The 57,671-nt window shown below is 71.5% G+C and carries 50 protein-coding genes (2 of these 50 only partly in view); 23 read left to right on the top strand and 27 right to left on the bottom strand.

Annotation, left to right across the window (positions count from 1 at the left end; all coding sequences use genetic code 11):
• The 7 genes from O7628_RS19060 to O7628_RS19030 all read right to left on the bottom strand — a co-directional run.
• A protein-coding gene (locus tag O7628_RS19060; RefSeq protein WP_278132421.1) for a hypothetical protein crosses the window boundary here: on the bottom strand, positions 1-271 show its beginning. It extends 1,547 nt beyond the left edge of the window; the window shows 271 of its 1,818 coding nt (coding positions 1-271); the start codon lies at positions 269-271; its stop codon lies beyond the left edge, outside the window.
• A gap of 404 nt (positions 272-675) precedes the next feature.
• A complete protein-coding gene (locus tag O7628_RS19055; protein WP_278132420.1) occupies positions 676-1,911 on the bottom strand; it encodes a hypothetical protein in 1,236 nt (411 codons plus the stop codon).
• A 171-nt stretch (positions 1,912-2,082) separates the two neighbouring features.
• Positions 2,083-3,441 carry an RICIN domain-containing protein gene (locus O7628_RS19050; RefSeq protein WP_278132417.1) on the bottom strand — a complete coding sequence of 453 codons (1,359 nt, stop codon included), beginning with the start codon at positions 3,439-3,441 and terminating at the stop codon, positions 2,083-2,085.
• 345 nt (positions 3,442-3,786) lie between these two features.
• Complete coding sequence (locus O7628_RS19045) at positions 3,787-5,040, bottom strand: AMP-binding protein (RefSeq protein WP_278132416.1); 1,254 nt, start codon at positions 5,038-5,040, stop codon at positions 3,787-3,789.
• Positions 5,041-5,193: 153 nt separating this feature from the next.
• A complete protein-coding gene (locus O7628_RS19040) occupies positions 5,194-5,877 on the bottom strand; it encodes a response regulator transcription factor (RefSeq protein ID WP_074478413.1) in 684 nt (227 codons plus the stop codon).
• Positions 5,874-6,956 (bottom strand): sensor histidine kinase, encoded by a 1,083-nt coding sequence (locus tag O7628_RS19035; protein WP_278132413.1) that lies wholly within the window; start codon positions 6,954-6,956, stop codon positions 5,874-5,876. The genes O7628_RS19040 and O7628_RS19035 overlap by 4 nt, the downstream gene beginning before the upstream one ends.
• Before the next feature lie 108 nt (positions 6,957-7,064).
• Positions 7,065-8,015, bottom strand: coding sequence for a UbiA family prenyltransferase (locus O7628_RS19030; RefSeq protein WP_278132411.1), 951 nt, complete (start codon positions 8,013-8,015; stop codon positions 7,065-7,067).
• A gap of 202 nt (positions 8,016-8,217) precedes the next feature.
• On the opposite strand from O7628_RS19030, the gene O7628_RS19025 reads away from it, so the two are divergent.
• From O7628_RS19025 to O7628_RS18985, 9 genes are all read left to right on the top strand, one after another.
• Entirely contained in the window at positions 8,218-8,928 is a 711-nt protein-coding gene (locus O7628_RS19025) for a BTAD domain-containing putative transcriptional regulator (protein WP_278132410.1), read from the top strand.
• A 40-nt stretch (positions 8,929-8,968) separates the two neighbouring features.
• Complete coding sequence (locus O7628_RS19020) at positions 8,969-9,202, top strand: hypothetical protein (protein WP_278132409.1); 234 nt, start codon at positions 8,969-8,971, stop codon at positions 9,200-9,202.
• A 261-nt stretch (positions 9,203-9,463) separates the two neighbouring features.
• Positions 9,464-10,471 carry a glycosyltransferase family 2 protein gene (locus O7628_RS19015; RefSeq protein WP_074478408.1) on the top strand — a complete coding sequence of 336 codons (1,008 nt, stop codon included), beginning with the start codon at positions 9,464-9,466 and terminating at the stop codon, positions 10,469-10,471.
• Positions 10,471-11,454, top strand: coding sequence for a lysylphosphatidylglycerol synthase domain-containing protein (locus tag O7628_RS19010; RefSeq protein ID WP_278132408.1), 984 nt, complete (start codon positions 10,471-10,473; stop codon positions 11,452-11,454). Before O7628_RS19015 ends, O7628_RS19010 begins: the two co-directional genes overlap by 1 nt.
• Positions 11,455-11,658: 204 nt before the next feature.
• Entirely contained in the window at positions 11,659-12,987 is a 1,329-nt protein-coding gene (locus O7628_RS19005) for an aspartate aminotransferase family protein (RefSeq protein WP_219825083.1), read from the top strand.
• On the top strand, positions 12,984-14,033 hold the full coding sequence (locus O7628_RS19000) for an NAD-dependent epimerase/dehydratase family protein (protein ID WP_074478530.1): 1,050 nt from the start codon (positions 12,984-12,986) through the stop codon (positions 14,031-14,033). Before O7628_RS19005 ends, O7628_RS19000 begins: the two co-directional genes overlap by 4 nt.
• 18 nt (positions 14,034-14,051) lie before the next feature.
• Complete coding sequence (locus O7628_RS18995) at positions 14,052-15,041, top strand: UbiA prenyltransferase family protein (protein ID WP_246384437.1); 990 nt, start codon at positions 14,052-14,054, stop codon at positions 15,039-15,041.
• A gap of 44 nt (positions 15,042-15,085) precedes the next feature.
• Complete coding sequence (locus tag O7628_RS18990) at positions 15,086-16,144, top strand: glycosyltransferase family 2 protein (protein ID WP_178063551.1); 1,059 nt, start codon at positions 15,086-15,088, stop codon at positions 16,142-16,144.
• Positions 16,141-17,322 carry an endonuclease/exonuclease/phosphatase family protein gene (locus O7628_RS18985; RefSeq protein ID WP_278132402.1) on the top strand — a complete coding sequence of 394 codons (1,182 nt, stop codon included), beginning with the start codon at positions 16,141-16,143 and terminating at the stop codon, positions 17,320-17,322. Before O7628_RS18990 ends, O7628_RS18985 begins: the two co-directional genes overlap by 4 nt.
• A gap of 127 nt (positions 17,323-17,449) precedes the next feature.
• On the opposite strand, the gene O7628_RS18980 is transcribed toward O7628_RS18985, so the two are convergent.
• Positions 17,450-18,403, bottom strand: a complete 954-nt coding sequence (locus O7628_RS18980; protein ID WP_278132401.1) for an aldo/keto reductase — start codon at positions 18,401-18,403, stop codon at positions 17,450-17,452.
• Between the two features lie 229 nt (positions 18,404-18,632).
• Between O7628_RS18980 and O7628_RS18975 the strand changes: the two genes are divergently transcribed.
• From O7628_RS18975 to O7628_RS18965, 3 genes are all read left to right on the top strand, one after another.
• On the top strand, positions 18,633-19,832 hold the full coding sequence (locus O7628_RS18975; RefSeq protein ID WP_278132399.1) for a nucleotide disphospho-sugar-binding domain-containing protein: 1,200 nt from the start codon (positions 18,633-18,635) through the stop codon (positions 19,830-19,832).
• Positions 19,833-19,868: 36 nt separating this feature from the next.
• A complete protein-coding gene (locus tag O7628_RS18970) occupies positions 19,869-20,330 on the top strand; it encodes an S-adenosylmethionine decarboxylase (RefSeq protein WP_074478397.1) in 462 nt (153 codons plus the stop codon).
• Positions 20,331-20,732: 402 nt separating this feature from the next.
• Positions 20,733-21,755: a glycoside hydrolase family 11 protein gene (locus tag O7628_RS18965; RefSeq protein ID WP_278132397.1), complete on the top strand. Its 1,023-nt coding sequence runs from the start codon at positions 20,733-20,735 to the stop codon at positions 21,753-21,755.
• 76 nt (positions 21,756-21,831) lie between these two features.
• Here the strand turns inward: O7628_RS18965 and O7628_RS18960 are convergent, their stop codons facing one another.
• Entirely contained in the window at positions 21,832-22,416 is a 585-nt protein-coding gene (locus tag O7628_RS18960) for a MerR family transcriptional regulator (RefSeq protein ID WP_278132395.1), read from the bottom strand.
• A gap of 1,032 nt (positions 22,417-23,448) precedes the next feature.
• Here O7628_RS18960 and O7628_RS18955 point away from each other — a divergent pair.
• The gene (locus O7628_RS18955; RefSeq protein ID WP_278132393.1) at positions 23,449-23,895 is read left to right on the top strand and encodes a hypothetical protein; all 447 of its coding nucleotides are present in this window, start codon (positions 23,449-23,451) and stop codon (positions 23,893-23,895) included.
• A 115-nt stretch (positions 23,896-24,010) separates the two neighbouring features.
• On the opposite strand, the gene O7628_RS18950 is transcribed toward O7628_RS18955, so the two are convergent.
• Genes O7628_RS18950 through O7628_RS18935 form a run of 4 tightly spaced genes read right to left on the bottom strand, consistent with a single transcriptional unit; the run spans position 24,011 to position 27,532 of the window.
• Positions 24,011-25,222: an ABC transporter permease gene (locus O7628_RS18950; RefSeq protein WP_278132391.1), complete on the bottom strand. Its 1,212-nt coding sequence runs from the start codon at positions 25,220-25,222 to the stop codon at positions 24,011-24,013.
• Positions 25,219-25,911 carry an ABC transporter ATP-binding protein gene (locus O7628_RS18945; RefSeq protein ID WP_278132389.1) on the bottom strand — a complete coding sequence of 231 codons (693 nt, stop codon included), beginning with the start codon at positions 25,909-25,911 and terminating at the stop codon, positions 25,219-25,221. The genes O7628_RS18950 and O7628_RS18945 overlap by 4 nt, the downstream gene beginning before the upstream one ends.
• On the bottom strand, positions 25,908-26,993 hold the full coding sequence (locus tag O7628_RS18940; protein ID WP_278132387.1) for a peptidoglycan-binding protein: 1,086 nt from the start codon (positions 26,991-26,993) through the stop codon (positions 25,908-25,910). Before O7628_RS18940 ends, O7628_RS18945 begins: the two co-directional genes overlap by 4 nt.
• A complete protein-coding gene (locus O7628_RS18935) occupies positions 26,990-27,532 on the bottom strand; it encodes a hypothetical protein (RefSeq protein WP_278132385.1) in 543 nt (180 codons plus the stop codon). Before O7628_RS18935 ends, O7628_RS18940 begins: the two co-directional genes overlap by 4 nt.
• Before the next feature lie 176 nt (positions 27,533-27,708).
• Here O7628_RS18935 and O7628_RS18930 point away from each other — a divergent pair, with 176 nt between their 5' ends.
• Positions 27,709-28,368 carry a response regulator transcription factor gene (locus O7628_RS18930; protein ID WP_074478381.1) on the top strand — a complete coding sequence of 220 codons (660 nt, stop codon included), beginning with the start codon at positions 27,709-27,711 and terminating at the stop codon, positions 28,366-28,368.
• 38 nt (positions 28,369-28,406) lie between these two features.
• Entirely contained in the window at positions 28,407-29,552 is a 1,146-nt protein-coding gene (locus tag O7628_RS18925; RefSeq protein ID WP_278132383.1) for a HAMP domain-containing sensor histidine kinase, read from the top strand.
• 13 nt (positions 29,553-29,565) lie between these two features.
• On the opposite strand, the gene O7628_RS18920 is transcribed toward O7628_RS18925, so the two are convergent.
• Together O7628_RS18920 and O7628_RS18915 are read right to left on the bottom strand one after the other, a co-directional pair.
• On the bottom strand, positions 29,566-30,663 hold the full coding sequence (locus O7628_RS18920; protein WP_278132381.1) for a hypothetical protein: 1,098 nt from the start codon (positions 30,661-30,663) through the stop codon (positions 29,566-29,568).
• A gap of 186 nt (positions 30,664-30,849) precedes the next feature.
• Positions 30,850-32,451 (bottom strand): glycoside hydrolase family 44 protein, encoded by a 1,602-nt coding sequence (locus tag O7628_RS18915; RefSeq protein ID WP_278132379.1) that lies wholly within the window; start codon positions 32,449-32,451, stop codon positions 30,850-30,852.
• Positions 32,452-32,642: 191 nt separating this feature from the next.
• Here O7628_RS18915 and O7628_RS18910 point away from each other — a divergent pair, with 191 nt between their 5' ends.
• The gene (locus O7628_RS18910; protein WP_278132377.1) at positions 32,643-34,328 is read left to right on the top strand and encodes a cellulose binding domain-containing protein; all 1,686 of its coding nucleotides are present in this window, start codon (positions 32,643-32,645) and stop codon (positions 34,326-34,328) included.
• 962 nt (positions 34,329-35,290) lie between these two features.
• Positions 35,291-36,157, top strand: a complete 867-nt coding sequence (locus O7628_RS18905) for a LysR family transcriptional regulator (protein WP_278132375.1) — start codon at positions 35,291-35,293, stop codon at positions 36,155-36,157.
• 106 nt (positions 36,158-36,263) lie between these two features.
• Here the strand turns inward: O7628_RS18905 and O7628_RS18900 are convergent, their stop codons facing one another.
• From O7628_RS18900 to O7628_RS18885, 4 genes are read right to left on the bottom strand one after another with little or no spacing between them, the layout of a single operon-like run.
• On the bottom strand, positions 36,264-37,502 hold the full coding sequence (locus O7628_RS18900; protein WP_278132373.1) for an FAD-dependent oxidoreductase: 1,239 nt from the start codon (positions 37,500-37,502) through the stop codon (positions 36,264-36,266).
• Complete coding sequence (locus O7628_RS18895) at positions 37,499-37,753, bottom strand: hypothetical protein (protein ID WP_278132371.1); 255 nt, start codon at positions 37,751-37,753, stop codon at positions 37,499-37,501. The genes O7628_RS18900 and O7628_RS18895 overlap by 4 nt, the downstream gene beginning before the upstream one ends.
• Positions 37,750-38,352, bottom strand: a complete 603-nt coding sequence (locus tag O7628_RS18890; RefSeq protein WP_278132369.1) for a VOC family protein — start codon at positions 38,350-38,352, stop codon at positions 37,750-37,752. The genes O7628_RS18895 and O7628_RS18890 overlap by 4 nt, the downstream gene beginning before the upstream one ends.
• A gap of 43 nt (positions 38,353-38,395) precedes the next feature.
• Positions 38,396-39,802: an MFS transporter gene (locus tag O7628_RS18885; RefSeq protein WP_178063535.1), complete on the bottom strand. Its 1,407-nt coding sequence runs from the start codon at positions 39,800-39,802 to the stop codon at positions 38,396-38,398.
• Between the two features lie 161 nt (positions 39,803-39,963).
• On the opposite strand from O7628_RS18885, the gene O7628_RS18880 reads away from it, so the two are divergent.
• Positions 39,964-40,836 (top strand): LysR family transcriptional regulator, encoded by an 873-nt coding sequence (locus O7628_RS18880; protein WP_278132366.1) that lies wholly within the window; start codon positions 39,964-39,966, stop codon positions 40,834-40,836.
• A 13-nt stretch (positions 40,837-40,849) separates the two neighbouring features.
• Here O7628_RS18880 and O7628_RS18875 read toward each other — a convergent pair whose 3' ends face one another.
• The gene (locus O7628_RS18875; RefSeq protein WP_278132364.1) at positions 40,850-42,451 is read right to left on the bottom strand and encodes a class I adenylate-forming enzyme family protein; all 1,602 of its coding nucleotides are present in this window, start codon (positions 42,449-42,451) and stop codon (positions 40,850-40,852) included.
• A gap of 482 nt (positions 42,452-42,933) precedes the next feature.
• On the opposite strand from O7628_RS18875, the gene O7628_RS18870 reads away from it, so the two are divergent.
• The 5 genes from O7628_RS18870 to metK all read left to right on the top strand — a co-directional run bounded on the left by O7628_RS18870 (position 42,934) and on the right by metK (position 47,312).
• A complete protein-coding gene (locus O7628_RS18870) occupies positions 42,934-43,725 on the top strand; it encodes a hypothetical protein (protein WP_278132362.1) in 792 nt (263 codons plus the stop codon).
• 62 nt (positions 43,726-43,787) lie between these two features.
• Positions 43,788-44,468, top strand: coding sequence for an O-methyltransferase (locus tag O7628_RS18865; RefSeq protein WP_278132360.1), 681 nt, complete (start codon positions 43,788-43,790; stop codon positions 44,466-44,468).
• Complete coding sequence (locus tag O7628_RS18860) at positions 44,468-45,721, top strand: 3-deoxy-7-phosphoheptulonate synthase (RefSeq protein WP_278132358.1); 1,254 nt, start codon at positions 44,468-44,470, stop codon at positions 45,719-45,721. The genes O7628_RS18865 and O7628_RS18860 overlap by 1 nt, the downstream gene beginning before the upstream one ends.
• A complete protein-coding gene (locus O7628_RS18855; RefSeq protein ID WP_074478358.1) occupies positions 45,718-46,050 on the top strand; it encodes an antibiotic biosynthesis monooxygenase family protein in 333 nt (110 codons plus the stop codon). The genes O7628_RS18860 and O7628_RS18855 overlap by 4 nt, the downstream gene beginning before the upstream one ends.
• A gap of 77 nt (positions 46,051-46,127) precedes the next feature.
• Entirely contained in the window at positions 46,128-47,312 is a 1,185-nt protein-coding gene (gene metK / locus O7628_RS18850) for a methionine adenosyltransferase (RefSeq protein ID WP_278132357.1), read from the top strand.
• Between the two features lie 108 nt (positions 47,313-47,420).
• Here the strand turns inward: metK and O7628_RS18845 are convergent, their stop codons facing one another.
• The 7 genes from O7628_RS18845 to hflX form a co-directional block, all read right to left on the bottom strand.
• Positions 47,421-50,120: an RICIN domain-containing protein gene (locus tag O7628_RS18845; RefSeq protein ID WP_278132355.1), complete on the bottom strand. Its 2,700-nt coding sequence runs from the start codon at positions 50,118-50,120 to the stop codon at positions 47,421-47,423.
• A 465-nt stretch (positions 50,121-50,585) separates the two neighbouring features.
• Positions 50,586-51,773 (bottom strand): EI24 domain-containing protein, encoded by a 1,188-nt coding sequence (locus O7628_RS18840; RefSeq protein WP_278132354.1) that lies wholly within the window; start codon positions 51,771-51,773, stop codon positions 50,586-50,588.
• Positions 51,774-52,182: 409 nt separating this feature from the next.
• Positions 52,183-52,590: a nitroreductase family deazaflavin-dependent oxidoreductase gene (locus O7628_RS18835; RefSeq protein WP_278132353.1), complete on the bottom strand. Its 408-nt coding sequence runs from the start codon at positions 52,588-52,590 to the stop codon at positions 52,183-52,185.
• Between the two features lie 325 nt (positions 52,591-52,915).
• The gene (erm, locus tag O7628_RS18830) at positions 52,916-53,749 is read right to left on the bottom strand and encodes a 23S ribosomal RNA methyltransferase Erm (RefSeq protein ID WP_278132351.1); all 834 of its coding nucleotides are present in this window, start codon (positions 53,747-53,749) and stop codon (positions 52,916-52,918) included.
• A 239-nt stretch (positions 53,750-53,988) separates the two neighbouring features.
• Entirely contained in the window at positions 53,989-55,437 is a 1,449-nt protein-coding gene (gene desII / locus O7628_RS18825) for a dTDP-4-amino-4,6-dideoxy-D-glucose ammonia-lyase (RefSeq protein WP_278132349.1), read from the bottom strand.
• Between the two features lie 40 nt (positions 55,438-55,477).
• Complete coding sequence (locus tag O7628_RS18820) at positions 55,478-56,704, bottom strand: dTDP-4-dehydro-6-deoxyglucose aminotransferase (RefSeq protein WP_278132346.1); 1,227 nt, start codon at positions 56,702-56,704, stop codon at positions 55,478-55,480.
• Positions 56,705-56,769: 65 nt separating this feature from the next.
• A protein-coding gene (gene hflX, locus O7628_RS18815; RefSeq protein WP_278136351.1) for a GTPase HflX crosses the window boundary here: on the bottom strand, positions 56,770-57,671 show its 3' portion. The gene runs 493 nt beyond the window's last position; 902 of the gene's 1,395 nt are visible here — the last part of the coding sequence; its start codon lies off the right edge, out of view; the stop codon is at positions 56,770-56,772.

Below are 57,671 nucleotides of genomic sequence, written 5' to 3'. Positions count from 1 at the left end.
AGAGGCGATTGTTCGCCTGGGCGAGCGACCATACGTACGCCTGGTTGACCTTGGCCTGCCCCTGCGCGCACGGCGGCCCGGCGGGATAGGGCTGTCCGATGCCGGCGAAACATTCGTCGGGAACGGCCTTTCCGAGCAACTCGTGCTCAAAGGTCGTCGACGCCTGCGGCAGCCGCTCCGCCTCCCCGGGAACCGCCGCGACGGACGGCGCGGCGGCAAGGACCGGCAGGACGCCGAGCGCGACGGCGGAGAACATTCGCCATCTAGACATTCTGGGCCGATGCATCAATGCCCTCTCTCCCAACACAATCTCTCCGTCACGATGCATTGACGATTACCGGACACAACTAAAGCGACACTCACCGTAATCGGAGGGATCGCGAACGCGGTCGCGGTAAACGGTCGACGGCATCACTGCCGGAAGTCCGACAGAAATCCGGCTGAATGACAGAATTGGATATGCCGCTCGGATTCCGAGCGCCCACAGCGTACCGCCGACGACTGCTCCTGTCAGCCGTCCCCCCGGTGGGCGCGAATGGCACCGGCGAATGCCCTGCCGGTTCGGGGGAACAGAAGAAGGCCCTGGCCTGGTGATTCACACCCCAGGCCAGGGCCTTTCCGCCGGTACGCCACCCGGACCAGGGCCCGCGCGGCGGAGAAGAACGGGACTTCCGGTCAGGCCGGCACGACCACCTGCGCCGGGGTCGACCGGTTGACGGTAGTGCCGTCGCCCACCTGCCCGGAGATGTTGTTGCCCCAGCACCACAGGCCGCCGTCGGTGCGGATCGCGCAGCCGTGGTAGGTCACGGCGAAGCCGTCCGTCCAGGTGGTGAGGGTGCCGATCCGGGTCGGGGTGTTGCGGTGGGTGGTGGTGCCGTCGCCGACCTGCCCGGAGTTGTTGTTGCCCCAGCACCACAGGCTGCCGTCGGTGCGGGCCGCGCACGACGTGTCGACGCCGGCGTCGACCCTGGCCCACGTGGCGGCGGTGCCGACCTGGACCGGAGTGGTCTGGAAACCGGTGCCGCCGCCGAGCTGGCCGTACCCGTTCTCGCCCCAGCACCACAGGGTCCCGTCGGTGCGGACCGCGCAGGTGTGCGCGTAGCCGGTCGTCACGCCGGCCCAACTGGTCGCGGTCCCCACCTGCGTCGGCGTCGACCGATAGCTGAGGATGCCGAGGCCGAGCTGGCCGTCCGTGCTGTCGCCCCAGCACCACAGGGTCCGGTCGGTGCGCACGGCGCAGGTGTGCGCGTATCCGGTGGAGACGCTCGCCCAGGTGGTCGCCGTGCCGACCTGCAACGGGGTGGTCGTCCAGTAGGGGGACGAACCGGTGCCCAGTTGCGTGTTGCGGTTCAGGCCCCAGCACCACAGGGTGCCGCTGGTCCGGACGCCGCAGGTGTGGTTGGCGGCGACGCTGACGTTGGCCCAGTCGGTGGCGTCACCGACCCGCACCGGGGTGGTGCGCTTCGTGGAGGTCCCGTCGCCGAGCTGCCCGTTGGAGTTGCCGCCCCAGCACCACAGCGTCCCGTCCGTGCGCACCCCGCACGTGCTGCTGGTGCCGGCGTCGATGCGCGCCCAGGTGGTGGCCGCACCGACCTGGACCGGGGTGGTGCGGTTCGTGGTGGTCCCGTCGCCGAGCTGGCCGCTGAGGTTGTCGCCCCAGCACCACACCGTCCCGTCGGCGGGGATCGCGCAGGTGTGCGCGTTACCCGCGGCCACCCGGGCCACCGGCGCGGCGGCGAGCGCGGCGCTCGGCGATCCGCGCTCGGCGGAGCCCGTGCCCGCGGTGGCCGGGCCCGCCGTGACTCCGACGGCGAGCGCCGCGATCCCGATGGCTGCCGCCGCCGCCGCGGCGGCTGTCCGCGCCGCCCGCCCCCATCGCGCCCACCGGCGGCCGTCCTGATGTCCGTCCATGTCCTGCTCTCCCCACAAAACGTCGTTCCTGTACGGCGGAGGCGGCGTTGCCCCGGCAGGCCGCCAGCGGCCCACCACGTCGACAAGTTGACCTTATGAATCGACTATCGTCAATGTATAGCCTGCCGGGGCCCCGCCGGATCCACCGTTTCGTCCGCGACGTTCAGCGACTCAGCTGCGGCTCCACCGCTGACTGGCCGCCCCGGTGCAGTCCCAGATCTGGGTGCGCGTTCCGTTGGCCGTGCCGCCGCTGACCAGGTCCAGGCACCGGCCCGAACCGACGGCGGTGATCGTGCCGTCGGCGTTGAACCGCCACCGCTGGTTGGACTGGCCGTTGCAGTCCCAGATGATCACCGAGCTGCCGTTCGCGGTGCCGCCGCCGTTGACGTCGAGGCACTTGCCGCCGAAGACCCGCAGCTCCTGCGCCGCGGTCGAGGTCCAGGCCTGGTTGCTCTGGCCGTGGCAGTCCCAGATGATCGCCGCGGCGCCGTTGGTCTGCGAGGCGCCGTTGACGTCCAGGCACCGGCCGGCGGCGGAGTTGCGGACGGGCGTGGTGCCGCCCGGCGGCGGCGTGGTCGGGCTGACGGTGGGCGACGGGCTCGGGCCCGTGCCGTCGAACTGGGTGAAGAACCGCCACACCTCGCCCTTGGTCCAGGTCCGGACCCCGCTGTCGCCGCCGCCGTCCACGGGGCCGGGGGTGTGACCGCCGTCGAACGCGGCCCACACCACCGGATAGCCGGACCGGCAGCCGGAGTAGGTGGTGGTGATGTGGGTCAGGCTGCCCGCCCTCGGCTCGGGCGGGCTCTGCGCCGTGCACCCGTTGTTGCGCACGAACGTGTCGCGCAGGGACCGGCCGGCGGAGACGTTGAGCACCGGGTCCCCGATGCCGTGGATCCCCATGTACGCGATCGGCTGGGTGCCGCCGCTACAGCCGCTGAGCTGCCCGCCCGAGTAGACCGCGACGGCGCGGAAGACGGTCGCCCGGGAGCAGGCCAGCGAGTAGCTCATGCCTCCGCCGTAGCTGAAGCCGAGCGCGAACAGCTGCGTCGTGTCGACGCACAGGTCCGCCTCGATCTGCCTGATCATGTCGTCGACGAAGGTGACGTCCTGGCCGCCGGGATTGGCCCAGCCGTTGCCGTTGCCCTGGGGCGCGACGAAGATCGTGCTGTTGTTCGCCTGCTGGCGCAGCCCGTAGTAGGACCAGGCCGCCCCGTCCGTCCCGCCGGAGTCCACGTCGTTGGCGGTGCCGCCGTTCCAGTGGAAGCCGAAGATCAACCGGTAGGGGTGGTTCCGGTCGTAGTTGTCGGGGATCCGCAGGATGAAGCTGCGGTTCTGGCCGCTGCTCTGGATGGACCGCTGGCCGCTGGTCAACGTGGGCGCCTTGCCGCACCCCGCGGTCGCTGCGGCCGCCCCGACGCCCGCGGCCGAGGCGGTTCCGCTCAGGCCTCCGGCCAGCGCCGTCGCGCTCACGCCGGCGACGAGGATCGCCGCCGCCGCGATGGTTCCGAGAATTGGTCTGCGCTTCGCCATCGATGGGCTCCTGCCACTCGGCTCGGACTGCTTCGGGTGCGGGGGCCACGGCGATCCCCCTGACGCCACGACTGCCGCTCCCGATCACGCCCACCACTGGGGGAACGCGGGAGAGGCGCACGACGTGCCCGCGGTGCCCGGCTCCGCGTCCGCAGGCTCCATCTCCGGTCTCGCTGCCCAGGCAGGACCAGGTGGTCTTCGAATCGTCGACGGCATCCGCACCGCGCGGAGCCGGACGCAACCCGGACCGTCCGCTGGCGTCGAACCGATTCGGCAAGACCCTAGAGCCATCGAGTGAGATATGTCAATGCCATGTCCGGCGGGTTGCGGCCGGTCGACCCGCGCTCAGTCCTCCCCGTCGACGAGCACGAACCCGCCGCCCGGCAGACACCGCGCCCGACACCCGGTCCGGAACATCCGGCTGCCGTCGGGCCCGCCCAGCGGATCGGGCAGGAACCGGGCCAGGGTCAGGTCCGGCCGGTCGAGGTACCCGACGGCCAGCATGGGGCCGCCCAGGAACAGCTCCCCGACCTCCCCCGTCGGCACCGGCCCGAAGCCGGGGTCGAGGACGTGCCACCGGTGCTGCGGCAGCGGCGTCAACACCTCGCCCTCCGGCGCGACCGCCGCCATCATCGAGGTCTCGGCGAAGCCGAACAGTTCCGTCCTCTCGGCCGGGCCGGTGCTGCGGTCGATGTGCAGCGACCACCGTGCCGGCCCCGCCGTGTCGTCACCCCAGCCGCCCGTTCCCGGCGCCTGCGCCGCCGGCAGGAGCAGCTCCGCGCCGGTCAGCAGCGCGCGGGTCGCCGCCACCACGCCGACCAGCGGGCCCGCCGAGGCCGGCACGCTCAGCCGGTCCCCGTGGGCCGACGGAGGCAGGCCGCAGGCCCCGGACAACCAGCTCAGCTGCGCACCGCGCCACACCACCCCCACCGCGCCGTCGGCCAGCGGCACCACCAGGGACGGTCCGGACTCCTCTCCCGGCGGCGCGCCGATCGCCGGCCCGGTGCGGCCATGGGCCTGCCAGAACGCCCCGGTCACGCTGCGCCAGCGCTGCCGGACCACCGGCCAGCCGTCGGGCGCAGCCGCTCCCGCCGGGGTCAGCACCAGCTCCGGCTGCGCCTCCCGCACCGCCGCGTCCGGGCGGCTGCCGACGCACAGGACACAGGTGGCTCCGGCCGCCAGCACCGCCAGCGCCGCGGCGACCAGGTCCTCGGCGCGCTCGCCGACGACGGCCACCCGCCTGCCGGGTCCGGCGCCGGCGGCGGCCAGCCGGTCGGCGGCGTCGTCGATCGACTCCCACAACCGCCGGTAGGACAGCCGCAGGTCGCCGACGCACAGCGCCGGCGCATCGGGCTGCTCCCCCGCCGCCTTGCGGAGCAGGCCGACGAGGCTGACGTCGGTCGCGAGGGAGCGTGCCGCGTCGCCGGCCCGCGACACGCCGGTCAGCTCCGCCACCTGCCGGCCGCAGGCCTGGATGGTGCCGGCGAACGGCACGACCCGCCACCCCGCGGGCGGCCGTCGACCGATGGGCCAGACCGCGAAATCCCGGGCCTGGCTGACCACCAGTTGAAAGTAGCGGGACTCCCTCCACCGAGACATGCGGCTCTCCCAGTTCCGGAGACTGGCCCGGCATACATTCCGCCGGCGCGAGGCCGGGAGAACACCGGGCGAAACCTCGACGACATCCGACCGAACCAACCTAGGGGACCCCGGTCATGGCTCGGTCATGCCTCACGATGCGTGTCGTGGTCGTCAGCGGGCGCTCGGCCGGTCGTCCATCGGCTTGATCAGCCGGGCGGCGGTCGCCTTGCGGATCGCGTCCACCCGGGACACCGCCTGCAGCTTGGCGTAGATGTTGGTGAGGTGCCGCTTGACCGTCGCCTCGGTGATGAAGAGCCGGCTGGCGATCTGCGCGTTGCTCATCGCCTCCGCGGTGAGCCGGAGGACCTCCAGCTCCCGCGAGGTCAACGGCGTGCCGTTCGTCCGCGGCTTCTGCCGGTCCAGCCGTTCCACCGTCTCGCGGGAGACCGCCAGCAGGACGCTCTGCGTGGGCCGGCGGACCACCGAGCGCACCGCGGCGACCAGGTCGTCCCGCAGGATCGTCTTGAGGAGGTATGCCACGGCACCGGCCTCCAACAGATCGTGCACCATGTCCGGGTCGTCGTGCATGGTCAACACGATCACCCGGGTCTCCGGCGCCACCCGCCGGGCCTGCCGGATCACCGCCGCCGCGCCCGGACCCGGCATCTCCACGTCGAGCAGCAGCACGTCCGGGCGCAGGCGCATCACGAGGGCCAGCGCCTCCGGGCCGGAGGACGCCTCACCGACCACCGCGAACTCCGGCTCGGTGGAGAGCATCTCCCGGATGCCGTCGCGCAGCAGGGTGTGGTCGTCGGCCAGGCACACCCGGATCTGGGGCCGATCCGCGTCGGTCACAGGCCCGCCTCGGCGAAGGGGATCCGCACCTCGACGCGGGTGCCCTGACCGGGCGCGCTGATCACTTCGACCTGCCCGTGCAGCAACAGGGCCCGCTCGAACATCGACGGCAGGCCGCCCCGGGCGCGCTCCGGATCAGTGGTGTCGAAGCCGCACCCGTCGTCGACCACCATGGCGGCCACCGCGTTGTCCCCCACGTCCACCGTGATGTCCAGCCGGCTCGGCTCGGCGTGCCGCAACGCGTTGCGGGCGGCCTCCCGCAGGATCAGGTAGAGCTCCTCCAGCACGTCGGGCGGGAGGACCTTGAGATCGCCGTTGGTCACCAGCGAGAACTGCACCGCGGGCGGGACGTTGGCCTCCAGGTAGCCGCGCAGGGTGCGCTCCAGGCCGTATTCGCCCACGGAACGACGGAGCTCGGCGGAGAGGCCGCGCACCGTGCGGACCGCCTCGTCCAGCGACTCGATGGCCGAGTCGATCTTGGCGCGGGCCTGCTCCGGGTCGCGGTCGGCGTAGTGCCGGTGCAGGTCGAGCCGGTGCAGGGTGAGCCCCATCTCGTGCAGCACCCGGTCGTGCAGCTCGCGGGCGATCCGGGTGCGCTCCTCCTGCCGGGACGCCTGGAGCTTCTCCATCAGGAAGCCCACGTACGACAGCGAGGCCAGCGCGACCCGCGCCATGATCGCCTCGTGCAGCGCACGGCTGAGCCGCAGCGCCCCGGCGCTGTCCGCGGCCGGCAGGCCACGCGTGATGATCGGCAACATCACCTCGAAGAGCGTGGTCGCGGCGCGGAGCGACTGGACCGGGTGGATGCCGCGCCGGGCCCGGTCGGCACCGATGTCGACGGCGAACAACCGGGCCTCGCCGACCAGATCCATCGGTGGCGCCTCCGTCATGGACACCCGGGCCGCGACGTCACTGAGCACCGCCTGCACCTGTGCCGCGAGCTGCGCCAGGACGTCGGGACCGCTGGCCAGGTCACTTTCCTGCTGATGCAGTGACTGCTGAAACGCTTCGACGATCTCGCGCGCCATCGAGGACAGTTCGGCCTCGGCCACGGGCTGCATCGCGTACGGATTCGCCACGGACCCCCCCGCTGTCTCGCCAGAGGCTACCACGGTAGCGTGCCTGTAGCGGAGCGTAGACCCTTGGCGGGCAGTGACGAAGATAACCGTCCACTTCCGACACCGCCGTCAGGCGGGGAGGAACCCCAGCACGCTCAGGTGCACGGCGTACTGGCTGGCCATGAAGAGCCGGTAGGGGCGGCGCTGGAGCCAACGCCCGGTGGCGCCGGCCCCGGTGAGCAGGCAACCGACCACCCCCGTCGCGCCGATCGCCAGCACCACCGCCGGCAGGATCAGCACCGGGGCCACCACCAGGGCGCCCGACAGCAGCACGCCGCCGGCCACCACCACCAGGACGGCCATCAACCGGCGGGCGGCCCGGTCGCCCAGCAGCACCGGCAGGGTGCGCCGGCCGGCCGCCCGGTCACCGGCCACGTCGGAGAGGTCCTTGGTGGTGCCGCCCAGCGCCATCCACAGCGACATCGCGACCGACAGCACGACCAGCTCCGGGCCCACCGGCCCGCCCGATGCGGCGGCGCCGGCCAGGTAGGTGACGATCCCACCCGACACCACCACCAGCACGAAGCCGAACATGTTGCCCTTCTGCGGCCGGGGACCGGCCGAGTAGAGCCAGCCGAGGGCCAACATCAGCGCCACCAGCCCGACCAGGCGCGTCGAGACCGTCGCCGCCGACAGGAGGGCGAGCCCGGCCAGGGCCACCACGATCCGCCGGGCCACGCCGATCGGGAGCGCCCCGGTGGCGAGCGGTCGCGGCGAGCCGTTACGCCGGTCCTCGACCTGGTCGGAGAGCCCGTTCAGCAGGTACACGAACCAGGTCGCGCAGAGCCAGGCGAACGAGCCGGCCAGCAGCGAGCCGGGCCGGGTCAGCACCGCCTGCGGTGCGGCCACGGCCGCACCCGCGAGGAAGCGAAGCTGGAAGACGACCTGGACGACGGGGCGTGCCTCCCGCCAACTCGCCACCACGTGCCGGCAGCCTTCCAAGACCGCCACCGACGACGGCCGCACGACACCGACGGACCGGGTGTACCGGTCGAACCGAATTCCCGAGTGGTAGGTCATGTGAATATCGTGGAGGTGAAACGCGTTACCCGGTTCACCCGACCCACTCACTTACGCCTACGACGTAGGTAGCAGACCCCCTACTACCTATTGACACTTCCGTGGCCACATTTACTGCGCCACCTTGGCCTCCGCCGCGCAGGCTATTTACGGTCGGCAGGGCACCCACAGCCCAGTGGACGACAGAGCGTGGTGGAACACTATGTCAGACATCGCAGTCACGTCGAGCGCCGAACTGCTCGGCGGATTTCGGATCACCATCGACGGCCGACCCGTCACCAACTGGCGGGCCGGCAAGTCCCAGGCGCTCGTGCAATACCTGCTGCTGCACCGGGGCCGACCGGTCAGCCGGGACACCCTCCGCTCGGCGCTGTGGCCGCACCTGCCCCCGTCGGCCGGCGTCACCTCGGTGAAGGCCGCGGTGCACGGGGCCCGGCGCGCCCTCTGCGCACCGGGCGAACGGCACTCGCCGGTGCGGATCGCCTCGGTGGACGGCGGCTACCTGCTCCAGGCCGACCACCTCCGGATCGACGTGGCCACCTTCGAACGGCGGATGACCGCCGCCACCGCCGCGGTCGCCGGCGGCGACCGGACGCTGGCCGCCGGGCACCTGCGGCGCGCGCTGGAGGTCTACCGGGGCGACCTGCTGCCCAACCAGGACGCGGAGTGGGCGGTGGCCGAGCGGGAGTGGTGTCGGGTCCGCGCCCTGCACGCCCTGCGGCTCCTCAGCGACCTGGCCCTGGAAACCGGGGACTGGTGGGCCGCGATCCGCTGGAACCGCCGGGCGTTGGAGGTGGACCCGTACGACCCGGCGGCCTTCACCGTCCTGGCCGACTGCCACCGCCGGCTCGGCATCACCGGGGCGGCGCTGCGCTGGGACGAGCTCGCCCAGAGCCGGCTGGCGCAGGTGTGACCACCGGAAGGAACCGACCGCAATCCATGGAGGGAGCAGCATGACCATCACGACCCCGCTGGAGCACCCGACCCCGTCCGCGCCGCCCCGGGCCGCCGGTGACCGGCGCCCGGCCGGCCCGCCGACGCCGGACCCCACGCCGGGCCCGACGCCGCCCGCCCGCCGCTCGCTGGGCAGCCGGTGGCGGCAGGCCCTGCACCGCGTGCGACGGAGCGTGCGGGCGATCGCCGACGACTGCCCCCCGATCCTGCTCTACACCGCGCACCGCAACTGAGCCCCAGCCGCACCCGCGCCACCCTGACCGAGGGCGCCCCGCACGTCGTGCCAGACGTGCGGGGCGCCCCTTTCTCTGCCGTAATGCCACTGCGGAGAAAATCCATGCGCTGATGGTCGTAGATGGACCTTCCACCTTCGAGGAAATCCCACCCGAATGAGGATGCGCCACCTTGGCCAAAGGAATCGATGTCCCTAACGTCGTTGGCACCGGTATTCATCGACGTCGACCACGGCGTCGGGAGTGAGGGGGAGAGGCCGAATGGCCGCTGATGGGCAGAGAGTTTCGGTCGTCATACCGAACTACAACTACGAGAAGACGCTCGGTGCGTGCCTGGACGCCGTGTTCGCGCAGACCCACCGGCCGTACGAGGTCATCGTCGTCGACGACGGCTCGACCGACCGGTCCCGCGACATCGCGGCCCGGTACCCGTGCCGGGTGGTCGACGGAGGTGGCAACCGGGGCGTGTCGGCGGCCCGCAACATCGGCGCGCGGGCCGCCACCGGCGACATCCTCTTCTTCGTCGACTCCGACGTGGCGCTGCGGGCCGACGCGATCGCCAACGCCCTGGCGGTGCTCGCCGCCGATCCCTCCTGCGGCTGCGTGCACGGCACCTACGACACCCAGCCGCTCTACGACGACGGGCCGATCGAGCACTACAAGGTGCTGCACGCGCACTGGTGGCGGCGGCGCAGCGTGGGCCGGGTCAACACCGCGATCTTCGCGCTGGCCGCGGTGCGGCGCTCCGCGTTCCTCGCCGCCGGCCAGTTCCACGAGGAGCTGCGCGACGCCGAGGACGTCGAGTACAGCGAGCGGCTCGCCCGGGTCACCGGCATCAGGCTCACCGACACCGTGGTCGGCCGGCACGACGACTGCGCCCGGTTCGGGGACATGCTGCGCGAGCAGTACCGCCGTTCGCTGCCGCTGGCGGCGTTCGCCGGGGCGCACCGGATGCGCGCCGGCAGCGTGGCGGTCAATCCCGCCCTCGGCGTGCTGGCCGCCCCGCTGGTGCTGGCCACCCTGCCGCTCGGTCTGCTGCACCCGGCGCTACTCGCCGTGCCGCTCGCCTGCTTCGGGCTCTTCCTGCTCGCCGACCCGGGCCTGCTGCCGTTCGTCCGGCGCGAGCGCGGCACGGCCTTCCTGGCCTGGTTCGTCGGCGTGCACCTGGTGGCCCAGCTCGCCATCGTGGTGGGCGCGGCGGCCGGGCTGGTCGCCCGGCTGCGCGGCACCGGCAGCCCCCGCCCGCTACCCCTCGCGGCGGGTCGGTGATGGGCAGGCGGCGGGCGTGGCGCACGGCGCTCACGGCGGTCTTCGTGGTCGCGGTGATCGGCGGCGTCGCCCTGGCCCTGCGCGGGCAGGACTGGTCGACGCTGGGCCGGCTGCTGCGGCCGGACACCGCCGGGTGGCTGCTGGCCGCGCTGCTGGTGACCGGGGCCGGTCTGCTCTGCGGCATGCGGGCCTGGACGCTGACGCTCGCCTCGGTGGGGGCGGAGGTGCCGTCCCGCACCGGCGTCCGGATGTTCTTCGTCGGGTTCCTCGGCAAGTTCGTCCCGGGCCGGCTGTGGGGCCTGCTCGCCCAGCTCCGGCTCGGCGACGCCGCCGGGGTCAGCCGGGGACGGATGGCCGGCACCTACCTGGTGAACCTGGTCGTGGTGCTGCTGACCGGCGGCGCGGTGGGGCTCCTGGTGGCCCCGGCCGTGCTCGGCACCGGCGCCGGGCTGGCCTGGCTGCTCCTGCCGGTCGCCCTGCTGGTGGTGCTGGCCGTCCGGCCCGGGCTGCTCGACACCCTGGTCCGGCTGGCCGCCCGGGTCGCCCGCCGGCCCCAGCCGGCACCGCTGCACCGGCCCGCCGAGGTCCGCCGCTCGATCGGGTGGCAGACCCTGTCCTGGGTGCTCTCGGGGATGCACCTGTGGGTCGTCGCGGTGCTGCTCGGCGCGGACGCTCGCGCCGCCCTGGCGGCGGCGGTCGGCGCGTTCGCCCTGGCCACCACCGCCGGCACGTTCGCCATCTTCGTGCCGGACGGCGCCGGCGTGCGGGAGGTGCTGGTGGTCGCGGCCCTGTCCACCGTCCTGCCCCTGCCGGCGGCGGTCACCGCGGCGGTGGCCAGCCGGGTGCTCAGCACCCTCGCCGAGGTGCTCACGGCGGGCCTGGCGCTGCTCACGGTCACGGTCTCGGACCGGCTCGCCGCCAGGGGCCGCGCCGCCACCCCGCCCGCCGGGGCGGACGCCCGGCTCACCCCGACCCCCGGCTGACCCCGGGCACGACCCGCCGACTCCACCACCGCCACCGCTCCACCACCACCGCCACCGCTCCACCACCACCGCCTCCGGAAAACCCCGCTTCGGAAAGGACCCCTCATGACCGAGCTACTGACCATCGACGACGCGGAGCAGCTCTCCGTCGCCGAGGTGCAGGACCTCTACCGCAAGCACGTCAACAAGAGCCAGGTCAGCCTGATGACCTCGTTCGGCTTCGGCCGGGAGCTGGTCGACCACGCCCAGGGCCCCTGGATCCACACCCGGGACGGCCGGCGGATCCTGGACTTCACCGGCGGCGTCGGGGTGCTCAACCACGGGCACAACCACCCCCGGATCCTGGCCGCCCGGCAGCGCTTCCAGCAGCAGCAGCGGATGGAGGTGCACAAGACCTACTTCTCGCCGTACCTGGCCGCCCTGTCGCACAACCTGGCCGCCGTGCTCCCCGGCGACCTCGACATGTCGTTCCTGCCCAACTCCGGTGCGGAGGCGGTGGAGGGCGCGGTCAAGCTCGCCTACAAGTACCACGGCGGCAAGCGCAACACGATCATGCGCAGCGACATCAGCTTCCACGGCAAGCTGCTCGGTTCGGGCAGCCTCACCGGCAGCTCGCAGAACCACTTCACCTTCCCCGGCATCCCGGGCGTGGTGAGCTTCCCGTACGACGACCTGGCCGCGGTCCAGGCCGCCGTCGACGCGACCCGGGACCGCCGGGGCAAGTGCGACGTGTACGCGATCCTCATCGAACCGTTCAGCGCCTCGACCATGCGCTGGTGCTCGGAGGAGTTCCTGCGCGGGCTGCGCGAGCTGTGCACCCGCGAGGACATCGTGCTGATCTTCGACGAGATCTACACCGGCTGGGGCAAGACCGGCACGATGTTCTACTTCATGCGCTACCCGGGGCTGATCCCGGACGTGGTGACCACGTCGAAGTCCTTCGGCGGCGGCAAGTCCTCGATCTCCGCGTACGTGGCCCGGCGGCCGATCTTCCACAAGGCGTACGAGAGCTTCAACGACGCGCTGTTGCAGAGCACCAGCACCACCTACTACGGCTTCGGCGAGGAGACGGCCACCGCGATCGAGGCGATCAACGTGGCGGTGGAGGAGGACTTCCCCGCCCGGGCCCGCGACATCGAGCGGGTCCTGGGTCCCGGGCTGGCCCGGCTCGCCAAGGAGCACCCGGACGCGATCGCCGAGGTCCGGGGCGCGGGCGCCCTGTGGGGGGTGTTCCTGGACGCGCCACGGGTGCTGGACCTGGTCACCAAGCTGGCGCCCGGCGGCCTGGCCAAGGACCCGCAGTTCGGCACGAAGCTCGTCACCTGCGCGGTCATCAGCGCCCTCTACCGGGACCACGACATCTACACGTACTACACGCTCAACGGCAAGAACCCACTGGTGGTCGGCCCGTCGCTGGTGACCGGCACGGCCGAGGTGGAGCACTTCCTCGACCGCCTGGACCAGACCCTCGCCCAGGGCCTGCCCCGGCTGGTCACCCGTTTCGTCAAGGAGAAGGTGTCGTCGCTGTGGTGAATCAGAACGCAAAGACGGTGGTGGTGACCGGCGGCAGCGGAATGCTGGGCGGGCACCTGGTGCGGGCGCTGGCCGCCGACGGCTGGCGGGTGCGCGGCCTGGACGTGCGTGACCCGATCGAGCCGGTGCGGGGCGTGGAGTACACGGTCGCCGACGTGCGGGACCGGGCCAGGGTCGGTGCCGTCCTGGCCGGCGCGGATGCCCTGGTGCACACCGCGGCCGCCCTGCCCAGCTACCCCGAGGACGAGATCCGCTCGATCATCGTGGGCGGCACGGAGACGGTGCTGGACGCCGCCGCCCGTGCCGGAACGGCCCGGGTGGTGCACGTCTCCTCGACCGCCGTGTACGGGCTGCCGAACGTGGTGCCCACCACCGAGGAGTACCCGCGGGAGCCGGTCGACCCGTACAGCCGGGCCAAGGCCGGCGCGGAGGAGGTCGCCGAGCGGTACCGCGCAGCCGGCATGGTGCTGCCGATGCTGCGGCCCAAGACGTTCCTCGGGCCTGGCCGGATGGGGTTGTTCTCGATGCTCTTCGAGTGGGCCGAGGAGGGCCGCAACTTCCCGGTCCTCGGCAAGGGCGACGTGCGGATCCAGATGCTGGCGATCGACGACCTGGTCGACGCGGTACGCACCGTGCTGCACGCGCCGGACGATGTCGCCAACGACACCTTCAACATCGCCGCCGACCAGTTCGCCACCCTGCGGGAGGACTTCCAGGCGGTGCTGGACGCCGCCGGCCACGGCAAGCGCGTGGTCTCGGTGCCGGTGCGCCCCGCCGTCGCCGCGCTGGAGCTGCTGCAACGGCTCAAGCTCTCCCCGGTCTACGGACGCCTCATCCACAAGCTGCGGGCGGACTCCTACGTCAGCGTCGACAAGGCCCGCGACGTCCTCGGCTGGACCCCCCGGTTGTCCAACCGCGACGCCATCCTGCGCACCTACGACTGGTGGCGGGCCAACAACCGCACCGCCGCTCCGACCTCGTCCGGCCGGACCAGCCGGGACCCCTGGAAGCAGGGCGCCCTCGGCCTGGCCAAGGCCATCTTCTGATCGGCACCGGAGGTAACCGTGACTGTCCTCGTCGACCCGCCGACCCTCGACCGGCCGGCCCCGGCCGCCGCCCCCACGGCGGCCCGGGCCACCGACTCCCCCGCCACCGACCGCAACCTGGTGCGTGACCTGATCACCCTGATCCGGCCGCACCAGTGGGCGAAGAACCTGCTGGTGGTGCCGCTGGTGCTGATCGACACCCCTCGGCTCGGCCTCGGTCTCCTCGGCCGGGTGAGCTGGGCGGTGCTGCTGTTCACCATGGTCTCCGCGCTGGTCTACGTCTGGAACGACGTCTACGACCGGCACCGCGACCGGGCGCACCCCACCAAGCGCAACCGGCCGATCGCCTCGGGCCGGGTGAGCGTGCCCGCCGCGTACGCCTTCGGCGCGCTGATCGCCACCGCGCTGGTCGCGGCGGTGGCGTTCGGACCGGCGTTCCCCTGGTGGCCGCTCGCGGCCTACCTGACGCTCAACGTCGCCTACAGCAGGGGGCTCAAGCACCTGCCGCTGCTGGACGTGCTGGTGGTGGCCGGCGGCTTCCTGCTCCGGGTGGTGCAGGGCTACCTGGCCGCCGGGGTCGCCGTGTCGAGCTGGCTGCTGATCGCCGTCTTCTCCCTCTGCCTGCTGCTCATCCTCGGCAAGCGGCGGCACGAGATGGCCGTCGGTGGCAGCGCCCACCGCCCCTCGCTGGCCGGCTACTCGGTGCAGTACCTGGACCTGCTGATCGTGCTCTGCGCCGCGGTCGCGATCAGCGGCTTCCTCGGCCACGTGCAGGCCACCATCCCCACCCCGTACCAGGCGCTGGCGTTGGTCGGCTCGACCCCGTTCGCGCTCTTCGCGGTGGCCCGCTACCTCCAGGTGGTCGTCGTCGACGGTGACGGCGGCGAACCCACCCGGGTGCTGCTGAAGGACCGGGCGATGCTGGTCAACGCCCTGCTGTGGGGCGTGCTGATCGGCGGCGTCCTGCTCGTCACCCAACACCCGGCCCTGCTCGCCCTCGCCCACTGACGATCCCGACCCACCTCACCCACCCCTCCTGAGGAGACAGCCCCATGACGACCCCGACCGCGAACCCGCTGGTCTCGGTGATCATCCCGAACTACAACTACGGCAACTCCATCGGCAAGTGCATCGACGCCGCGCTGGGGCAGACCTACCAGCCGATCGAGGTGATCGTGGTCGACGACCACAGCACCGACGACTCGCTGGCCAAGGCCCGTCAGCGGCCGGTGACGGTGCTCCAGACCCCGCGCAACAGCGGGGTGGCCGTCGCCCGCAACACCGGCGCCGCGGCGGCCCGCGGCGAGATCCTCTTCTTCGTCGACTCCGACGTGGCGCTGCGCCCGGACGCGGTGGAGCTGGCGGTCGCCGAGCTGGCCGCCCACCCCGAGTACGGCGCGGTCTGCGGCATCTACGAGGAGGACCCGCTGATCCGCGACAGCATCGTCGAGGAGTGCCGGGTGCTCCAGGCGTACTGCTGGCGGATGGCGTCCCTCGGCGAGGTCAGCTTCCTGTTCTCGTCGCTGACCGCGATCCCCCGCCGGGTCTTCGAGGAGGTCGGGCCGTTCAACCCCCGGCTGCGACAAACCGAGGAGGTCGACTACGGCGAGCGGATGTCGGCCCGCCACCAGATCATGGTCACCGACCAGGTCCGCGGCTGGCACGACGACGACGACGAGCTGTGGCCGCTGCTGCACAAGCTCTACCGCCGGGCCCGGCTGCGGGTGCCGCTGTTCGCCCGGCGGCGGCGCTTCGCCAAGGGCTTCGAGAGCCCGGCCCGCTCCTTCGGCACGGTGGCCGCCCTCGGCGTGCTCGCCAGCCTGCCGCTGGCCGTGCTGCACCCCGCCTGGCTGCTGCTGACCGCCGCCCTGTTCGGCATCTCGCTGTCGGCGGACGCGGAGATGTACCGGCACGTGCGACGCCGCAAGGGCCTGCCGTTCCTGGCCGTGTTCACCGCCGTCGCCTTCGGCACGAACGTGGCGATCGCCGCCGGCATCGCGGTCGGCGCCCTCCAGTGGCTGGTGTCCCGCGACTTCCGCCGGCTCTACGACGCCGAGTGGTCGTCCGCCCGCACCCCGTCGTCCCCGACGATGGTCGGGACCACGGCATGAGCCTCCTGCTCGACCCCGTCCCCGGCGCGGCCACCGCCGCGCCGGGGACCCCCGGGGTCATCACCCCCGCCGCACCGCGACGCCGCGACCCGGGCAGGCCGGGGTGGCCGCGCCGGGCCCGCTGGCTCGCCGCGCTCACCGCCTGCTGGGCGGTGTTCCTCCTGACGTTCCTGTCCCTCACCGGTGGGCACTGGTGGTGGCGGCCCGTCGAGCTGATGCCGCCGCTGGTCTTCGTCGCCGTGCCGCTGCTGCTGCTGGCCCTCGCCCCGCTGGCCCGGCCGGCGCGCGCCCGGCTCGCCGTCGCCGCGGTGTGCTGCCTGGCCATCGGGTTCGACGTGTCCGGCCTGAACCCGGCCGCGCTGTCCGGCGGGGCCACCCCGGCCCCGCCCGGCGCGGTCCGGGTCTTCTCCTGGAACACCGAGTACTGGTACGACGGCTCCGACCCGCAGCGCTTCCACGACTACCTGGCCGCCCAGCAGGCCGACGTCTACCTGCTCCAGGAGTACGTCGGCTGGGACCTGGACCGGCACCGTCCGGTCCGGGTGGACCACGTCGCCGAGCTGCGCCGCCTCTTCCCCGGCTACCAGGTGGTGGCCGTCGGGGAGCTGCTCACCATGTCCCGCCTTCCGATCGTGGCCTCGCGGGCCCTGGACGGGCTGCCGTACCTGACCGACCCGGTCCGGCACGGGGTGCCGGCGGACTCGGACTTCGGCGACTACTACCGGCACAAGGTGCTCCGCACCGACGTGCTCGTCGACGGCCGGGTGCTCTCCGTCTACAACGTGCACGTGCCGGTGCAGCTCGACATCTCGATGGACCCGACCGACGCCGAGTTCACCGAGTTCATGCGGGCCCAGGAGGACCGCCGGCAGGCCCACTACCGGGCGCTGCGGGCCGACCTGGCGGGCAACGGCAACGGGCAGCTCGTCGCCGGCGACTTCAACGCCACCTCGGCGATGGGCGAACTGCACGACCTCGCCGCCGGGATGGCCGACGTGGCCGAGGCCAGCGGCCGGCTCTACCCGGCGTCCTGGCCGGAGAGCAAGCCGTGGTGGCGGCTGGACTGGGCGTTCGTCTCCGGCCCGGTACGCTCCCACGACTACCGGATGGTCGGCCCGCAGGGCCTCTCCGACCACCTCGGACAGCGCTTCACCGTCTCCCTCGCCGGCGCCGGCTGACCGGCTCGCGCGGCCACCGGCCGGCCCCGTCCCGCTCCCCCGACCGGGGAGCGGGACGGGGTTTCTGCGTGGACACACGGCGACCGGGCAGGGGAATCCCCTGCCCGGTCGCCGACGCGGTTCCGGTTCAGCAGGCCTCGTCGAGGCGCTTGCGCAGCTCGGTCGGGAGGTCCAGGTCGACCGCGGCGAGCGCCTCGTCGAGCTGGGCCACCGAGCTGACCCCGACGATGGGTACGACCGCCGGCTCCCCGCCGATCAGCCAGCTCAGCACCACCTGGTTCACCGTGACGCCCAGCTCGTCCGCCACCTCGCGCAGCGCCTGGAGCCGCCGCTCGGTGCCCGGGTGCTGGTAGTGCTCCGGCAGCGGCTTGTCCGGCCGGGTGTACGAGCCCCACAGCAGGGTGCTGTACGCGAACATGGTCAGCCCCCGGCTGCGGACCAGGTCCAGCAGCTCGTCGCTGGCGTGCACGTGCCCACCCTCGGGCAGCGCCGTCGCCGGCCGGGGCAGCAGGTACGAGTAGCGCTGCTGCACCGCCGTGTACGGCGTCCAGCCCCGCGCCTCGGCCAACGCCCGGGTCTCGGCCAGCCGCCAGGCGGCGTGGTTGCTGGCCCCCAGCGTGCGGACCTTCCCCTCGGTCACCGCCTCGTGGAACGTCGCCAGGGTCTGCTCGTCGGGGGTGTCGCGGTCCTCCCGGTGCGAGTAGTACAGGTCCAGGTGGTCCACGCCGAGCCGCTGGAGCGAGCCGGCCAGCTGGGTGCGGATCACCTCCGGGGCGAGCCCCTCGGCCCCGCCGTTCGCCCCCGGCCCGGAGCCCACCTTCGACGCCAGCACCAGGCCGTCCCGGCCGCCCCGGCGGGCCAGCCACCGGCCGAGCACCGTCTCGCTCTCGCCGCCGACCCCGTTGGGGACCCAGAACGAGTAGCAGTTCGCGGTGTCGATGGTGGTGCCGCCCGCCTCGACGAAGCGGTCCAGGATCGCGAACGAGGTCTCCTCGTCCACTTCGGTGCCGAACGCCATCGCGCCGAGGCAGAGCTGGCTGACCTGGATCCCCGCGCCGCCGGACAACTCGCGTTGCCTCATGAGTCCCTCCCAGAGTGTGACGGATCGTCGCGCCCAGGATAGGGACGACGACCCGCCGCAGGCCCGCTCCGGATCGATATCTACGACCTTCGGCGCAGGACAGATGGCACCCAGGGCGCATCTGTGCCGGCGGCGGACGTCGCCACCTTGTTGCCGTCGTCGCCGGCTTCCTACAGTCGCCGCAGGGCACCGGCCACACCGGTGCGGCGCCCGGAAGGAGGATGACACCATGCGGGTCGGCCTGGTTCCCGGCGTGTGGTCGTACGGCCTCGGCTCGGTCTCCACCGTGCTCTCCGTGTACGAGGCGGTTCGCCTCGCGGGGCACACGCCGGTGCTGTTCGCCAGCCCACACTTCCGGCCGCTGCTGGACCGGCTGGGCGTGCCGGCGGTGCCGATCCCCGGGCCGGACGCCGCGCCGTACCCCGACGCGGCGACCGCCCTGCGCCTGGACGACCTGCTGTCCCGGTCCGCATACGCCGACGCCGACCTGGTGGAGACCGTCCTGGCCGCGCAGCTGCGGGAGTTCCGGGCCCGCCGGGTGCAGGTGCTGTTCCACGACTACGACCTGACCACCGTGGTCGCCGGGTCGCTCGCCGGCATCCCCGTGGTCACCCCGGTCACCTGGCCGGACCACCGGCTCTTCGGGCGGGGCAGCGACGGGTGGGCGCCGGTGGACACCCGGGCGCTGGCCGCCTTCCGGCCGGCGTTGAGCCGCAGCCGGGCGCCGGAGCCCCAGTCCCTGTCGGAGGTGCTCTTCACCTGGAGCACCCGCCTGGTCTACCCGCTGTCGCCCGAGATGGACCCGCTGGTCGCGCGGCACAGCACCGGCGAGTACGTCGGCCAGCTCACCGCGGCGTCCCTGGACCGGCACCTCGTCACCGGGCCGGCGGACTGGCCCCGGCCGGGGCAGCGCGGGCTGCTGGCCTACACCAGCGGCCCGCCGATGGACGCCGACTGGTACTACCGGCACTGCCTCGCGGCGTTCGAGGGCACGGACGTCGACGTGCTCATCGCCTCGGGCAGCACCGACACGGCCCCGCCCCGGGTGTCGCCGCGCGGCAACGTGCAGGCGTGGCCGCTGCTGCCGCTGCGCAACCTGCTCGGGCGGGCCAGGGCGCTGCTCTGCCACGGTGGCCGGGGCACGCTCGCCAGCGCGGTGCACGCCGGCGTGCCGCTGCTGGTCTTTCCCGGCGGGGACCCGGAGCGCGAGTACTTCGCCGACATGCTGGCCCGGCAGGGCCTGGCCGCCAACTGCGGGGACGACGACTGGCGGCCGGAGCGGCTGCGGGAGCTCGTCGACCGCGCCGGCACCGTCCGGCCGTCCCGGCCCCCCCGGGCCGCCGCGCCGCCGACCGGGCCGTCCCGCGTCGTCTCGATCATGCAGGAGCTGACCGCCGACCCGGTCCGGCTGCTGTCGCGCGCCGGCTGACCCCACCGACCTCCGACCGACAAGGAGAACCGACCGATGACCGGGCACCCTGGTGACCATCCGACCGACGACCACTACGGGGACGAGCTGACCCTGCGGCTGTCCGCGGTGACCGACACGCGCGCCCTGGACGACGGCGAGGCCCTGCACACCTTCATGCGCGACCTCGTCGCCCGCATCGGCATGACCGTGATCGCCGGGCCGCTGGTCGCCAGCGAGGACGGCCCGCCGCACCAGGCCGGCAAGTCGGCCGTGGTGATCCTCGCCGAGTCGCACGCCGCCATCCACACCTATCCGGGGCTGCGGGAGGTGTTCGTGAACATCTTCTCCTGCAAGCCGTTCCGCGAGGCCGACGTCCTCGACGAGTTGGCCGGGCTGGTGGGCGGGTTCGAGATCAGTGAGCGGTCCCTGACCCGCCGGGGCGAGAACTGGCCCCGCGCGCTCGGGCCGGCGGTCCGGCTGTGGCGCGGTCAGCGGCTCGCGGCGGTGAGCGCCTGACGACCGGGCGTGGACGGGGGTGGTTCCGGAAGTTTCGAGAATCCGGATCCGGGTCGCCGCTCCCACCCGGCGGCACCGCATGACCATGCGGAACGCGGCCCCGGCACGCGGCCGGCAGCCGGCCGGAGCCACCCCCCGGCCTCGAATCGAAGGAGGAGAAGTTTCGGGAATATTTCGGAAAGTCGTTGACAGACCCGAAGTCGGCGTCCTACGTTCGTCATCGACGGTTCTCAATGCTGTCGATGTCATCCCCCGCGACCCCGTCCCGGTCGTGCCCGAGGACCGCCCGCCCACCGTGTGGTGAGACGCCGACCGACCGGCTGCCGCGCCTGGCCGTCGACAGCCCGCCGGGTCGCACCGCGGCGCTGGCCACCACCAGCTGTCACGAGGAGGAACACGCACATGAACCACACCTCGACCAGACCGCGAAGGGGCAGCCGCCTACGGCTCCTCCTCGGCGCCGCGTGCGCCGCAGCGCTGGCCGTCACCGGCACGTTCATCGCCTCGCCCAACGCGTACGCCGAGGCCGACCGTACCCTCACCGCCAACCTCACCGGCACGCACAACGGCTACTACTTCTCGTTCTGGAAGGACAGCGGCAACGCCAGCATGACGCTGCGCGCCGACGGCCGTTACAGCAGCAGCTGGGACCGGAGCACCAACAACTGGGTCGGCGGCAAGGGCTGGGCCACCGGCACCCGACGGACGGTCAGCTACTCGGCCAACTACAACCCGGGCAACAACAACACCTACCTCGCCCTGTACGGATGGACGCGCAACCCGCTCATCGAGTACTACGTGGTGGAGAACTTCGGCAACTACAACCCGAGCACCGGGGCCACCAGGCTGGGCACGGTCACCACCGACGGCGGCACCTACGACATCCTGCGCAGCCTGCGGGTCAACGCCCCGTCGATCGACGGCAACCAGACGTTCTACCAGTACTGGAGCGTGCGCCAGAACAAGCGGAGCAGCGGCACCATCACCACTGCCAACCACTTCGACGCCTGGGCCCGCGCCGGCCTCAACCTCGGCACCAACCACGCCTACCAGATCATGGCCACCGAGGGCTACCAGAGCAGCGGCAGCTCCGACGTCACCGTCTGGGAGGGCGGCGGGGGCAACCCCACCAGCGGCCCGACGACCACCCCGCCCGCGGGTGGCAACTGCACCGCGGTGCTGTCGCCCGCCGAGCAGTGGGGTGACCGGTTCAACCTGAACGTGGCGGTCAGCGGTGCCAGCAACTGGGTGGTCAGCCTCGGCCTCGGCGGCGGCCAGAGCATCCAGAACAGCTGGAACGCCTCGGTCAGCGGCACCACCGGCACCGTCACCGCCAGGCCGAACGGCAACGGCAACAACTTCGGCATCACGATCATGGCCAACGGCAACTGGAACTGGCCGACGGTCACCTGCCGGACCGGCTGACCCCCGGCCTGGACGTACCAGACGGGTGGCGTGCCGGCCGAGCCGGCGCGCCACCCGTCGCCGCACGCGGCGCGGTTCACGGGGTCGGCGTGGCCATGGTCTGCAGCCCGACCCGCAACGCCTCGACGACGAGGTCGAGCAGTTCCTCCCGGTGCGAGACGCCGCCGGGCACCAGGCGGAGCAGCTCCGCACCCACCCGGCTGAGCAGCTCGTCGGCGAGCGGCGCGATCGCGGTCACCGAGCCGGCGAGCACGTGCAGCACCTCGGTCAGCGGAGCGTCCGGCCTGCTCGCGACCCGTGCGGCCAGCACCGCACGGGCGCCCCGGACGCCGAACGCGCCGTCCGGACGCGGCAGGAGGACGCCGCTGTCGATCAACGGGCGGACCAGGCTCGGGTCGGCGCGCAGCACCTGGTCGATCGTCCGCTCCGGCAGGATGAACTTGCCGATCACCCCGTCCGGGTCGAGCAGGGCGCAGATCGTCTCCAGGGAGAGGCCCCGCCCTTGCAGGAGCGCCACGGTCCGCATCCGGTTGAGGTGGGGAAGGTCGTAGTAGGGCGTCCTGCCGATCCGGTTCGGCGGCTGCAACAACCCACGGGTGTGGTAGGAGCGGATGGTCCGCGGGGTGAGCCAGACCTCGGCCGCGAGCTGATCTATGGTCATCAATACAATCCCCTGCCTCCGCTCGTTGCCGCAGCAGCCCGACGCCCGGATGACGGCCGGGCCCGGTGAGCCTCGGCCCGCCCACCTCCCTCCGGAGCACGGCAGCACGTCCGGGAGATCGACGGATCGCCGACCGTCGGCACGGACCCACCGACGCCGACGGAGGGGACCGGGCAGCCCGCCGGGCCCACACCGAGTGGTTTACGCCGGAGCCCGTCGGACGACATTCCCCATCCCCCGGACCGTGATTGTGGCAGCGCCGCTATAAGCAAAACATAAAGGGCTCGGCAGGCGTTCGTCGCGCCCGCCGCCCACGCCTGGACGAATGCCACCAACCGGCCGACCCGGCGATACGCGTAAGACACCCGGACCGAGCACAACACGCCACCCCGCGATGTTCGTGATGCATACCCGGCGGCGCTTCGCGACCCAAAGAGGCCCTACGGCGCAATGTCACTTCTTTGGTCACACCCGGATACACCCGGCCCGGCCCGCGGCAGCCTCCGGCGAGGCGAGCGCCTCCGGCCAGGCGGAGAAACCGCCCCCCGCCCGGACACCTGCGGGAAAGCCCGCGGAACGCGGCCGGGACCAGCAGGGCCGGCCGCGCGCGCCGCCGAGTTCCCACGCCTCGACGGACAACCGGACGGCGTCAACCCCGGCGGGTCAATTATCCACGCCGCGCAATTCTTGCGTCGTCCGCCGCCCGTGCCCAACCGAGGGAATCCGCGCATCCGAGCCGACGACGTCCACACCGGCCCAGCAACCAAGCATTCGCCCACATTGATCCCGCTCGTCGAATTCGACGCATCATCCGACACCCGCCGAACAGTTGTCGGCCGATGGGTTGAAAGGGGGGATCCGACCAACCCTTCGGACCACCACCGAAGGATGATCGGCTGAGTGGAGAATCGCCCGCACATTCACCTCGCCGCATGTCGTGGAAAGGATCGCTTCCATTTATTTGCGCCTCGCCGATTGCTGCCGATGCTTGTCGGTGTCCGTCCCCCACGAGGGCTCCATGGAGGTCCCAGGATGAACGTTCCGACCAAGCTCCGGCGCGACGGCCAGAGCATCCGCACTCTCCTGCTCCAGCTGACGCTGGCGGTAGCGATGGTCTTCGCGGCCACCGCGGTGGCCGCGCCCGCCCAGGCCGCTCCCAAGCCGGCGCCCACCGGCGGCACCCAGGCCGCGATCGGTTCGGCCGCCGCGCCGACCGCCGCGCCGACCGGGGCCAAGGTGCTCGGCAAGGACTCGGTGTTCGGGCCGACGGCGTCCTACAGCTACAGCGTGTACTACTACGCGCCCAACCGCGTCGACGCCTACTACACCGTGTACTCGGGCTCGGTCAGCTTCGGCGTGTACTGCGCGGGCCTGGGCTGGTACAACCTCGCCTACGTCGGGGTCGGCTCCTGGTACAGCTGGATCGACTGCGGCGCCTACGGGCCGGCGACCGCGTTCCGGTTCCTGACCATCGGCTGACCCCGAACCCGCTCGACCGACAGCAGGTGCGGCCCCCCGGCTCTCCGGGGGGCCGCACCCGTGTCCGCGTCGAGCCGGCCCGACCACCGCCGGCCCGACCAGCGGGCGGCGGCGGTCAGTTCGTGCTCAACGCCTCGGTCGGCGCCAGCCGGGCGGCGCGCACCGCCGGGTAGACACCCGCCAGCACGCCGGTGCCGACCGCCACCGCGAGCCCACCGAGCAGGGCCGTCGGCGGCAGGACGGCCGGCCACCGCTCGACGACGGCGTAGCCGGCGGTGACCGCCGCGCCGAGCAGGATTCCCAGCGCGCCGCCGATGCCGGTGAGCAGCACGGACTCGGCCAGGAACTGACTGGCGACGTGTCCGCGGCTGGCACCGAGCGCCCGGCGCAGGCCGATCTCCCGGCGGCGTTCGAGCACCGAGATGATCATCGTGTTGGCCACGCCGATCCCGCCGACCAGCAGCGCGACCGCGCCGAGCCCCAGGAACAACGAGGAGTACGCCTGCTCGACGAGACGCTGCGCGGCCAGCGCGTCGGACGGCCGGGAGACGAGCACCTCCTCGGGCCGCTGCGGGTTCGCCGTACGCCCGAGGACCGCCCGCACGTCGTCGACAGCCCCGTCGTCCACCCGGACGAAGATCGCCTGGGGACGCCCGTCGAAGCCGAGGTAGCGCTGCGCCGCCGGCCAGCCGACCAGGACCGAGTTGTCGATCTCCGGCGCGAGGGGGAGCCGGTCGAGCACCCCGACGGTGACGTACCAGCGGTCGTTGATCCAGACCGGCGGGGCCGGTTCCCCCGGGTGCGGCTCGATGCCCAGCAGCTCGCTGGCCCGCGCGCCCAGCACCACGGCCGGATACTGCTCGGTGACCCGGTCGAGGAACACCCCGGCGCGCATCGTCGACCTCAGCACGGTCGGCAGGTCGAGCCGGGCGGCGGCGACCGCGAGGCCGTTGGTCTCGCCCTCCGGCACCAGGTTGGTCCGCCGCACCCTGGCCGAGGTGTAGCCGATGGCGGAGGCCGACTGCACCGGTGCGATGCGCTGGATCATCGGCACCGACTCCGCGGGAAGCTGCGCCCGATCCCCGGTGACCAGGTTCTGGCCGGGCGTGACGGTGAGCAGGTTCGGCCCGAGCGCGGCCAGGCCCGCCCGTACCGCCGCCTGGTTGGACGCCGGGATCCCGAGCACCGCGATCAGGGCGGCGATGCCGATGGTGATCCCGAGGGCCGCCAGCACCGTGCGCGCCGGGCGGGCCCGGATGCCGACGGTGGCGAGCCCGATCAGGTCGGGCGCCGACAGCCGGGCGGGCGGTGGCAGTCGTACGGTCATCCGGTCACCGTGCCCGGCCGGGTCACGTCGGCGCGGATCTGCCCGTCGAGCATCTCCACCCGGCGGGGGAACCGGTCGGCGATGCCGAGATCGTGCGTGATCACCACGATCGTGGTGCCCTCGGCGTTGAGCTCCCGGAGCAGGCCGAGCACCTCCGCGCCCACCCGGGAGTCGAGGTTGCCGGTGGGTTCGTCGGCCAGCACGATGCTGGGACGGTTCACCACGGCCCGGGCGATCGCGACCCGTTGCCGTTCCCCGCCGGACAGCTCGGTCGGCAGATGGTCGGCCCGGTGCGCGAGCCCGACCCGGGCGAGGGCCTCGTCCGCGCGGGCGCGCCGCAGCCGGGCGGGGACGCCCCGGTAGAGCTGCGCGGTGACCAGGTTGTCCCGGGCGCTCAACCCGTCGGTCAGGTGGAACGACTGGAAGACGAACCCGATCCACGACGCCCGCAGCGCGGAGAGCCGGCGGTCGGTCAGCCGGTCGACCCGGTGGCCGTTGACCGACACCGTCCCGGCCGTGGCCCGGTCGAGGGTGCCCATCAGGTGCAACATGGTCGACTTGCCGGAACCGGACGGCCCGACGACGGCGATCATCTCCCCCTCGTGCACGCGGAGGTTCGCCGCCCGCAGCGCGTGGACCCCGCCCGGATAGGTCCTGGAGGCGTTCTCCAACTCCAGCACGGCGGTCATCCCGCGACCACCACCGTCATGCCCTCGACGACCCCGTCGCCGGAGACCTCGACCATGCCGTCGGCGAACAGGCCCAGCTCGACCGCGTGGTACCGCCGCTCGCCCTCGACCGCCTCGATCCCGTAGCCCCCCTCGCGCAGCGCCAGCAGGGCCTCGACCGGCAGGGCGAGCGCATCCGCCCGACTGACGCCGTCGAACCGGACGGTGACCGGGCCGGTGTCCACCTTGGTGGCCAGCGCCGGGTCGGTGAAGTCGATCGTCACCGTGAGCGCGGCGCGGTCCTCCTCGTCGCCGTCGGCGGCGACCGACCTGACCGTGCCGGTCGTGGACCGCCCGTCGGCCAGGTCGAGGCGGACCTTCGCGGCGGGGCGCGCGAACCGGCGCTGCGCCTCCTCCAGCCCTGCCCTGACCAGCCGCCCGACGCCGGTGACGTCGAGCACCTCGCCCTGGGCGGAGCCACCGAGCTGCCCGGTCACCTTGTCGACCCGCACCTCGCCGGGCAGCACCACGACGTCGCCGAGGGCGAGTCTCCCGGTCTCCGGCAGGCCGAGTTTGCGCTGCCACTCGCCGAGCGCCCGCCGGGTGCCCGACCGGAACCTGCCGTCGACCGTGCCGACGTCGTAGCCGAGCGCGTCGAGGTTGCGCTCCAGGACCAGGACGTCGGGCCCGGCGGAGACCCCGTCGCCGAGGTCCCGGTACATCGGCGTGTCCCCGACCAGCAACGGGACCGGGTCGGCGTCGACCGAGTAGAGCCGTTCCCCCCGCCCGACCCGCGCGCCGGGGCTGGGCAGCCAGGTGATCGTGCCGGCCCGGCGGCCGGTCACCGGGCTGCTCCGCCCGTACCCGACGGTGCCGTCGACCACGATCCGCTCGACCAGGTCGGTCCGGACGACCGTCGCGGTACGCCGGGGCGTGGCCTTCCGCGTCGGCTCGGCGGAGACGTGCTGGAGTCGGCTGTACGCCGTGGCGCCGCCGGTGGTGAGCACGGCCACGGCCACGAGGCCCCCCAGCAGCCAGCGCCGTCGCCGCTCGCGCCGGACCCGCACCGGGCCGCCGCTGCGGTCGGCGGTCGCCGCGCTCACGATCCGGCACCCGGTGTGGCCGGCAGGTAGCCCGCCTCCTGCCGGCACTCGTGCAGCTTGGCCAGCACGGTCGGATTGTCGATGTCGATCCCCGGCGGGATGGCCAGCGATCCGTCCCCGCCACCGGAGTGCGGATCGGGGTCCGGATAGTCGAACCCGTCGGCGCGCATGCACTTGGCCAGCGCCCGGGCCTGCTCCAACTCCTCCTCGCTGAGCGGCTTCGGATTGCCGCCGTTGGGCAGGTGCTGACGGCACTGCTCCAGCGCGGCGAGTTCCCGCTGCTGCTGGCCGGGGGGCTTGGTCGAGTCGACCTTGCCCGACTCGTGCCCCGAGTCGCCGCCCAACTCGGTGCTGTCGCTGTTCGCGTCGAGATCGACTCCCTGCTGCCTCATGCACCGCCGGAACTCGTCCTGGTCCGCCTCCTGCGGCGCCTGCGAGGCACCGGACACCGACGCGACCTCCCTGCCGCCGGCCTCGGCGGCGCAGCCGGTGGCCAGCAGCATGGCCAGCAGGACGGGCGTCAACCACTTACGACTCATGGCGTTCCTCTTTCCGGGCCCTCTCCCGATCAGGATCATCTCCAGCTCAGGAAGATGTCATTGTTGCCAACAGGTGTACCAGCGAGCTGATATTGGCGGCGTAAGCGGCAGTTCTTATCTCGAACTTAGAATCGAGCGGTGCACACTGGAGCCGGGTTTTCCGAGAAGGGATCTCAATGCGCGTGCTGATCGTGGAGGACGAGGCGGTGCTGGCCGAGGCGACGGCCGAGGGGCTGCGCCAGCAGGCCATGGCGGTGGACCTGTGCGTAGACGGCGCGGCCGCGCTGGAGCTGATCAGCATCAACCGCTACGACGTCGTCGTCCTCGATCGCGACCTGCCGGTGGTGCACGGCGACGACGTCTGCCGGGCGATCGTCTCGGCCGGCGGCGAGACCAGGGTGATCATGCTGACCGCCTCGACCGGCCTGGACGAACGGGTGTACGGGCTCAACCTCGGCGCCGACGACTACCTGACCAAGCCGTTCGCCCTAGCCGAGCTCGTCGCCCGGGTCCAGGCCCTCGGCCGGCGGGCCAGGCCGGCGCTGCCCCCGGTGCTGCGCCGCGCCGGCATCGAACTCGACGTCCCCCGGCACCAGGTGCTCCGGGACGGACGGTTCATCCCGCTGTCCCGAAAGGAATTTGCCGTACTGGAAGTCCTGATGCGGGCCGAAGGCACCGCGGTCAGCGCCGAGGAACTGTTGGAGAAGGCATGGGACGAACACATCGATCCGTTCACGAACGCGGTTCGAGTGACAATGATGACCTTGCGCAAGAAGCTGGGCAGCCCCGCGGTGATCGAAACGTTGTCCGGAGTGGGCTACCGATTGGGCGACTAGTCCTGCGCCGCCTGTCGGTCAAGGGGCACCTGGTCCTCATGTGCGGGGGGATCTTCCTCCTCAGCGCCGTCGTCCTATTGACGATCAACTACATCCTGTTCCGGGCGGCGCTGCCTCCGGCCGTCACCGGACGGATCGACACCGCGGGCCCGAACCCGACGTCGTTGGTGCGGCCGCTGAACCCGGAGACAGCGGCCGAATACCGGATCGACGTCCTCAACACGCTGCTGGTGCAGTCCGGCGTGACGCTCGCCATCACCCTGCTGCTCGCCCTGCTGGTGGGCTGGATCGTCGCCAGCCGCATGCTGCGGCCGGTGCGGGTGATGGCCGAGGCGGCGCGCCAGTTCAGCGCGGAGAACCTCAACGAGCGCATCCGGATGCGGGGGCACCGCGACGAGCTGACCGACCTCGCCGACACCTTCGACGAGATGCTCGACCGGCTGTCCGCCTCGTTCGACAGCCAGCGGCGGTTCGTCGCCAACGCCTCGCACGAACTCCGCACCCCACTGGCCGCGCAGCGCACCCTGGTCGAGGTGGCGTTGGCCCGCAGGAGCACCGACCCGGACGTACGGGGCCTGTGCTCTCGCCTGCTCGCGATGAACATCCGGATCGAGTCCCTCATCGAGGGGTTGCTGGTGCTGGCCCGCAGCGACCGCGGGCTGGACCACCGCGCCCCCGTGCGGCTCGACGAGGTGGCCGCCGGGGTGGTCGAGGCGCAACGCGCCCGCGCCGGCCAGCACGGCCTGCGCATCCACGCCGACCTGGCACCGCAGGTCGTCAACGGCGACCGGGTGCTGCTGGAGCGCCTGGTGATCAACCTGGTGGACAACGCGATCAAGTACAACCACCCGGGCGGGCAGGTCTGGGTACGGGTCGGCTCCCCCGGCCCCGTGCTCCGGGTCGACAACACCGGGCCGGTCGTGCCGGTCGACCAGTCCGCCGCGCTGTTCGAGCCGTTCCGGCAGCTGCGCCGGGGCCGGGACAGCGCGGATCACGGGGTGGGGCTGGGGCTGTCGATCGTCGCCTCGATCGCCCGGGCGCACCGCGGATCCGTGCGGGCCCAGCCGCGGCCGGCGGGTGGACTCGTCGTCGTGTTCGACGTGCCGGGATCCGCTCCGACCCAGCCACGGACCACCCGGTACGTCGGCGCGTCGACCGCGTCGGACCGGTCGGCACGCAGCTGAGCCCGCCGGTCCGCTACCGCCGGCCGGCGCGCCGGAGCCTGCGGCGCACGCCGCCGTCGACCCGTGTCCTGACCCGCGCCAGGATCTCCTCGTACCGGCGGTCCGCGCGCGTGCTGAGCGCCTCGGCCTGCTCCAGCATGGCCACGATCGTCTCGATCGCCGTGGTCAGGACCTGCCCGTCGTCGAGCTCGTCGGGGCTGCGGCTCTGCGTCATGCCGGTCGGCCGGAGCTCCGCCAGGTCGCCCGCGACCTGGCACGGGTAGTCCCGCAGCTCCGTGATCTGCCGCTCCGCCTGGTCGGCCACCCAGGCGGCCCGGTCGAGGCCGACGCCGAACCGCAGCCCGTTCCCGCGCTGCCGCAGCACCGAGTCGACCAGGTGCCGCTGGACGACCTCCTGGTACGGCCTGCGCAGCGGATAGCGGTCGCCCAGCGCGAGGTTGACCCGGCGCAGCACCTCGGCCTCGGCCGCGCCCAACGAGGGGTTCGAGGTGGGGACCGCCAGTTCGCAGAGGCCGTCGGGGATGCCCATGATCCCCGCGAAGCGGTGCCACAGGGTGTCGTGCGGCGCCCCGGGGGGCGGGACCGTCACCAGGTGGCGTCGCTCGGCGGGCACCAGGTCGCCCCAGCGGCGCAGCATCCGGTTCGCGGTGTAGTTCTCCCAGAACGTGTCGAACTCGCCGCGTTCCACCGCGCCCAGGAAGGCGCCGAAGCGCCAGCCGCTGCGGGCCCGGATGCTCTGCTGCCAGGTCGACGGCAGGGTGCGCCACAGGTCACGTCCGGCCACCACGATGTGCACCTCGGCCGGCAGCAGGCTCTCCACGGCGCGGGCCGCCTGCACGCTGCTCGCCCCGCCCAGCCCCTCGTTGCTGATGATCACGTCGCCCGGCCACCCGCGTGCCTTCGCGGCCAGCCGGTCCCACGTCCAGCGCAGGTCCGCGTCGCGCCAGGGCACCTGGCGCAGGTCGGTCATGGCAGCGTCCTGCGCGCGGGCGCTGCCCGGCAGCAGGATGCCGGCCCGCTTCAGCTCCCGCCTGTTCCGCCAGAGCACGTCCTGCACGAAGGTGCTGCCCGTCTTCGGGGCGCCGACGTGCAGGAAGACGCGTCTGGCCATGCCGCCTCCCCTGGTGGCTCAAGGGCGGCCGGTCACGGCCCGGCCCGTTCGGCGCCCAGGCTGACACACGAAGGTGGCGGGAAGGTGTCGTCGCGAAGGCCGTCGTGCCGCGGCTTGGCGACGCGTCGGGCCACGCCGCCCTCCCCGCCGCCGTCCCCCTTGCCGGCCGGCGGGAAGCGCGCGGTGTCAGCGCTGCGGCAGGACCAGGAGCGTCACGGAGTTCGCCGGGTACGTCGCGCTGACGCCGCCACGGGTCACCCGGACATCCTCGCCCCGGACGATCGAGGTGAGGTCGGCCGGGCCGTAGGTGAACCGCTGGGCCCTGTCCCTGCCGCGGAAGCCGGCGAGCGTCAGCCGCGACGTCAGATCGCCGCCGGTCTTGTTGACCACCATGACGGTGAGCGCCCTGTCGCACGAGCGTTGCGCGGCGTAGACCGCGAGCTGTCCCTGGTCGCTGCTGACCGCCGACACGCTCACGTCGCCGAACCGGCTCCCGGCGCCGTCGTAGTTGCGGTACATCCGGAACGCGTACGCCCCGGGGTCGGTCGGTTTCGGTTCGCCCCAGATGGTCGCCAGGTCCAGCCCCTCGCGCCCGAAGATGCCGAGCACGTCGGCCTGCGCGAGCGCGCCGTTGATGTCGTCCAGCGCGCCCCAGTTGTATTCGGTGATGGCGACCTTCGTGCCGGGGTAGTACTGCGCGACCCACGACTTCATCTGGCGGATGAACTGCAACGGTGGCGCGTTCACCCCGCCGGGGCCGATCCACGACTCGTCGACGTACGTCGGATCCCACAGCGACCGGGTGGAACGCAGCCGCAGCGCGTTGGCCTCCGGGTCCCTGCCGCCGCTGATCTGGGGGTAGTAGTGCTGGTCGAAGTAGTCGAGGAAGCGCTTCCCGCCGTGGGCGTCGCCGAAGTCCTTCATGTTCTTCAGATACCACTGGGACAGGTTGAGCCCGCCGTGCGCCGCCGCGTCCGCGCCCGGCGCGCAGCCATCCACGCCGGAGGCCACCCACTCGCAGTAGCCCCAGCCGGACGGGCCGAGCACCGCCGCGCGCGGGTCGGCGGCCTTGATGGCCGCAGCGGTCGCCGTGCCCTTGCCGCCCAGCTCGTCGTAGCCCACCGCCTCGGGATGCACGTCGCGGTGGGTGGAGCTCCACAGCACCGGCTCGTTGTCGAGCTCGTAGATGGACACGCCGCCACGTGACGCCGGGCCGAACTGGGTCACGAGATGCGACACCATCTCGCCCGCGAACGACGCGTCGGCCGGGATCGAGGTGTCCGTCGGGACCGCCCCGGTCAGGTTCGCGTCGGCGTGCCGGCCGTTGCCGCAGTTGGGGTCCCACTGGTCGAACGAGTCCTGCTCGGGGAACCGCGTGGCCGGGAAGCCGCAGGCGAACGGGTGCGACGAGGGCGAGTCCTTCGCCACCCACCCGATCAGCGGCACGGTGACCACCTGCTTGGTCCCGTGGTCACGGTTCCGCTGGACGAACGCCTCGACCGTGTTGTCGGGCCCGGCCACGATGTTCTCGAAGTACCAGTCGCTGCCCGTGTTGTACGTGTGGTTCCTGAAGTTGTAGCGGCTGCTCGCGTTGCCGCCCCAGCGCGCGACCGGCGTGCCGAGTTCGGCGACGAGCTCGGGGTCGCCCCCGTTCATGCCGTAGATGTCGGGGCTGATGGGGTGCCGGGCGGCGGACACGTCCACGGCCAGGGTGAGCCCGTCGGCAGCCGCCGCCGGGCCGGCGACGGCCTGGGCGGTCAGCAGCCCCGCCACGAGAGAACCTGCCACGCCGATCGCCGTGGCCGGACGCGGCCTGCGCCGCCGTTGCACACCCATCAGGGGCTCCCGTCGCCGATCGGCCCGGGACGGACCGAATTCACATACAGATTATCGTCCATCTATATGATGGCCATCGATTCCCGCCGATTGAAATAATCGGCGCGCGTCCGCGCCAACCACCTACCAGAGAGGAGCCGCCCGTGTCCGGGGGCTCTCTGTTCCGCCGCCTGTGGCCGGCCTTCGTGGCCGCCGCCGCCCTGCTGGTCGCGGTGCCCGGTGTGGGCCTGGCCACCACACCCGCGGCCGACGCCGGCACCATGTCGACGCCGGCCAGCAGCGTCCCGCCGCCGGCCCCGGCCAGCACACCGGCGCCGCCGGCCCCGCCCACGCTGCTCACCGCCACCCGGGTGACCTCGACGTCGGTCACCCTGACCTGGACCGCATCCGTCCCCGGCTGCTGCGCCATCACCAACTACAACATCATGTACCCCGAGCCGTTCAGCGACGTCATACCGACCATCACGGTCGGAAACGTCACCACTGCCACGATCAACATCTCGCCGACCCACCAGTACAACATCAGGGTGGCGGCCAGGGACTCGACGGGACACACCTCCCCCTGGTCGAACCAGATCATCGTGGTGGCCCCGGCCACCGACAGCGGCCCGGACACCGTGCCACCCGGCTCGCCGACGAACCTGACCAACCGGAACGGCACCCTGTACTGGTCGGCCGCGCCGGACAACGTCGGCGTGACCGGCTACCGCGTCTACCGGTACGACGGCTGGTACACCTCCACGCTGCTCGGCACCACCACGTCGACGACGTACCAGCTGCCGCCCTCGGCCACGACGGGGCCCGGCCCGCACATCCAGTTCTACGTGCGCGCCACGGACGCCGCAGGCAACCTGTCGGCCGCGTCCAACACGGTCGACGCGACCAGCTCGACGCCCCCGGCAGACCTCCCGCCGACCCCGCCCGCGAACCTGGCGGTCAGCCGGATCACCTCGACGTCGGTCACCCTGACCTGGGCGGCGGCCGAGCCCGGCTGCTGCGACGTCACCGGATACACGGTCACCTACTTCCAGGCGTTCTACGACCTGGGAGACACCGTCCGGGTCGGCAACGTCACCACGGCCACGATCACCCTCAAGCCGGCCACGGAGTATCGCTTCATGGTGCAGGCCAGCGACTCGGGCGGGCACCGCTCGCAGTGGTCGGCCCCGCTCACCATCGTCACCCCGGCGACCGACGCCGGCCCCGACACCGTGCCGCCGAGCGCCCCCGGGACGCTGACCGTCACCGACGCGACCGCCACGTCCGCCAAGCTGAACTGGACGCCCTCGACGGACAACGTCGGGGTGACCGGCTACAACGTCTACCGCTGGGACGGGGTCTTCGTCTCGACGCTGGTGGCCACCGTGACCGGCACCAGCTACCAGCTGTCGATCGCGCCCTCCGTGCCCAACCGCTACTACGTGCGGGCCCGGGACGCGGCGGGCAACGTGTCGATCGCGACCAACGAGGTGCGGGTCACCCCGCCGACCGACCCGACCACCGCGCCACCCGGCACCACCTGCGCGGTGACCTACCAGAAGCAGTCGGAATGGCCCGGCGGGTTCGTCGTCGACGTCACGGTCGAGAACACCGCCACGACCGCCGTCAACGGCTGGACCCTGGCCTTCACGTTCCCGGGTGACCAGCGGATCACGACGCTCTGGAGCGCCACCTACACCCAGTCCGGCTCCGCCGTCACGATCCGCAACGCCAACTGGAACGGCACGATCGCGGCCGGCGCCAGCGTCACGTTCGGCTTCCAGGGCTCGTGGAGCGGCAGCAACGCGGTCCCCACGGGCTTCTCCCTCAACGGCACACCCTGCCGCTAGGGAAGGGCTGCCGAACCACCCCTGACGACACACGGACGAACCGGGTCGGGCAAAGAGTCGCCCAGGCCACCGGCGCGGCGACGAGAAGGGCTCCGACCGAGAAGGCGACCCCAGGTCGGAGCCCTTCTGCCGGCACGCCGCCAAACAGGGTCGTGCCCAATTCTCCGGTTGAGCGACGGCGTCTTTCGCGTTATTTGCCCGAGGTCTTCGCCGGGCGCTTGATCACGCACACCGTGAACGTCGTCGCGTAGCCACTGTCGGCGAGGCGTGAGAACCGTCATGCGCTTGTGACCCAGGGATGGCTGACCACGGCAGGCCATGGCGGATGTTCGGGGCATTTCACCGCAGGATCACAGGAAGGCGATTGAGCGAAGTTCATCATGGTGAATTTTTCATTGCAGGTAAATCTTTCGCACCTCGCCAGGCATAGTGCAAACTGGAGCCATGGATGCGCTCGGGGGGGCCCGCCCGAAGGGGAAATTTCATGTTCGGCCGTCAATAGGCCTTTCGGCGTCAACAGCATCGACTGTCGGCGACCCCTGACGCCGCAGGCCTGCGGGCACCAGCTGTCGATCATGTCGTCGACTGTTGTCGACCGCCCCCCACATCAGCCGCCAGCGTGATCAGCCTGACTACGCCATTTGGCCGATCACGGGGAAACGCGATCCACGCCTGCACGTCGCGCCCAAGCCGCCAAGCCGGCGGTCAACGCTGCGCTCTCTACGACCCCACCCCAGGCCGGGAGAACAGCGCCGACAGAGGCCACCTGTTCTCAACTCGGCCGCCCGAGCTGCGCCTTCCCCGTGATTGCGTCCCGCCGGGCGCCGCGCGGACCGGACATGGCACGGCGAAACACCGCACGGATCTGGGTGATTTGCCGAGACAATGCCGGAACCAGCCCACGTCGGCAGGACCGTGTCCCGAAAGGGATCGGGATGAAACGAGAGATGGTGTGAGAAGCAATGCAACGCGACATCGAAGTAAAGCTCTTACGGGCCCTCGTCGCCGTCGTCGACAATGGCGGCTTCTCCCGGGCTGCGCAGGCCCTGCACGTCACGCAGCCGACGGTCAGCCAGCAGATCCAGCGGCTGGAGTCCGTGGTCCAGTCTCCCCTTCTCGAACGCACGAACAGGCCGCTCAGGCTTACGAGCGCCGGACGCGAGTTGGTCGCCCATGCTCGCCGCGTCCTGCTGCTCAATAGCGAAGTCCTCGGCACCTTGTCGGCGCTGCGCGGCCAGGAGGCCTTCCGACTGGGCTACTCGGTGCACTGCGTGGCCGGATTGCAACGCATGCTCGCCGAGTTCGCGGCGGAGCGGCCCGAACTACGACTTGAGATAGTGACCGGCCTCAGTGCATCTCTCGCCGACAAGCTCGCCAGAGAGGAACTGGAGGCAGCTGTCCTGTTGGGGGTCTCGACGCCACGCTGCGAGATGCTGGGCCGGCTCAGCCTCGCCTGGTTCGGCCACGCCCCGGCCGCCGCCGACACCACGTACCCGGTGGCGATGGTGGGAGGGCACTCCGCGTTGAGCATGCGGATCTTGGAGGCACTGGCCGCAAACGGCGTGAGCTGGCACTCGGTGCCGTGGTCGGCCGATCCGGTGGCGGTGCGGGCCGCCGTGGAGGCCGGCCTCGCGTACACGGCTCTGCCATCCAACTCGCGGACCAGTCACCCCGGCCTGCTCCCCGCGCCCGCCGACGTCCTCGGCCCCACGCCGGAACCCCTGCCGGTATATCTGGCCTTGTCGCCCTCGGCAAGCGAGCTCGTGGTCACCGCGGCCCGGATGGCGGCTCGGGTGACGCTGAAGGACATGCCCCTCGTCGCTCCGTGACCCTGGCCGCCGGGCGCTGCGGAGCAGGCAGTCGACCCGCAGCCGCAGCGAGCTCCGGGGGTGCGCGGCCGAGGGGGGATCGGCCGCGCACCCGGCACCCGAGCGGTCAGTAGGAGGTCCTGGCCGCACCGCGCGCGGCCAGCTTCGGCCCGTACGGCGCGGAGTCCAACCACTCCCCGGCCTTCCGCCCCACGGCGGCGAGCGCCGCCGCGGTCCGCCGCCTGAGCCGGACCGCCCGACTGTCCGCGAGCATGTGCTCCAGGGCCGCGCTGGCGCAGGCCCGGTTGTACTCCGCCGCCTCCTTGCGTTCCCTGGCGAAGCGGTCGACTGCCGCCCCTGCCGCCGCGGCGTCCCTCGCCGACAGGGCTTCCCGGACGGCGTCCACCGCGCGGATGGCGTCGGGAATGCTGGAGTTCATCCCCCGCGCGCCGAAGGGGGCGAACAGGTGGGATGCCTCGCCGGTCAGCAGCACCCGGCGATGCTCGTCGGTGAAGTGGGCAGCGACCTGTTGCGCAAACCGATAGGTGGACACCCACCGCACCCGGTTGCCGTATGCGGCTGGCAGCACCTTGGGAATCCACCGGCGCAGACCCTCGGGGGAGGTGAACGTGTCCGGCACGTCGTCGACGAGCAGGTTCAGGTCGACCCGCCAGCCGCCGGCGAACGGCACGATCAGCACGTTGCGGCCGTCGACGCCGGGGTGGTGGTAGTGGAACACTCGCTCGATCGGCACGGGGTGTGCCGGGTCGTCGTCGAGGTCCACGATCACGAAGGTGTTCTGCGAGCGCGGCCCCTCAAGGGGAATTCCGGCGGCGGACCGCAGCGGTGAGCGGGATCCGTCAGCCGCGATCACGTAGTCGGCCGTCCAGGTCCTGCCGCTGGCGTCGGTGAGCCGGACTCCGTCGGCGGAGATCTCGGCGGAGGTCACCTCGGCGTCCCAGTGCAGCTGGACACCCCGTTCGCGGCACGCTGCGGCCATCAGGTCCTCGGTGCGCACCTGCGGGAGGCTGGTGAAGGGTGGCAGGCCCTCGCGGAGCAGCGGCGGGTAGGTCTTGCTGTAGATCTCCTTGCCGGCCCAGAACGAACGCTTGGTGGACCACATCACGCCCTCGCCAGCGATCTCGTGACCGAGTCCGGGTGCGAGCTTCTCCAGCGCGACCAGTGAGGAACCGTGCAGGTACGCGGCCCGGCTGCCCGGTCGTACCGCGCCGGGGCCGCGCCGTTCGAGCACCGTGGCATCCAGACCGGCGGCACGCAGGGCCAGTGCGGCGCTGAGCCCGGCCGGTCCGGCGCCGACGACCAGCACCGAGTGATGGATCGTCGCCGCCGGGCCGTTGCTGGTCAACTCGGGTCCTCTTCGAGGTGGATCGTCTCGCTGGTGAAGGAGACGATGCGCCCGTCGAGGCCCCCGGTCAGCGCGGCGTGCCACAGCGCGGTGCGGATCTCGGTGCCCTCACGCCGCAGTATCAGTTGCGGCTCCGGCGAGCTGAGTTCCCAGTAGTCGCCGGTGCGGCGCAACTGCATCCCGGCACCCTGCGCGGTGCGCACCAGTGGCTCGAACTCAGCGACGTCCAATACGTACAGGGCGAGTGTCACGAGCCCGACACCTCCTCGTTCTTGCGGATGAGCTCCGCTTTGCGCTGCCACAACGCCTGGGCCGACGGGCGAGGCGAGTCGGCCACGTCGACCAACGCACGCAACGTCAGGTCGGCGTCCCGGGCGTCGATCTCCGCCATCTCACGGATCGGCCGGGTGATCTCGAGCTGGATGCCGTTCGGGTCGTCGAAGTAGATCGACTCGATGAGTTCGTGCGCCAGCGGCGTGGTGACCCGTACGCCGTGCGCCTTGAGCCTCGCCCGCCAGTCGAGCAGTTCCTCGGCGGTGTCGACGTGGAAGGCGAGATGCCGCGAGCGGTGCATGAGGTCACCCGGCGGCCCCTCTTCGGGCAGGCCGAAGTAGTAGAAGAACGCGATCCGGTTGCCGCGCCCCATGTCGAAGAAGAAGTGCACGAAGTCCGGGTAGTCCTCGGTGACCCAGCCGTTGGCGGTGATGGCGTGCACCAGGGGCATGCCGAGCACCTTGGTGTAGAACTCGAGCGTCGCCCGCGGCTTCCAGGTGACGTAGGCGAGATGGTCGACTCCGTCCAGGCTCAGCCGGGGCTGGCCGACCGGCGTGCCCAGGGGTGGTGATGCCACTTCTCCTCCTAGGGGTGACAGCGGAAACGCCTGTCCTGCGCCCTTACGCGGGGGTACGCCCGCGCAGTCCGGTGACCGCGATGAGGGCGCCGATCAGCAGCGTCACGCCGCCGACGATGAGCGCAGAGCGGGTGCCGGAGGCGTTGGACGCCGACAGGCTGAGGACCACGCCGAGCACGGCCACCCCGAGGGAGGAGCCGACCTGGCGTGCGGAGTTGAGCGTGCCGGCGCCGATGCCGGCGAACTCGGTGGGAACGGTGCTGGCGATGCCGGCGACCAGGGCCGGGAGGGTGAACGAGATGCCGAAGCCGAACGCGAGCAGACCGACCAGGGTGGCCACGAGCGCCAGCCCGGAGTTGCCGGTGAACGGTGCCTGGATCAGCGCGCCGGCACCCATGAGGACGAAGCCGATGGTGGCCGGGCGGCGTGGGCCCACCCGGCCGACCAGGCGCCCGGTGAAGATGGGGTTGATGGCGGTCGGGATGGTCAGCGGGAGGAAGGCCAGTCCCGCGAGGGACGCCGAGTAGCCGCGGCTGTCCTGGAAGAACAGCGACAGCACGAACAGCAGGCCGGAGAGGCCGAAGTTGGCGAGCAGCCCGGCCACCAGCGCGGCGGAGAAGCCGCGGCGGCGGAACATCCGCGGCGGCAGCATGGCCGCGTCGCCGGCCCGCATCTCGGCTCGAACGAAGATGATGGCGGCGACCGGCACGAGTCCGAGGGCGATCAGCACCGCGCTGTCCGACCAGCCCTTGGCGGGGCCCTCGATCAGGGCGAACACCAACGCGGCCAGGGCGACGACGGCGCTGATCTGACCGGTGAGGTCAAGGCCGCTGCGCGGCTTGAGCGCGGTCTCCGACGCGAATCGGACCGTGACGACCAGGCTGATCAGCGTGAGGGGAACGTTGACCAGGAAGATGGCGCGCCAACCGACCGACTCCGTGAGCAGACCGCCCACCACCGGGCCCGCGACGAGCGCCGCGCCGGTGATCGCCGCCCACGAGCCGACCGCGCGGGCCCGCTCGGCGGGAACCGTGTACGAGTTGGTGATGATCGCCAGCGACGACGGAAGCAGCAGCGCGCCGGCGACGCCAAGCGCAAGGCGCAGCGCCACCAGGAAGCCGAGGCTCGTGGCGGCCGCCGAGATGCCGGACAGGACGCCGAACGCGACCAGTCCCCAGACGAAGACCCGTTTGCCGCCCAACCGGTCCGACAGCCAACCCGCGGTCAGCAGCAGGGCGGCGAACGTCACCGTGTAGCCGTTGGTCACCCACTCAAGCGCGCTGAGCCCGACACCGAAGCTCCGGGAGATGGCGGGCAGTGCCACCGAGACGATGGTCAGGTCCAAGAGCACCATGAAGTAGCCGAGAGACAGCCCGATCAGAAGTGTGCGTGACGGCTTGCCCGACCGGTCCGATGCCACTACGGGTGGCGGCCCCGCCTGCGTTGCCATGTGTTTCTCCTCGATTGGGATTGCATTCCTTCACCGCTCCCTGCCAGGTGGCCGGGACTTTCCATTCAACCGGAGCCGCTGACCGATTTGTGGGTGGTGGTCCTCGGAAGGACCGGTGAGTATCATCGGCTGAGCCGATGGGTGCCGACGGGGGGCGACGCATGGAGCTGAGAAATCTTCGGGCCTTCGAGACCGTTGCACGGACGCTGAGCGTCACGCAGGCAGCGAAGGAACTGCATTACGCGCAATCCAGCATCAGTGACCAGATCCAGTCCCTGGAGCGGGAGCTGGGCGTCGAACTGCTCGACCGTTCCCAGCGCCGCCTGCGGCTGACTCCGCAGGGCGCGGTGCTCTCGGAGTACACCGACCGCATCCTGAAGTTGCTGGAAGAAGCGCGTTTCGCGGTCTCGCGTCCCGGCACGGAACTGGCGGTCGGTGCCCTGGAAACGGTGAGTGTGCACCTCCTGCCGCCGGTACTCGCCGCCTACCGCGACCAGAATCCGCAGATGCGGGTGAGGCTTGGGCACGACAACCGCGGCCAGTTGTACAAGGCGGTGCGCCGCGGCGATCTGGACCTGTGCCTGACTTTCGGGTCGCCCCCGCCGGACACGTCGCTGCGCTCGGAGACCTTGGCGGAGGAGCCACTGGTGATCATCGTGCCGCCGGCGCATCCACTCGCGGAGCGCGGCCGGGCCGGGTTGGCCGAGCTGGCCCGGGAGGCGTTTCTGGCCACGGAGCAGGGTTGCGGCTTTCGAGAGATGTTCGAGGGAGTGTTCGGCGCGGGCACGAAGGAGCCCGTCGCCGAGGTGTCGAGCATCGGCACGCTCGGTGCGTGCGTGGCGGCCGGCATGGGGTGTGCGCTGCTGCCGATGCTGTCGGTGCGCCACCAGGTCGCCCGGGGCGAGGTGGCTGTCGTGCAGAGCGAGGACACCGATCTGCGGACGACGTTGACGATGACGTGGCTGGACCGCAACTCCGCGAACCCCGGCCTGGTCAGCTTCCAGGCGATGCTGCGTACGCACCTCAGCGGCTGACCGTGCGTGCCGGTCATCGGACGGCCTCGGGCAGGGGCACGGCCCGCAGGCGGGCGCGGGCGATCTTGCCGGTGACCGTGGTGGGCAACTCGTCGATGACGACCAGCCGTTCCGGAAGCTTGTAGGTCGCCAGCCCTTTGCCGGACAGGTGGCCGGTCACCTCGTCCAGGGTCAGCCCGGCACCTTCGCGCAGCGCCACCACCAGACAGGAGCGCTGACCCAGCCGGGGGTCGGGCTCCGCCACGACCGCGTGCTGGGCGAGCTGGGGCAGATCGTTGAGCAGTTCCTCGACCTCGAGCGCGCTGAACTTGAGCCCACCGCGGTTGATGAGTTCGTCGGCGCGGCCACGGTAGCCGACCGTTCCGTCCGGGTGGAGCGCGGCGAGGTCACCGGTGCGCAGCCAGCCGTCAGGGGTGAACGCGTCCCGGGTGGTGTCCGGCGCCCGGAAGTAGCCGCTGAACATGAAAGGGCTGCGGTACTGCAGTTCACCCGTCACACCGGGCCCGGCGAGCGCTCCGTTCGCGTCCACGATCCGTACCTCGGCGCCTGCGGCGGGCCGACCCACGGTGCTGGTGAGCTCCGCCGGGTCGTCGGGGCGGGTGTAGGTGCCCGCACCGACCTCCGTCATGCCCCACTGGACGATGACCCGGGCATCCAGCGTCCGTCGGATCCCGTCGACCAGTTCGCGGGGCACCGGGGCTCCGCCGGTGCGCACCTCGCGCAGTGACGGCAGCGCCCGGTCGGGCGTCGGCGCGCGTTCCAGCAGGGACACCAGGTCCCGCAGCTGCGCCGGTACGGCGAAGGCGGCCGTCGCGGAGGCACCGCACAGCAGATCGAGGAAGTCCTGCGCGTTCCACCCCTCGAACAGTCCGACGGCACCGCCGGTGACCAGGGCCAGGTGCACCGACAGCAGGCCGAAGGCGTGGCTGAGCGGGCTCGCGGAGACGATGGTGTCGGTCGCGTCGAGGCCACCATCCGCCGCGACGGCCCCGGCGTTGCCGAGCAGCCCGGCATGGCGGTGCACGCACAGCTTGGGGCGGCGCGAGGTCGTGCCGGACGACGCGAGCAGCAGCAGCGGCGCCTGCGGATCGCGCGGGGCCGGGGGCAGTTCGACGCCCGGATCCTCCGTCGCCATCAAGTCGGCGGAACCGATCAGGCCGGCGGTGGGCGGGGGCTCCTCGTCGCCGGAGAGCCAGACGTGGGTCAAGGACGGGCAGGCGGCGCGTACGGCGTCGATCTCAGCCATCCGTGAGCGTCCCCGGTGCGAGCCCCGGGCGACCAGTGCGACCGCGCCGGCCTGGGTGACCAGCGACTGCACCTCGTGCGCGCGGTAAGCAGTGTGCAGGGGCAGCAGCAGTACGCCGAGGCGGGCGGTGGCCGCATGCAGCACCAGCAGTTCCCAGCAGTTCGGCAGCTGGGTGGCGAGCACGTCGCCGGCGCGCAGCCCGGAACGGTGCAGGGCGCCCGCGGTGCGCTCGGACTGCGCCAGGCAGTCCTGCCAGGTGCGCCAGCGGTCACCGTCCCACACCGCGGCGGCCTCTCGCCCGGCGGCGGCCCGGCGCAGCACTTCGGTGAACGTCGAAGGGGCCGTCGGTGGCACGGCGGGACATTCCACGAAGAACCTCCTGGGAACGAACGACGTCACGGCATCGCGCCGGACCCGGCAAGGAGTGTTGTCCGCCGTTCGGGAAATAGTCCATGGCCCCGCTATAAAGAATCTTCATCGGCGCACGCCAGGTGGCCGAAGAGTGTTCCTTGTGGGCCAGTGGGTCGACGCTCCGCCAGCCCGGTGCCGCTGAGGTGCGCAAACGAAGCACCGACGAGGGATGATCCTGCCGAGACGCGAGTGCGCCGGGACCAATACCGACAAGATACGTCAATGGAATAAGCCGCAGGGACACCCTTCGTTGGGCACACGTAGAAGGTTTTCTTTTGGTTCGGCGCATCCGATGGAACGCATCGGATACACCGAAGGGCGGCGTTCATTGAGGTCGATAGGCTGATCCTAGACATTCGATGATCAACGCGGGAAAGTGGGCTTGCGAAATTCGAAGTATGCGCAGCAGACTTCCGGTGAACCCCTTACAGGAGGTCTCGATGCCCGCTCTTCATTCCTCCGGAAATGCCGTCGAGGACATTTCCGAGGAAGGCGTGTTCTCCCCTTCGGGCCGCCGGCAGCTCGCTGACACGATCAACGCCGCGCGGTTCGCGTCGACGGCCACCCCGGCGACCCTACTGGCCCCAGCCCCGCAGGACGGTGAAGCGGCCCGGCTGACCGAGCAGGCCTGCCTGTTCGACCACTGCGGCGTGCTGCTGTTTCCCGACACCCTGGAGGCGGGCCTGCGCCACCTCGACCGGCTGGGCCTGGCGCCGTTGCCGGCCGTGCCGAGCGTGGTGGTCCGGCACCGGCTGGTCACCCGCTACCTGCTGGACCCCGTCGGCTGTGACGTCGCCATCACCCGCTTGCGCCTGGAGTTGCCGGACGGCCGGCGGCACGCCGCAGTGGAGGTGTTCCTCTTCCCCCGCGACCGGGCCGGCTACCACAGCCGGATCGAGGACAACGAGGTCGCCCACGGTTTCGAACGGCACACCGCCTTCGTCGTACGCCGACCGAGCACGACGCTGCTGGCCAGGTTGGTCGCCTCCTGGCGGACCGACGCCGGCCTGCTCTGGGAGGGCGGCGGGTACAACCCGCACGAGGGCGGGCCCGAGGGGTCCACCGTCCTGTACTTCGTGCGCGACCAGGCGTACCAGACGCAGCGGCGGCGCTTCGAGCTGCACTGCGCCGGTGACTTCCGGGACTTCCTCGCCGGGCGCGCCCGAGACGTCGACGCGGTCGACCGCGCCTACCGCAGGTGGCAGGCCACCGGCCCGAGCGCCTCCGACTGAGCCCTTCACCCACACCTGGACGATCCACGAACAGCGGAGGACCCGTGCTGCGCAACGACCCCTTGACCCAACGCAATCTGCCTCTGACCTCCGAGCTCTACGACTACCTGCTCACCCAGGGCCGGATGGTTCCCGATGCGCTGCTGGCCGAGCTGGTGGAACGCACCCGCGAGGCCGCCCCGGGGCAGGCGCACATGAGCGTCGCACCCGAGGAAGGCGCCCTGCTCACCTTCCTCGTCCGGCTGTTGGGCGCCACCCGTGTCGTCGAGGTGGGCACCTTCACCGGCTTCTCGTCGCTCTGCCTGGCCCGGGGCCTGCCCCCGGGTGGCTCGCTGGTCACCTGCGACGTGTCCGACGAGTGGACCCGGCTGGCCCGCGAGTTCTGGAGTCGCGGTGGGGTGGCGGACCGCATCGAGTTGCGGCTCGGGCCGGCGCTCGACACCCTGCGCGCCCTGCCCGCCGAGCCGCACCTCGACCTGGCCTTCATCGACGCCGACAAGCCCGGATACGTCGGCTACTGGGAGGAACTGGTGCCGCGGCTGCGGCCCGGCGCGCTGCTCATGGTGGACAACACCCTCTTCAGCGGCGAGGTGATCGACGACTACCCCGGCGAGAAGGCAGCCGCCATCCGCGTCTTCAACGAGCACGCCCGCCGCGACCCCCGGGTCGAGCTCGTCATCCTGCCGATCGCGGACGGACTCACCCTGGCCCGCCGGCTGCCGTCTGGCGAGGTAGGGGCCTGATGGCCCGCTACCCGTGGCCGTCAGCCACCGCCGCGGCGCCGTTCCCCGACCTCGACGACGACGTCCCGTGGGACTTCGGCGTGGCGGAACAACAGCCCGACTGGGCCGATCCGGTCCGGGCCGCAGCGGTCCGCGCCGAACTGGCCCGGCTGCCCGCCCTCGTGACCTGGGACGAGGTGCGTCAGCTCCGCAGCCTGCTCGCCGAGGCGGCGACCGGCGACTACCTCGTCGTCCAGGCCGGTGACTGCGCCGAGGATCCGGCGGAGTGCACCCCGTCGACGGTGCTGCGTAAGGCCGGCCTGCTCGACGCGCTGGCCGGCGTGATGGCGGCCGCCACCGGCAAGCCGGTGCTGCGGATCGGGCGGATCGCCGGGCAGTTCGCCAAGCCGCGCAGCGCCAGCACCGAGGTCGTCGACGGCGTCGAGCTGCCCGTCTACCGTGGACACCTGGTCAACGGGCCCGAGCCGACGGCGACGGCCCGGCGGGCGACGCCCGAGCGCATGCTGGACTGCTACCACGCGGCCTTCTCGGCCGTCACGGACCTACGACGGCGGATCAGCGCCTGGACGCCCGCCTCCGGCGCGCCGGTCTGGACCAGCCACGAGGCGCTGGTCTTCGACTACGAGCTGCCGCTGCTGCGGCGTACGTCGTCCGGCACCATCCTGGCCTCCACGCACCTGCCGTGGATTGGCGAACGGACCAGACGCCCGGACGGGCCGCACGCGATGATGCTGGCACGCACCGCCAACCCGGTCGCCTGCAAGGTCGGGCCGACGACCCGCCCGGAGGACCTGCTCGCCCTGTGTGCCCGCCTGGATCCGGGGCGCGAGCCGGGTCGGCTCACGCTGATCGCCCGCATGGGCGCCGGGGCGGCGGCCGCCGCGCTGCCCCCGCTGGTGTCCGCCGTACGGCGCGCCGGGCACCCGGTCGTGTGGCTGTGCGACCCGATGCACGGCAACACCGAGAAGACGCCGTCCGGCGTCAAGGTCCGGTCGGTGCGCACCGTCGTCGCCGAGGTGCGTGCCTTCCAGGCGGCCGTGACCACGGCCGGCGGGACGGCGGCCGGCCTGCACCTGGAGACGACCCCGTTCGACGTCGCGGAGTGCGTCTGGGAGGACCCGGCGGAGTTCGAGCCCGGGGCCGTGACCGAGACCTACTGCGATCCCCGCCTCAACACGGCTCAGGCCGTCGAGGTGGTCAGGGCATGGGCGACCCCGTCCGTGCCGAACCGGAGAAAGGAAGTTCTGTCATGAGCGAAACGGTCATCCGTGCCGACGACGGCACCTTCACGATGGTCAACGTCTTCCAGGTCGAACCGGACAAGCAGCGGGAACTGGCCGAGGTGCTGACCGAGAGCGCCGACAAGTTCATCCGGCACCGGCCCGGCTGCATCTCCGTCAACATCCTGGCCAGCCTCGACGGCACCCGCGTCACGTACCTCGCCCAGTGGCAGAGCAAGCGTGACATCAAGGCGACCATGTCCGACCCCGACGTCCAGGTCGGCCGGGACAAGGCGGCCAAGCTGGCGAAGCCGGACCCGCACGCGTACACCGTCTTCTCCGTGCACCACCCGGAGAGCTGACCGCCTCGTGCCCCCCGGGGCGGACCGGCGCGGGCCGGTCCGCCCCGCTCCTCTGCTGCAGCGACCAAGGGAGTTCCGTGTACCGACGCCTCTTCACCTCGGAGTCCGTGACCGAGGGTCACCCCGACAAGATCGCGGACCGGATCAGCGACACCGTCCTGGACGCCCTGCTGGCCCAGGACCCGCGGGCCCGCGTCGCCGTGGAGTGCCTGATCACCACCGGCCAGGTGCACATCGCCGGCGAGGTGACCACCACCGCGTACGCCGACATCGCCCGGCTGGTCCGCGAGGCCATCCTCGACATCGGCTACGACGCCTCGGCGAAGGGCTTCGACGGCGCCTCCTGCGGTGTCTCGATCTCGCTCGGCGCGCAGTCGCCGGACATCGCGCTCGGCGTCGACGCCGATGGCGACCCGCTGCGGAACCAGGGCGCCGGCGACCAGGGCCTGATGTTCGGCTACGCCTGCGACGAGACGCCCGAGCTGATGCCGCTGCCGATCCAACTGGCGCACCGGCTCGCCGAACGCCTGACCGCGGTCCGCCGCGACGGCACGGTGGCCTACCTGCGCCCGGACGGCAAGACGCAGGTCACGCTGGAGTATCTCGGCCCGCGCACCGCCCGGCTGGACACGGTGGTGGTGTCGTCACAGCACGCACCGCACGTCGACCTGGAGAACCTGCTGACGCCGGACATCCGGGCTCACGTCGTCGAACCGGTGCTCGACGTGGCCAGCAAGCACGGCCTCGACCTGGAGACCGACGGCTACCGGCTCCTGGTCAACCCGACCGGCCGGTTCGAGGTCGGCGGCCCGATGGGCGACGCCGGCCTCACGGGACGCAAGATCATCGTCGACACGTACGGCGGGATGGCCCGGCACGGTGGCGGCGCCTTCTCCGGCAAGGACCCGTCGAAGGTCGACCGCTCCGCCGCGTACGCGATGCGCTGGGTGGCCAAGAACGTCGTCGCGGCCGGGCTGGCCCGCCGCTGCGAGGTGCAGGTCGCGTACGCGATCGGCCGGGCCGAGCCGGTGGGCCTGTTCGTCGAGACGTTCGGCACCGAGACGGTGCCACCGGCCGCGATCGAGAAGGCCGTCACCGAGGTCTTCGACCTGCGGCCCGCTGCGATCATCCGGGACCTGGACCTGCTGCGCCCGATCTACGCGCAGACCGCCGCCTACGGTCACTTCGGCCGGGAGCTTCCCGACCTGACCTGGGAGCGCACCGACCGCGCGGCCGCCCTCGCCGGGCTGGCGGGGCGGTGAACGCTCCGGTGCGCTGAACGGAACCGAGCCGGCGCAGGAAGTCCGGCACACTCCAGGTGACGAGGGCACCCGGGGCCGGGCCGACTCGGCCCGGCCCCGGTGCGCCGGTCAGTTGCGGAGGCTCCACTGCTGGTTGGTGCCGCCGTTGCACGACCAGAGGATGATCTTCGTGCCGTTGGCGGTGGCGGCGCCGTTGGCATCGAGGCAGAGCCCGGACTGGACGTTGGTGACGGTGCCGTTGGCGTTGACGTTCCACTGCTGGTTGGTGCCGCCGTGGCAGTCCCAGATGATGACCGTGGTGCCGTTGCTCGTGCCCGCGCCGTTCGCGTCCAGGCACTTGTTGCCGTACCCGGTCAGTTGCTTGTTGGCGGTGTAGGTCCACTGCTGGTTCGTGCCGCCGGAGCAGTCCCACAGCTGCACCTGCGTGCCGTTGGTGGTGGAGGAGTTCGGCACCTCCACGCAGCGGCCGGACTGGCCGCCCACGAGCCGGCCGCCCTGCGGGCCGCTGCCGCCGCTCTGCTGCCGGACGATCGAGCTCGACTCGGCCGACCGGTTGCCCTGCGCGTCGAGGACGTAGAGGCGGTACTCGCCCTGCGTCGTCGGCACGGCGATGGACGTGGCGGTGCCCCCGGCCCTGGTCATCGTCGGTCCGGCGGTGAAGGTGGTCGTGCCGGCGGGCGCCAGCCAGACCGCCCTGGTCGCGTCGCCCGTGCTCCGGATCGGGATCGACGCCGTCCCGCTGGTGACGTAGGTGCTGGCGGGCAGGACGTAGTTCGGCAGGGACAGGTTGGCCGCCGGGACGATGTCCCGGAACGTGTCCTCCAGGCCGGAGTTGGCGGCGATGCCGTACGCCTGCGCGGGCCAGACGTAGTCGGAGGAGACGATGATGTCGCCGACCGTGCTGTTGGGCAGGTTCTTGTTCGAGACCTTGTTGATCGGGCCGTAGATCTGCGTGATGCTCAGGTCGTGCTTCCGCCCGAAGTCGTCGGAGTTGATCATCCAGGTGATGTTCTTGTCCACGCTGAGCACGTTGTCGCGGAAGGTGATGTAGGCCGATCCCTCGTCCGGGTGCAGGCCGTACTTGTGCCCGGCCGGCACGCCCTGGAGGTAGTTGTTGGTGATCGTGGTGCCCGGCTGGCTGCCGAGGGTGTAGATGGGCGCCGTGTCGCTGAGGCGCTGCACCGTGTCGATGATGTGGTTGTAGCTGATGGTGTTGTTGCGGGCCGTCGTGGTCGGCCGGTTGGGCGCGATCGAGCCTGACGACCCGTCGAAGTTCCACCAGCCCCAACCGAGCGTGATGCCCGACCACGGGGACTTCTCGATCCGGTTGCGCTGCACGCTCAGGGTGTCGACGAAGTACGCCGAGATGGGGCTGTGCCCGTTGAACAGCACCGCGCTGTCGTAGAGGTAGTTGTTCCTGATGTCGATGTTCTTCGGCAGCCCCTCGACCTGCGGGGACCACTTCTCACGGTTGCTCGACGTCCCGTCGCCGATGTAGACGTGCTGGGGGTGGCCGACGGTGATGGCGGAGCCGGCGACGTCGTTGGTGAAGTTGCCGACCAGTTGGCTGCTCTGCACGTCGTTCACCATGTTGATGCCGTCGGCGCCGGTGTGCTGGATGCGGTTGCGTTGCAGGAGGATCCCGTCGGCGTTCTCCACCTGGATCATGCCGGGGGTGACGTCGACGTTGCGGTAGTAGTAGTCGTGGAAGTTCCGCTTCGCGTACGCCTGCGCCCCGAGGTTGCCCTGCTGCGCCTGCTTGAACGACGACCCGGCGACGTTGAACAGGTTCCAGTCGGAGTGCTGGACGGTGAGGCCGGAGAACGTGATGTTCCGCGCGTGGCTGCTCGTCGAGGTGCCGGCGACCCGCAGCAGGGTGGTCACGTTGTTCGGCGCGAAGACCGACGCGGTCGTCATGTTCTCGGCGCTGCTCTTGTAGTAGTAGAGCGTCCGGCTGCCCTTGTCGAAGTAGAACTCGCCCGGGGCGTCCAGGAACTCGTAGGCGTTCATCACCTTGTGGCTGCCGCCCGTCTGGGCGTTGCCGTTGAACGCGCCCTGGGCGATGGCGGCACCCGGCTGCTGGAACAGCGCCACCCGGTTCGCGCCGTCGGAGCTCGTGGTCACCTGGCGGACCCCCACGATCGCCGTGGTCCAGGTCGTCGCCGTCTCGATCTCGATGTCGTCGGCGTTGCGGGCGACGGCGGGGAAGTCGTTCAGGTTGTACTTGGCGCCGTCGCACTGCGAGCCCGACTCCCAGGCCCACGCGGCCTGCCCGGCCGTGATCGTGTACGTCCCGTAGCAGCCCGCCGAGCCGATGGTCTTCGACGCCATGTACGCCCGCTTGTCGTTGACGTACAGCGCGCGCAGTTTGTTGGCGCGGTCGAGCGGCGCCTTCCAGATGTTGCCGCTGTGCTGGGTCCACCCGGTCACCTGCACGCCGCCTTCGAGCACCGGCGTCTCGTTGGGATAGGCGGCGTAGCTGACCCGGTGTCCGTTGGTGCCGGAGTCGCCGGCCCCGAACTCGATCGTGCTGCCCACCGGGTAGCTTCCACCACGCAGGTAGACCTCGATGTCGCCGGTCATGTTCGCATTCACTGTGCGGACGACGTCCCGCGCACGTTGCAGTGTCCTGAATGGCGACTGGAGCGTGCCGGGGTTGGCGTCGTTTCCGTCCGGGGCGACATAGTAGGTCTGTTGGACGGCGGCCGAGGCCGGCAGTTGATTCCCGACCACTGCCGGTAGCGTGGAGGCGACGGCCAGCGCAACCGCCAGCAGTGACCTTCGAACGGTGGAGACGGCTGGTTTCACGTACCATTCCTTTCGCTTACCGCCGACAGGACATGTTCGCTGGACATTCGTCCTCGGGGCGCGACGGTGGACCACCGCACGAATAACGGCCGACGGCGGGAGAACACGGGGCTATTCCGACCATGGTGGTTCCTTGACAAAGGCGCAGCAAGAACAGGCGCGAGGCCACGTACGCTTCGGCGATAAACACCGACCGGCGGCACCTATCGTGCCGTCGGGAACGCCCGCTGCCCGCTCACGCCCGCTTGCCCATGGTCACAGAATTCTGCCTTGCAGCGTAGACGTCATACGTTTACGGCGCAACCATCAGATCGCCCGCCGACTATGCATAATCGCCGTCGCCGCGGCCGCTGGCCGGGCCGGAGCCGGGCGCGGCTCCCCCACCACGGCTTTCGGGTCCACGGCCCAACGGCTCCCGAGCGCCCACCGAGGCGCCGAGCCATCAGGTGATTTCCCGAAGGGGCGTCACGCCTGCGACGCAGGATTCGCGGCCGGCAAGGCGCTGGCCCGGGTCGACCACGCATTCCCCGATGGGCGGGCACTCCCGCCGGCGTCGACGTCGCCGGCTGCCCCGGCGGTGCCCGTCGACTCGATCCGCTGGTGCAGCAGGACCGCCCCGACCAGGGTGGAGGGTGCGGTCAGCAGGTACAGGGCGACGCCCGGCACCGCGAACACCGGGCTGATCGGCAGCAGCGTGAGCATCCGCACCGACAACACCGGCAGAATCAGGACGCAGATGCTGGTCATGCCGAAGCCGAGCGTGAAGCCGAGGTTCCGCCAGGCGAAGCGAAGCTGCTCGCCGACGCCCCGCACGCCATGATGGTGCAGCGGCACGGCGAGCACCAGCGAGCCGGTCAGAAAGCCGTTGAACAGCAGGCCGACCCCGAAGGCCGCGACGAGGTTCACGCCGGGAATCCACAGCAGCGGCAGGATGATCAGCCAGCCCACGTGCAGCACCAGGGTGACGATGACCGTCTGACGCAGGCAGACCGCCGCCGAGCGAAACCACGACGGCGCGCCCTGGTTCGTCCCGCCGGTGCGGCGGATCACGCCGCGGGTCAGGGCCGGGAAGAACGCCGCACCGAACAGCATGGTCAGCGGCACGGTGAGCGCGGTCATCGCGCCGTGGAAGAACAGGCTGAACGCGGCCCACAGCGCCTTGTCGACGATCCATCGCACGACCTCGGACCAACCGGACGCGAACCCCAGCAGCCAACCGGTGAGCCGCTCGACCAACATCCCGGTGGCTTCCTGCAACCCCAGCAGCGCCAGGCCGGTCAGCGCGAGGGGAAGCAGCACGAACGCCCAGAGGGCGGGCGTGGTGACGAACAGCCTGCCACCGCGGAAGAAGTAACCGACACCGATGAAGAAGCGCCCGATCCTGGTGCCGGTCGCCTTCGCGGCGCGCAGCGTCTGGTGACCCGCGACCCCGACGGCATGCCCCGCAGCACCCGCCATCCGGGCTGCTGATGAGCCGGTCCCGTCCCATGCCATCGGCCCGCCCGCAGCCGGCGCCGCCTGATTCCCCGACTCCACTGGCACCAGTTGCGCACTCGACGGCACCCCGTAGGCCGGAGGGAAGCCATGGGCCGACGGGAGGACCTGGCCGGTCGACGGATCACTCGGCGGAAACGGACGCGGCTGCGGATCCATGCGTCAGGCCCTCCAGGGGTTCGTTCGACACGGCGAGCGGTGAGCCTCGGGGCCGACAGGCTTCTCAACGGCCCGCCGGCGGTAGCCGATCCTGCGGATCTTCCGAGTTGCCGGGTGGACGATGGCATTCTCGACGCCCGACCAGGCTCGGACCACCGGATCGCCGTCCATTCAGGACACTAGCGATCCAGGCCGGCCACCCGCCACCCCGTCCACGGCACACCGCCGCAGAAGCTGACCGCCCGCTGCCGGCCTCAGCCCGCGGCGTCACCGGACCGACCTGTGCCGGTCCCGGAACGCAGGCCGCACCACGCGATGCCGCGCCGCACGCGGCACGCCAGGAAGAAGGGCGGTCACGATATCGAGATCCGCCACCCTGATGCCGACGTGGTCGAAGAGCCGTCTCCTCCTACGGCACGGGCTCCAGCACGACGACGGGGATCTGGCGGGTGGTCTTCCGCTCGTAGTCGGCGAAACCCGGGTACGCGGCCTTCTGCGCGTCCCAGATCCTCTCCCGCTCCTCCCCCGTGGCGACCCTGGCGACCAGCTCGACCGTGTCCGTACCGATCTCCGCTCGGACCCGCGGGTGGACGAGCAGGTTGTGGTACCAGTCGGGATTGGTGGGTGCACCGGCCTTGGAGGCGAACACGGCGTACCCGCCGTCCACCTCCTGGTACATCATCGGGTTCACCCGGGGCTGACCGCTCTTGGCACCGACGGTGTGCAACAGCAGCAGCGGAGCACCGGCGAACTGGCCGCCCACCTGCCCACCGTTCGCACGGAACTCGGAAATTATCCTGTCGTTCCAGTCACTCACTGGCCACTCCTCGCCCCGGCCGGCCGCCTTCTGCACCACCATCCTGTCAGCTCCCGCCGTGCGAGACGACCTGACCGTCTGCCGGTGTGCAGGCTGTTCGCCCACACCAGCGCCACCACCCGATGAGCGTGACCGTCACCGACGGGCTTCGAGTGGCGGCGCGCGTCCATCCCGTCCGGGCAGGAGAGCCTCGGCCCAACGGCTCCCGAGCACCCACCGAGCACCGGGCCACCGGAGCGGCACCGAGAAAGGCCCTGACCTGGGGCGAAACCCCAGGTCAGGGCCTTGTCGCTAGCGCGCCGCCAGGGCTCGAAACCAGGACCGCTCAGCGCCGGCGCGCCGAAGCGGGGCTTCCTGGCCGGCGCGGTGCCGGACGGCGGGGGCCGGCCGGCCGGGCGGGTGCCACCAGGTGCCACAGGGAGGCCCACTGGTGGGCGGTCAGGTCCTTGGGCAGGTGCTGCGGCCCCACCCGGTTGGCCCGTTGCCAGTCCTGCTGGTCCTTGCGGGCGATCCGCCCGGTCCGCTGAAGGATCTCCGGCAATCCGTGCCCCTTGCCGGTGAACACCAGCCGGACGAATTCCTGGTAACCCCTCCGGTCGTCGACCAGCGGGGTCCCACGACGGACCATGGAGAACAGCCCGCCGTCGACGGAAGGGACAGGACGGAAGGCGCGGGCCGGAACCCGGGAGTGCAGTTCGAAGTCGTACCAGGGCCACCAGCTCGCGGTCAGCAGCGTCGCGCCGCCGACGCCGGCCCGCCTGCGGGCCACCTCCCACTGCACCAGCAGCACCGCCGTGTGCCAGTGGTCCGCGGCGAGGAGAGCCCGCACGATGGGGGTGGTCACGTGGAAGGGGATGTTCCCGACGACCACGTGCGGATACTGGGGGAACCGGAAGCTCAGGACGTCCGCGCAGACCACGGTGACGTTGTCGGGTGTCTGCCGGCTGAGCCGCTTGGAACGCTTGGAGTCGATCTCCACTGCGGTCAACTCCCTTCCCTGCCGGCTCAGGGGTAGGGTCAGCGCGCCGTCGCCGGCGCCGATCTCCACGATAGGGCCGTCGGTCCGGGCGACGAGCTCGACGAAATCGTCGATCACCGAGCGGTCGACCAGGAAATTCTGGCCGAATTCATGTCGCCCGGCGTGCTGGATGTAGGGCATGTGCGTGCTCCGCGAATATCGTTCGGAGCCGGTCGGCAGGGAACGCCGCACCGGCAGTGACCCGATGGGCGGCGACACTCATCAAGAGGAGCGATGGTCCGCCGCTATGCGCGGCGGAGCCTCATGAAGCACACAACAGCCATGACGGGCACTATACCCGACGACTGAAACGACGGTGCGGGCCACCGGGAACTGGCTTTCTTCGGCCTTGGCCACCCGCTCTCACCAGTCGATCTCCATCAGCGGAGGAAACCCCGTCGGTCCCCCCAGCCGTCGGCGACGTCGGTCTCCATCTGGTTCAGCCGCGCGGTCACCGCCTGGTCGAATCCGTCCAGGAAGTATTCGTCGCCAGGCTTCGCCACCACCGATCCGCCGCTGGTCACGAACGTCTCCACCACCTGCGCCAATGTCGTGCCGGGAGATACCGTGCCGATGCGATAGCGGTCGGCACCGGCCAGGCCCGGAAACGCCGCCTCCCGGTAGAGGTAGACGTCACCGAGGATATCCACCTGCACCGACACCTGCGGGTGGGCCGCGGGGCGCATCGTCTCCGGCCGGATACGCACGAGCTCCACGTCGCTTCCCGTCATCAGGCTGTGCAGGGCGTAGCCGTAGTCGATGTGCAGGGTCGGCGTCCGCTCCATTGCCCTCTCCCGGAACCGGTGCAGCTCGGCCTGGAGCTCGGCGCGCTCCTCCGGGGAGAGCTTCCCGTCCGGCCGCCCGCTGTAGTCCTCCCGCAGGTTGATGTAGTCCAGCGGGCGGTCCGGTGCCGCCTCGTTGAGCTCGGCGACGAAGTCGATCAGCGCGCTCAGCCGCCCGGCGCGGCCGGGCAGGACGATGTAGCTGAGGCCGAGCCGCACCGGCTCGCCCCGCTCGGCACGCAGCTGCTGGAACCGCGTGAGGTTCGCCCGTACCCGGGTGAAGGCCCCCTGCTTGCCGGTGGTCGCCCGGTATTCCTCGTCGTTCAACCCGTACAGCGACGTGCGGATGGCGTGCAGGCTCCACAATCCCCGCTCACCCTTGAGCTTCTGCTCCGTGAGGGCGAACGAGTTGGTGTAGAGGATGATCCGAAATCCCCGCTCGGCCGCCCGGCTGACCAGTGCACCGAGCCCGGGGTTGGTGAGTGGCTCGAGGCCACCGGAGACGTACATCGCGTCGCGGTTGTGCGCGGGAACCTCGTCGATGACAGAGGCGAACATGGCGTTCCCGTCGTCCAGCGCCGAGGCCTGGTAGCGGGCCCCGGTGACCCTTACGCAGAAGTGACAGCGGAACATGCACGTGGGGCCCGGGTAGAGCCCGACGAGATGCGGAAACGTCGGCCTCCTGTCGAGCACGGCGTCGAAGACGCCGGCCCTTTCGAGGCCGAGCACCGTGTTGGTCCAGTAGCGACCGGACGGTCCGTTCTCCACTGCGGTGCGCAACCCGGGAATCCGGGCGAACAGGTCCAGCAGCCGCCCGAACCCGGCCCGGTCCAGGCCGATTTCGCGGCGGGCCTGCTCAAGCGGCAGGAAAGGGGTGGTCCCGTAGATGCGTGCCAATGCCACCAACCCCTGGGCGGCGGCCCCGATCTCTGCCGGCGGCACGATTCCTGAGCCGGCGACCTCGTCGTACAGCACGCGCGCCGCCGCGGTCGGGTCGCTGCCGGGGACAGCGCAGGTCGCCACGGGATTCGAGGCGGAGATCTCCATGGTCACGGGCCCTCCCACACGTCCGTCCGGTGCCGTTCGGTCAACCGGGTGCCACCACGCTCTGTCCGTCGGGCCCGGGCCGCTGTTGCCACCGAGCGGTCAATTCGAATCCCCGGGAGACCGCCAACCGCACGATGTTGCACACCCTGCGGATGTCTTCCCGGGAGATGGCGGAGCCGGTCGGCAGCGCCAGGACGCGCGCCGAGAGCCGCTCGGTGTGCGGCAGCTGGAACTGCTGCCGGGACCGGTAGGGCTCCAATTGGTGACAGGCCGGCGAGAAGTAGCGCTGCGCCACGACGTTCTCGGCCCGGAGCAGGTCGACGAGCAGGTCGCGGTGCAACCCGGTGACGTCCGGGTCGATCTCGACGATCACGTACTGGTAGTTGTGCCGCTCCTCGGGGACGAAGTCGATCACGCTGAGGCCGGGAATCCGGGCCAGCTCCCCGCAGTACTGCTCGTAGTTGGCCTGGTTGTGGCGGGCCACCTCGGGGAACGCGTCGAGCGAGGTGAGCCCCATGGCGGCGGACGCCTCGCTCATCTTCGCGTTGGTGCCGCCGGCCGCGCTGGGGCTGTGCAGGCCGAAGCCGAAGTTCGCCAGGGAGCGGACGCGGTGGGCGAGGTCGTCGTCGTCGGTGACGATCGCCCCGCCCTCGAAGGCGTTGACGACCTTCGTCGCGTGGAAGCTGAACACCTCGGCGTGGCCGAACCGCCCCACCGGTCGACCCTGTGAGGTGCACCCGATGGCGTGGGCGGCGTCGAAGAACAGGCGCAGGCCCGCGTCGGCGGTCACCTTCTCCAGCGCGTCGACGTCGCAGGGCCGGCCCCACAGGTGGACGCCGAAGACCGCCGACGTGCGTGGCGTGATGGCCGCGGCGACCGCCACGTGGTCGAGGCATCCGGTGCGCGGGTCGATGTCGCAGAAGACCGGGTCCAGCCCGAGCCAGCGCACCGCGTGCGCGGTCGCGGCGAAGGTGAGCGATGGCATGATCACCTCACCGGTCAGCTCCGTGGCGTGCGCGAGCAGCTGGAGGGCCACCGTGGCGTTGCACGTCGCCACGCAGTTGCCGACCCCGACCATGTCGGCGACCCGCTCCTCGAACTCCCGTGCCAGCGGCCCGTTGTTGGTCAACCACTCGTTGTCGAGCGCCCAGGACAGCCGGTCGAACAGCCTGGCCCGATCGATCCGGTTGGGGCGCCCGACGTGGATCTGCTGGAGAAAGCTGGCGTGTCCTCCGAAGAGTGCCAGATCCCCGAGATCTCGCTTCATCGTCTGCCTCCCTCTACGGGCCACAGCTTCGCCAGCTCCGGATGCCGCCCGGGAGGCGGCGACGCTCAGGTCCTGGCGTACGCGCTGAGCTCGGCGGCCAGGTCGGGGGCCACCCGCGCCCGCAGCAGGGTGCCGTCGGCCGTGTGCTCCTCGGCCAGCACGTCGCCGTCGGCGTGCACCCGGGCCACGAGGCTGCCCGCGACGTACGGGATCAGGACGTCGACCTGGACCTCCCGGTGCGGCAGCGCGGCCTCCAGCAACTGCCGAAGCGTGTCGATGCCCTGACCGGTGCGGGCCGAGACGACGACGTGGTGCGGCTCGGCCTCCGCCAACGCGGCCAGGGCGGCCGGGGTGGCGGCGTCGGCCTTGTTGATCACGACGAGTTCGGGCACTCCCGCCGCGTCCACGTCCCGGATGACCGCGCGCACCGAGGCGAGCTGCTCCAGCGGGGCGGGGTGGGCACCGTCCACCACGTGCAGCAGGAGGTCGGCCTCGGCCACCTCTTCCAGGGTGGAGCGGAACGCCTCCACCAGGTGGTGCGGCAGGTGCCGGACGAATCCGACGGTGTCGGTGATCGTGTAGCTGCGCCCGCTCGGGGTGGTGGCCCGGCGCACCGTCGGGTCGAGGGTGGCGAACAGCGCGTTCTGCACCAGCACGCTCGCGCCAGTGAGCCGGTTGAGCAGCGAGGACTTGCCGGCATTGGTGTAACCGGCGATCGCGACCGACGGGACGCTGTTGCGCCGCCGATCGCGGCGCTTGAGTTCGCGGCCGGACTTCATCTCCGCGATCTCCCGTCGGAGCCGGGCCATCCTCTCGTGGATGCGCCGCCGGTCGGTCTCGATCTTGGTCTCGCCGGGTCCCCGGGTGGCCATGCCACCGCCGCCGGCGCCTCCGCCCATCTGCCGGGAGAGCGACTGGCCCCAGCCGCGCAGCCGCGGCAGCATGTACTGCATCTGTGCCAGGGCCA

Origin of the sequence: Micromonospora sp. WMMD956 (assembly GCF_029626125.1) — a bacterium.
In the GTDB taxonomy this organism is placed as follows: domain Bacteria; phylum Actinomycetota; class Actinomycetes; order Mycobacteriales; family Micromonosporaceae; genus Micromonospora; species Micromonospora carbonacea.
Note: the sequence above shows the minus strand (reverse complement) of the source record. Positions and strands in the feature narration are given on the sequence as shown.

Coding starts and splice junctions, on each gene's coding strand:
- O7628_RS18970 (WP_074478397.1), top strand. CDS start 19,869: ATGACCGGGCACCCTGGTGACCATCCGACCGACGACCACTACGGGGAC.
- O7628_RS18820 (WP_278132346.1), bottom strand. CDS start 56,704: ATGAAGCGAGATCTCGGGGATCTGGCACTCTTCGGAGGACACGCCAGC.
- O7628_RS18985 (WP_278132402.1), top strand. CDS start 16,141: ATGAGCCTCCTGCTCGACCCCGTCCCCGGCGCGGCCACCGCCGCGCCG.
- O7628_RS18950 (WP_278132391.1), bottom strand. CDS start 25,222: ATGACCGTACGACTGCCACCGCCCGCCCGGCTGTCGGCGCCCGACCTG.
- O7628_RS18860 (WP_278132358.1), top strand. CDS start 44,468: ATGGCCCGCTACCCGTGGCCGTCAGCCACCGCCGCGGCGCCGTTCCCC.
- O7628_RS19005 (WP_219825083.1), top strand. CDS start 11,659: ATGACCTCGTTCGGCTTCGGCCGGGAGCTGGTCGACCACGCCCAGGGC.
- O7628_RS18905 (WP_278132375.1), top strand. CDS start 35,291: ATGCAACGCGACATCGAAGTAAAGCTCTTACGGGCCCTCGTCGCCGTC.
- O7628_RS18990 (WP_178063551.1), top strand. CDS start 15,086: ATGACGACCCCGACCGCGAACCCGCTGGTCTCGGTGATCATCCCGAAC.
- erm (WP_278132351.1), bottom strand. CDS start 53,749: ATGCCCTACATCCAGCACGCCGGGCGACATGAATTCGGCCAGAATTTC.
- O7628_RS18855 (WP_074478358.1), top strand. CDS start 45,718: ATGAGCGAAACGGTCATCCGTGCCGACGACGGCACCTTCACGATGGTC.
- O7628_RS18960 (WP_278132395.1), bottom strand. CDS start 22,416: ATGACCATAGATCAGCTCGCGGCCGAGGTCTGGCTCACCCCGCGGACC.
- O7628_RS19015 (WP_074478408.1), top strand. CDS start 9,464: ATGGCCGCTGATGGGCAGAGAGTTTCGGTCGTCATACCGAACTACAAC.
- O7628_RS18965 (WP_278132397.1), top strand. CDS start 20,733: ATGAACCACACCTCGACCAGACCGCGAAGGGGCAGCCGCCTACGGCTC.
- O7628_RS18920 (WP_278132381.1), bottom strand. CDS start 30,663: ATGGCCAGACGCGTCTTCCTGCACGTCGGCGCCCCGAAGACGGGCAGC.
- O7628_RS18925 (WP_278132383.1), top strand. CDS start 28,407: ATGTGCGGGGGGATCTTCCTCCTCAGCGCCGTCGTCCTATTGACGATC.
- O7628_RS18885 (WP_178063535.1), bottom strand. CDS start 39,802: ATGGCAACGCAGGCGGGGCCGCCACCCGTAGTGGCATCGGACCGGTCG.
- O7628_RS18980 (WP_278132401.1), bottom strand. CDS start 18,403: ATGAGGCAACGCGAGTTGTCCGGCGGCGCGGGGATCCAGGTCAGCCAG.
- O7628_RS18840 (WP_278132354.1), bottom strand. CDS start 51,773: ATGGATCCGCAGCCGCGTCCGTTTCCGCCGAGTGATCCGTCGACCGGC.
- O7628_RS19025 (WP_278132410.1), top strand. CDS start 8,218: ATGTCAGACATCGCAGTCACGTCGAGCGCCGAACTGCTCGGCGGATTT.
- O7628_RS19045 (WP_278132416.1), bottom strand. CDS start 5,040: ATGTCTCGGTGGAGGGAGTCCCGCTACTTTCAACTGGTGGTCAGCCAG.
- O7628_RS18955 (WP_278132393.1), top strand. CDS start 23,449: ATGAACGTTCCGACCAAGCTCCGGCGCGACGGCCAGAGCATCCGCACT.
- O7628_RS18930 (WP_074478381.1), top strand. CDS start 27,709: ATGCGCGTGCTGATCGTGGAGGACGAGGCGGTGCTGGCCGAGGCGACG.
- O7628_RS18935 (WP_278132385.1), bottom strand. CDS start 27,532: ATGAGTCGTAAGTGGTTGACGCCCGTCCTGCTGGCCATGCTGCTGGCC.
- O7628_RS19050 (WP_278132417.1), bottom strand. CDS start 3,441: ATGGCGAAGCGCAGACCAATTCTCGGAACCATCGCGGCGGCGGCGATC.
- O7628_RS18870 (WP_278132362.1), top strand. CDS start 42,934: ATGCCCGCTCTTCATTCCTCCGGAAATGCCGTCGAGGACATTTCCGAG.
- O7628_RS19010 (WP_278132408.1), top strand. CDS start 10,471: ATGGGCAGGCGGCGGGCGTGGCGCACGGCGCTCACGGCGGTCTTCGTG.
- O7628_RS19030 (WP_278132411.1), bottom strand. CDS start 8,015: ATGACCTACCACTCGGGAATTCGGTTCGACCGGTACACCCGGTCCGTC.
- O7628_RS19055 (WP_278132420.1), bottom strand. CDS start 1,911: ATGGACGGACATCAGGACGGCCGCCGGTGGGCGCGATGGGGGCGGGCG.
- O7628_RS19020 (WP_278132409.1), top strand. CDS start 8,969: ATGACCATCACGACCCCGCTGGAGCACCCGACCCCGTCCGCGCCGCCC.
- O7628_RS18945 (WP_278132389.1), bottom strand. CDS start 25,911: ATGACCGCCGTGCTGGAGTTGGAGAACGCCTCCAGGACCTATCCGGGC.
- desII (WP_278132349.1), bottom strand. CDS start 55,437: ATGGAGATCTCCGCCTCGAATCCCGTGGCGACCTGCGCTGTCCCCGGC.
- O7628_RS18880 (WP_278132366.1), top strand. CDS start 39,964: ATGGAGCTGAGAAATCTTCGGGCCTTCGAGACCGTTGCACGGACGCTG.
- O7628_RS18975 (WP_278132399.1), top strand. CDS start 18,633: ATGCGGGTCGGCCTGGTTCCCGGCGTGTGGTCGTACGGCCTCGGCTCG.